Here is a 57671-nt window from a genome sequence, read left to right on the forward strand (position 1 = left end):
GTGTGATATATTAAAGCCCGTGGGCTTCCATATCGAGGGAATCCACGGGCTTTGTTGCGCTTTTTTTACAGCGCCTTATTTTATGGTTATTCATTATGTAGTCCACGTTATCTCTTAGAAGCGCTCCGTTGCATTTGTTCAGAACACAAATTCTTTAATTCTTGATATTTCTGTTCTACAAAACGGACTTTAGACGATACATCTGAACATTGATATCTCGCCTCTCTACTTAACTCATATAAGGTGCGATATGCCATATGAATTTGATACGGACATTTTTTCTGTATGATAATATTTCTATCTTTATGACTCTTTACAGTTTCAAGATTTATATCATCATATCTCTTGGACAAAAACAAATTCATATAATGAAGTGACGAATAGAATATACCGACTATTATCCAATCCGAAAAATCGTCATATTCTTTAACATCTGTGTCCTTTAGACATTGCACAAACAACTCATTATGTTTTATTTTTTTAGAATAATCCTGCGAGTTAGACACTAGGAGTCACCTCAATCACTTCTTCAAATTTAGGCATATTTGCTTCCACTAAATTCTTTTCGGAAGTAATCATGAAAACAATGTCTTGTTTGTAATTAGTTGTAAAAGTCCTCTGGTATACAGACGTAAGGGCGAGGGACAGAGCATACTGGCGGTCATAAATCCAAAAGACGAAACGACAGAGATCAAAAACGTCAGTGGCAAGATAATTTATACAGTAGGTCATGGCGCAAGCCTTGAAAACGGAAAGCTCATTATTAAAGGCTCGGCCGCTGTATTTGTTGAAGAATAAAATAACATAAAAGAGGTCAGGGACACGATTCCTTGACCTCTTTTGTTATGCCGTCTAAAGTTTATCCGCCGTTGTCAGAGCATACTCCGAAACTCCGTTGGAGTTTTTCCAAAGTGCATTTTAAACCGCTTCATAAAACCATATTCATTAGTATAACCGCACCTCTCAGCCACTTCCCTTACGCTGAGATTTGTCGTTGCAAGAAGCTGACTGGCTCTTTCCATTCGTGCGCTTATAACGTCTGTCATGACGCTCACTCCAAACATTTTCTTATACATATGCTGAAAACTTGATCTGCTTATACCCATATCCCATGCCATGCTGCCTACGTCTGCGATGTCCTCAGGCATTGCATATATGTATGCTCTGAGCTGCATAAAGCGGCTGTTCCTGTCAGTAATTATACAGGACTTCTTGTCTGTACACTTTAGCTGTCTTGCAAGCTTTAACAAAAAGATCTCCATATAGCACCGTGTTACTTCCTCATGCCCCTCTTTCATGAGCTGATACTCATACGCTACCGAACGCATTATCTGACTAAGCTCATCGATATTTCCAAGGTATACCAGTGTATCTTTTGGAACATCAAGCCTTTCAAATTTTTCATTATCGCCCTGCTCATAATTGAAATACAGCCAATCATCGGTATAAAACTCTTCTGCGGCATGGTATTTCACAGGGGTATCCGGTGAAAGCAGGATAAAAGAATTTTTCTCCGCCCTATGCTCGATACCATTTATAACGAACACCGATGGTTCTTTTATGAGCAATATAAGGGGACAGCCCACCCCGTGAGGGCAATCCATAATAAAATCTTTTCTATGGCGATAATTATAGCCGACCGCACCCACAAGCATTCTGATTCCTCCCTGCTTTTATCAACTTTATTTTACCACACCGCTACATTCTTGTCAACGAAAAAAGAGCAGACGCTTTGTTCTGCTCTTCTTTCACATAATTCTATAATAGTATTACAATTATCCCCAATAGGTTCTCCAAACATTGAAGTAACCCCAAGGAATTTTAAATGAGTAAGCTATCTTGCTGCTGTTTGTCTTGTAGCTTCTGTTGCACCAGAAGTAAACATTATAGTCATTAGCAATACCGTTAAGGTGAGTTTTGCCATATACTGCACCAAAAACAGCCTGCTTTACTCTTCTGGAAACGTTTGAATAATTTGCTCCGTCCCTTGAGAGCTGTGCAGATGACATAAATCCGCCGCTCCTATAAATAATATCCTGAACATTGTTATATCTTGCATAGTAGGATCTCCACATTGCATTCTTTGTGTACTTTGCGGCAACATACTGGTTTGCAACACAATCTGCAACATAAACGATAGGCTTATCCCACTCTGAACCTGACATCTTGCCAACTTCATGATAAACTATACGGCACATTGCTTCCCAGCCTGCCTTATTGAAGTCCATTCTGGCTGTCTTTATTGTCTGTGTCTTTGAGTAAGCAGAAGCGGCAGAGCCATTTACAGCCTTTACTCTGAACTGATATGAAGTCGTTCTCTGAAGACCTGTAACAGTGCAGTTCGTGTTCTTGACTGTCTTGTATTTCTTCCAACTCTTATATTTGCCACCCTTGATGTATAGCTCATAGTTTGAAGCACCTTTTACCTTGCTCCAATGCACCTTGATAGTGTTTGTCTGCTTGTTATACGGATGAGTGAACTCACTTCCATAGTTTATCTGAGCGGTCATCTTAGGAGTCGAAAGCTTTGCCGCAGCAGCATCGGCACTAAATCCCTCTGTCATTACCAAAAATGTCATAAGTGCTGCAATGAACATCACTATAACTTTCAGTGACTTATTCTTTGCTGAAATAAAACTTGCTGAATGATCCATTAATAATACGGCTTTACAACGCATACACGCTGCATTGCCAATTCACACCCTTTCTTTTAATTAGCGGCGGTCATGTCTGTGCCGCTATTTAATTTTATTACGGTCGATTAAAATTATGTATCAATCTGTAACGATAACGGTTAAGAAAGTTACAAACTGATTACAAATTACTACACTATTGTAACACGCACAATTGCATTTGTCAAGCTTTTTTATAGTTTTTTTGATTTTTGTTTATAATTTGAAGCAAAGAATATAAAAATTGTACTAATATTTCAGCACATTGAATATTAATTTACTGTATCAGCAATAGTTCACGCACAATTATCACAAATAAAATATGTGCAGAATATGAACAAAATCAATGGATCAACCACAGAGATCCTGCTGTTTTAAAAAAATCTGTGGGGAAAGAGGCAAAATAATGAAAAAATATTTACCTGAGGGCAAGATCTTCAATAGCCCTGAAAACCGATATTATCTTCAAAGCGAACGAACAATGGCTGAGGCAATGGCTCAGGGATCGATACTGGAGGGTCATGCTGTGCTTTGTGACAGCGAACACAACATAATAGTAGAGCTTCCCTTTGGCAAAGGAATAATCCCAAGATCAGAGGGAGCAATCGGAATACAAGAAGGCAAAACAAAAGACATAGCATTACTTTCTAGGGTAAACAAAACGGTATGCTTCAAGGTGACAGATATTGTTCACGAAAAGGGCGAGGTCATATGCAGGTTGTCAAGGCGTCTTGCACAAGAAGAGTGCATTGAACGATATATAAGTACACTCACATCAGGGGACGTTATACCGGCAAAGGTAACACACCTTGAGCCTTTCGGGTGCTTTGTTGACATAGGCTGTGGTCTTCCATCACTTATACCAATAGACGCCATATCCGTCTCACGCATCACCCACCCCAACGACAGATTTTTCAACGGTCAGGACATATATGCTGTGGTAAAAAGCTGTGACGAGGACAGGATATGCCTTTCTCACAAGGAACTTTTAGGCACATGGGAAGAAAATGCAGCATTGTTCTCCACAGGAGAAACTGTAGGCGGGATAGTACGCTCCATTGAACCATACGGTATTTTTATAGAGCTTGCTCCGAACCTTGCAGGGCTTGCAGAACCAAGAGAAAATGTGCGTGTGGGGCAGGCAGCAAGTGTTTACATAAAAGCTCTTATCCCCGAAAAAATGAAAGTCAAGCTCATTATCGTAGACGTATTTGAAAACAGCGTTTTTCCCTCAAAGATAAACTATTTCATCACCAGCGGCAGGCTCACAAAATGGGTCTATTCCACCAATGAATGTTACAAAAATATATGCTCTGAATTCGTGTGATAAACGTACATATTTTTGTACTTGTAATTTATTTGTACTATAATTTGTACTTGTTTTCACAGCAAAACAAAAAATAAAAAAGGCATCGGCTTCCAATTGAAGCCAGTGCCTTTTAACTTGTTAGAATCATTAAGAGGATATCACCATAGCTCATTTGGGTATTTAAGTCCCCATTCTTTTCTAAGCTTTGCCATTTCGTTTGCGATAACGCCACAGCCGATAACAGCCCAGTTCAGTTCTCCCTTTTCCATATGTTAAGCTCCTTTCAGAACGCCTAAAATACCTTATAACCTTCTTTGATATCTCCAGAGCGATAAGCGTCCAACAGGTCACGGAGATCGTTTATCTGCAAAAGCAGTTCCCTTCCCTTGTCGGTATCTGAAATGTTTGCCCGACGGTCAAGTCTTTCCACCATATGTATCTCAGGAGTATGCTCACTCTCTCCTGCAATAAACGGCTTATGCTCCGCAAGATTAAGGCTGTGAGAATCATAAATAAGAGTGTAGCCTGCGATACCGGTGGCTTTTTGATAAGCCTTTGAGATACCACCGTCAATAACGAACAGCCTGCCGTCTGCCTTGACAGGGCTTTCGCCATTTTTTATCTTCACAGGTACATGACCGTTTATGATATGACCACGCTGTGGGTCAAGCCCAAACATTTCAAGTATCTTTCCGCATATCTCAGGCTTCTCTGAGAAGTGATAATAGGCATTATAATTTTCCTTGTGAAGCTTTTTATCTTCAAGGAAATATCGCTCAAAAAACGCCATTTTGTCCTTGCCATAAAGAGGCGAACGTGCGCCGCTCCACAGATACCACAAATGGTCTGCACAGTTGCTTTTCTCCTCACAAGGCTGTAAGAAATACGCCTTGTTGGCTATTTCGTCAAGCTTATCTAGCATTGCCTTACCCGAATACTGCTCTCCTGCTATACTTAAGCTCAGAAGCTTTCCATTTTCATCAAGAGGGATACAGCCGTGAAAAAGCAGATTACCGTTTATGGTCTTATACATTGAACCTTTTGAATACAAAAAACGCATATGTGTGTTGAGCCTGTCGCTGTGCATAAACGAGTTTGCAAGAATCGTCATAAGCTCATTTTCGCCTTCGGTAAGCGCAAGAGGATTGGCAGGATCAACTGTAGGAAAATTGCCGTCAAGAAGCTTATGAGTTTTCTCGTCTATTGTTATAGTGCCATTTGCGAAGTCCACCATGCTGAAAAGGTCACGGTGAGATAGTTTCCATTCAGGGTGCCGCCTGATAAGCTGCCCCTCTAGCTTTAGCTGTATAACTGTGATAGCCTTGTGCATTTTTGCCACAAGCTTTGCATCAACTGGGTCATAGATATTATCATCAAGTGTCTGTGGCATGAAAATTGCGCACTCATCGTTTTTATATGTTTCTCCTGCAAAGACCGCCAGCGCACGAAGATTTAATCCATAGCCGTCCTCGAGAACGTCAAAGTTATTGTATCGCATGGAGATACGGATAACATTTGCAATAAGAGCGAGATTACCTGAAGCCGCACCCATCCACGAAATGTCATGGTTGCCCCACTGTATATCGACATCGTGCATTTTCATAAGCTCGTCCATAATAATATCTGCTCTTGGACCACGGTCATATATATCTCCGATAATATGCAGCTTGTCGATAGCAAGAGATTGTATAAGCTCGCAAAGGGACTTTATAAAGCGGTCTGCGATCCCAGTGTCAAGAATTGTGGTGATTATCTCGTCATAGTAATATTCCTTTACCACATCATCAGTGACATTAAGCAGCTCGTCAAGTATATAGACCATATCCTTTGGTATGCTCTTTCGCACTCTCGAACGTGTATACTTTGCCGACACCGCCTCGCAAACAAGTATCAGACGATAGATAGTAAGTCTGCGCCACTCGTCTGAAAGCCCGTTTTTATCACGCAAACGCTTTAGCTGCTTGTCGGGATAATAAATAAGATAGGCAAGGGCTTCACGCTCTGCCGAGGAAACTGCTTTTCCTAAGGTCAGGTCTATCTTGTTTTTTATCATGCCAGATGCGCTTTTTAGCATATGCAAAAAGGCTTCATACTCCCCGTGGATATCGCTGAAAAAGTATTCTGTACCCTTTGGCATACTGCGTATTGCAGATAGATTTACTATCTCGCTGGCGGCACTGTCTATAGTAGGAAATTTTTGTGCAAGAAGTAAAAGATATTTTTTGTCCATATGTATTTCTCTCTTTTGGCTTTTTTTACAACGTCATATTGCTCAGAAAGACCGCAGTTTACGCTACGGTCTTGTCTGAATTATTTTGGGGATATTAGGAATTATTCGCCGAAACCGTCCTCAAACATTTTAACGAACTCGTCAAGCACAGCCTGCTCGTTTTCCCCTGTTACGATTATCTCTACCTCAGTGTCCTTCTTGATACCTGCTGCCATTATCTGCATAACAGCCTTAGCCTTGATGTCCTTGCCGTTTGCTTTCATCATGATCTCGCACTCAGGATGCTCCTTAGCAGCCTTTGCAATGATACCTGCCGGACGCATGTGAAGTCCCTCTGCATTTACTACTTTTACGACCTTTGATACCATAATAAATCTCTCCTTTTCTGAAACTTAATTTATTTATGATTGTTAATATTATTATATTATATTTTCTTATATTTGTAAAGACTATTCTGTAACTTTCCTAAGGAAACCTGCAGGCAATGCGCCAAGAAAGCCTGATGGAACATTTCCGCTAGGAGCAGCAAAAGTTGCACCTGAAACTGCCATTGCTCCGCGTCCCTATATTTTTTCAGAGCGTTTCAAGAAGCTCTGCGATCTTTTCTTTTTGAGCAAGCCCGTCAGAAAAAGCAGTCGCACCGCCAGCGGCTGTACCAAGTTTAAGAGCATATTCATAATCGCCATGCAATATACCAGCGGTAAAGCCTGCCACCATTGAATCGCCTGCACCAACGGAATTTTTCACCTTACCATTACATACTCCACAGCGATGTATTTCACCGTTTTCGTCAATAAGCATTGCGCCGTCCCCTGCCATTGAGATAAGCACGTTCACAGCACCCATTTCTTTTAGCTTACGTGCGTATTTTTCTATCTCCTCATCATTAGTGAGTGTCACTCCGAACATCTCGCCAAGCTCGTGGTTGTTAGGCTTGATAAGGAAAGGTTTATATTTAAGCACATTGAGAAGCAGGTCTTTTGTTGCGTCCACTACTGTTCTGATATTCTTGCGTGCGAGCCTTTCGAGTATCTTCTCATAGATATCTGAAGGAAGCGAGGCAGGTATGCTTCCTGCGAGTATAAGCGTATCTCCGTCCTGAAGCTTATCAAGCTTTGCAAAAAGCTTATTCACAGCCTCATCATCTATATCAGGACCCTGACCATTCAGTTCTGTTTCCTCAGCAGATTTTATTTTCACATTTATACGGGAATTACCTTTTTTGAGATGAACAAAATCTGTATCAATTCCCATTTCCGCTAATCCGTTCTCGATAGCTTCACCTGTGAAGCCTGCAGTGAAGCCAAGCGCCTTTGACTGAATGTCCAGCTCTCTAAGAACTATAGACACATTTATACCCTTACCGCCGAAATACATCTCTTCCCTATCTGAGCGGTTGGTAGACCCAAGCTTCATTTCCCCTGTATGAACAACATAGTCGATAGCAGGATTGAATGTTACAGTATATACCATTTTACATTACCTCCTTGATATTTGCTTTTGTAAGATATTTTTTGTCTTGAAGCTTGTCGGTGATTATCTTCACACGTCCAAGCTGAGCGAAAGTGACCGCAGATATCTGATCGAATTTAGAGTGATCTGCAAGAATATAAACAGTCTGACTGTTTGACACCACGGTAGACTTCACTCTTGCCTCGTTTCTGTCCGGTGTTGTTATACCGCCTGACAATGAAATTCCGTTTGCTCCAAGAAAGCTTTTGGTGAAATTGTAGCTTTGCAGACTGCTGACGCATTCAGCACCAACGATAGCCTCCGTTGTGAGCTTTATCTCCCCTGCTGGCATATAGACCTTAAAGCCACGCTGAGCAAGCTTTTTGGCATGAACGAAAGCGTTAGTCACAAAGGTAATTTTCTTATCTGGCAGAAAGTCTATCATATAGCCTGTAGTCGTTCCGGCGTCGATAAAAATGAAATCGCCGTCGTCCACAAGAGAGGCCGCAAACCTCGCAATTGCAAGCTTTTCATCGGTAAAAAGCTTTGACTTTGACTCAACGTCCTGTTCCTCTGGATTGAAAGAATGTTCCTCGGCTGATATAGCACCACCATGAACTTTTTTCAAAAGACCCCTTTCATCAAGCACCGTCAAGTCACGGCGTATCGTTGATTCAGAAGCTTTTAAAAGCTCGCACAACTCCAAAAGCTTCACACTTTTATTCTGCTTGACTCTCTCTAATATAATAGAGTACCTTTCCTCTGTAAGCATTTTATCACCTTTTCAAATTTCAATAATGTTTTTTGACGTCAATTGAACGATATTGATTGTTTCTGATATTAAAATAACATATCGTACAGCAAAAGTCAAGCAATTCCGTTCAAAATCATTCACACAACATTATTTTTGGCCGTTTTTATAAATTACGAATAAGATATTTGTGCATTTTAACAACATTCAATCAAAAGCAGTCAGATAACATCATTTTCGCTTTTGTGACGTTATATCTTTTGCAATTATTATTTGGATATCCATATTACTTTGTTTTGCCACCAATTCACTTTGTGCTTTGAAATGTGGTTTTGCAAAATGAAATAGAAAAAGCAGTGCTTAGATTTTTCTCAAACACTGCTTTGCTTTTTTTGATTTTCTTATTTTACTGTCTGGCTTACGCATATTCAGTCTCTGCCTCAAGCCCTGACAAGGCTTCACTCGGTGATTGTCACTTACCTTCTGCCAATTTATCGTCATCGCTTCTTAAAATGCAGAGTGCGATAACAAGACCTGTCAAAGCAACAAACACCGCTTTAGTTTCAAGCAACTCTGTGACAAATGCACCCACTGCCGCTCCACCTATAAAGCAAAGGATTATACCATAATACTGCATTGCATTACCAAGCTTTTGCTTATCCTTAGTTTTCAAATACTGAAACAGATTATCCGTACCGCTTCTAAGATTGCCAGTACACATCGTGGTAGCGAAAGGCTTTCCGTCCATTTTCCTAAAACCCTCGACCTGCATTGCACAGGTAAAAGAAACTAGGATATTCGCCAATGTGTTAAGCGTACCAGCAGGGATAAATCCCACAATAGTCAGCACCACAAGCTCCACACCGATTATGATCCTATGCCAATGTATCCTCGGGTGTTCATTGAATTTCAGCTTCACAGCTTCCACTATCAGCACGCCAAGCATAAAGGACAGTATAGGCATGAGATAAAGAAAGACCTTCAGCCAGCTTCCCTCTTTGATATTGATAGCCAACAACACCATGTTACCTGTCTGTGCATTCGCAAAAACGTGGTCACGACTGATGTAGGTATAAGCGTCAAGATAGCCACCCACTATTGCGAGCATTACTCCAACACCGTAAAACTCAGCTATATGTCTTCCGTTCTTCATTGTGCAGTCCCCAGTGGCTCAAGTTCGTTAAGATCATATGGCGTTTTCTGATAAATGCAGTAGTTGAGCCAGTTTGAATAAAGCAGATTAGCCGAACAGCTCCAATTGAAAATAGGCTTGTTTTTTGGATCATCGTCAGGAAAATAGCTATATGGTATCTGTATAGGCAGCCCCTTTTCCTTATCTCTGAAATACTCTTTTGCAAGGGTCTCACGATCATATTCCCAGTGACCGAACAGGAAAAACTGTCTTTGCGTCTTATCTGAAACAAGATGCACACCCGCCTCGTTTGACACTGCCACCACTATAAGATCGTCCACCTTTTCGATGTCTTCACGACGCACCTCAGTATGGCGTGAGTGCGGGCAATGGAAAACATCTCCAAAGCCTTTAAGAATAATGCTTTCGGGATAGTCGATATGGTGCTTGAAATTGCCAAACATCTTCTCTTTCAAAGGATATTTGGGAACACCATAATGGTAATAAAGTCCAGCCTGAGCGCCCCAACATATGTGGATAGTTGAGAAAACATTGGTCTTTGACCATTCAAAAACTCTGCAAAGCTCGTCCCAGTAATCAACGTCTTCATACTCCATTTGCTCAACAGGCGCACCAGTGATTATAAGACCATCATAACGATTATCACAAACCTCGTCAAAGTTCTTGTAGAAAGCGAGCATATGCTCCAAAGAGGTGTTTTTTGACATATGACTGCTCATCTGAATAAGGTCGATGTCAACATGAAGAGGTGTGTTGCTCAAAAGACGCAGAAGCTGCGTTTCTGTCGCAATTTTGTCAGGCATGAGATTGACAATAGCGATCTTCAAGGCACGAATGTCCTGATGAGCGGCTCTGTCATCGGGAATAACGAATATATTCTCATTTTCCAACGTTTGGAACGCAGGAAGGTCATTTGGTATTTTAATTGGCAAAGTATATCCCACCTTTTAATTATACTCTAAAAGATTATTATAACACGATCTCTGTTAAAAATCAACCAAAAGAGAGATTTATTCATATATTATTGAGAAAAAGGGAGCGACCTAAGCCGCTCCCTATGTGTATCAACAGTATATAGATCCGTACAATTATTCGTAAAGTGGATATTTCTTGCAGATAGCGTTTACCTTTTCTCTGATCTCATCAGCCTTATTGTCAAAGTCTGTTGCTGTGAGATACATACACTCTGCAATAACGTCCATGTCCTCCTCAACAAGTCCCCTTGTGGTAACTGCCGCTGTACCAACTCTTACACCGCTGGTTACAAATGGCTTCTCAGGGTCGTTAGGGATAGCATTTTTGTTTACAGTGATGTAAACCTCGTCAAGCTTTTTCTCAAACTCTTTGCCCGTGATGTGGAATGGTCTGAGGTCAACAAGCATAAGATGATTGTCTGTGCCACCTGATACAAGATTGAATCCTCTGTCAAGAAGTCCCTTTGCAAGAGCCTGTGCATTCTTTACGATCTGCTCACCGTATGCCTTGAACTCAGGCTTGAGAGCCTCGCCAAAGCAAACTGCCTTTGCAGCGATAACGTGCATAAGAGGACCGCCCTGTGTGCCTGGGAAAATAGCAGAATTTATCTTCTTAGCTATATACTCGTTGTTTGTGAGTATAAGTCCTCCTCTTGGTCCTCTCAGAGTTTTATGTGTTGTTGTTGTAACAATGTCAGCATATGGTACTGGCGACTGATGGCAGCCTGCAGCAACAAGTCCTGCAATATGCGCCATATCTACCATAAGATATGCACCAACAGCCTTTGCTATCTCAGAAAGCTTTGCGAAATCGATAGCTCTTGGATAAGCACTTGCACCTGCAACAATAAGTCTAGGTCTGCACTTGTTAGCCTGCTTGTAAAGAGCCTCGTAGTCGATATAACCCTCGTCATTTACGCCGTAAGGAACAAAATTAAAATACTTACCTGAAAGGTTTACAGGTGAGCCGTGTGTAAGGTGTCCGCCAGCGTCAAGGCTCATACCCATAACAGTGTCGCCTGGCTTAAGAAGAGCAAAATAAACAGCAGTGTTAGCCTGAGCGCCGGAATGTGGCTGAACGTTAGCATACTTAGCACCGAAAAGCTTGCAGGCTCTTTCAACAGCTATATCCTCCACAACGTCAACGCACTGACAGCCGCCATAATATCTCTTACCAGAATATCCCTCAGCATACTTATTAGTAAGCACAGAACCCATTGCAGCCATAACGGCAGGTGAAACGATATTTTCGCTTGCTATAAGCTCAAGATTTCTTCTCTGTCTTGCCAGCTCGGCTTCCATTGCTTCGCCGACTTCTTTATCGACATTTTCAACAAAGCCGATAGTATCCATTATTTTCATCGAAATTACTCCCATCATAAAATTTTACGGACATTCCGTTCTCTTTTATTATAGCGTATTTTTCTTTTGATGTCAACGAAAATTTTTTTGATTGAGGAATGAGGAATGAGGAGTGAGGAGTGAGGAATTAAGGTATCGCCTGCGGCGATTAATTTTTTTATGGAGAATAGGTTTTACTGCCGCAAAATTGCTTCGCTCTTTTCGTTTTTTCCATTTCTCACTTCTTTATCTTCTCCCAATACGCTTTCGCCATTTGCTCCGTCTTATTCTCACCATACTGATAATAAGTCCTCCCCACAAGCTTATCAGGCAGATACTGCTGTTTTACCCAATGGTTTGGAAAGTCATGAGGATAAAGATAGTGCTGTCCTTTCACTTTTGCGCCCTCACCGTCAAAATGCTTATTCTGCAAATGCCTTGGATAATCTCCAAAATCACCATTTCTCACATCTGCTAAAGCTGCGTCTATTGCTGATTCAGCAGAATTTGATTTTGGCGCAGTGGCAAGAAGAACCACAGCTTCCGCCAATGGTATCCTTGCTTCAGGCAGACCCAACTGCAATGCCGAATCAACGCAGGATTTCGTCACTACCGCCGCCATAGGATACGCAAGTCCTATATCCTCGCTTGCGATAACAAGCAGCCGTCTGCACAGAGAAATGATATCCCCAGCTTCCATAAGCCGTGCGGCATAATGAAGTGCGGCGTTCTCGTCAGAACCTCTTATGGACTTCTGCAAAGCCGACAGAATATCATAATGCTCATCGCCTGCACGGTCATAGCGCATATTGCTACGCTGAGTAAGAAGCTTCACATTATCAAGGTTCACGGTGAGCTTTTCACCGTCATTATCTGCCGAAAGTATGCAAAGCTCCACTGTATTTATTGACTTTCTCACATCACCACCACAGCCCCTTGCGATATGCTCCAACACACCATTTTCAAGACGCAGTTTCAGCCCCAACTCATCAGCCATAAGCTGAAAAGCACGCTTTATTGCAGGCAAGATCTCCTCCGAAGTCAGCGGCTTGAACTCAAACACAGTTGAACGGCTAATTATAGCATTGTACACATAAAAATACGGATTTTCAGTGGTAGAAGCGATAAGAGTTATCTTGCCGTTTTCAATGTATTCAAGAAGCGATTGCTGTTGTTTTTTGTTAAGATACTGTATCTCGTCAAGATAAAGCAAGATACCATTAATGCCGCTGAGTGTCTCAGTTTCAGCAACTATCTGCTTGATATCAGCAATAGAAGCACTTGTGCCGTTAAGCTTATGCATAGTCATATTAGCATTATTTGCTATCATTCTTGCGACCGTGGTCTTGCCAACACCTGACGGACCATAAAAAATCATATTTGGTATTTTACCGCTTTCGATAATACGTCTAAGTGGCTTATTTTCGCCTAACAGGTGGGTCTGTCCCACAATATCATCAAGGGTTTTGGGTCTAATTCGTTCAGCCAAAGGCACACTCATTTTATGATCTCCTTAAAAGCAATTAGTCTAAAATGTTTTGAATATCCTCTAAATGAAGCTGATAAGCCATGCTATTTATCTTTTTAAGCAGGTAGGTTTTTGCAACAAGAACAGCTTCCTGATATTTGGTGTTTTCCATACCAAGGCAAATGCGATAAATAATGAATTGATTAGAGGAGATTTTCATGATAATGTGATTATTGCCCTCGAAAGTACCACGGCAAATGGAGTTGGAGTTGACGAAGTTCCAAAGGTCGGAGTAAGTGAGAGCAGTGACTTCATCAGTAATAAACTGTTGGATAAGTTCATTCATATGGATACCCCCTATAGTGTATTTTCTTTAGTATAGCACATATTTCCGCATAATTCAAGGGAAAAAGCGGTCAAAGTGGGGAGTGTCGCCCATTAGCTTCATGACCTCGTATCGTAAACAACAAAATGTAGGGGACGGCGCCCCCGACGTCCCGATATCGAAGTGTCGAATTTTTTTGATTGTGACAAATTTATGCAAGCGACCGAAACGAGCGAACAATGCTCGTCCCTACCACAAATTGTGCGTTTTCTCAAAGTTTGTGCAATAAATTACAAGATGTAACGTCCAAAAAGCGGGCTGTCGAGGGCGCCAGCCCCTACATGGTTTGTTAAACAAATAAATAATGTGCGGATAATGCAGAAATGCAACAAAAAAAGAGGCAGAATACTCCACCTCTCATTTATCTGTACAAAGATTTGTACTATTATTTCTTTCTGGCCGAGCTTACCGCACGAGTTATCTCAGGCTCTGCTTCGCCACGAACACATTCAGCCGTAATCTTTATGCCAACTATCTCATCATCAGATGGTGCTTCAAACATGAGCTTTGTGAGTATCTTCTCAACTATCGCCCTAAGTCCTCTTGCTCCTGTCTTTTCTTCAATAGTCCTCTTGGCAATCTCTCGCTTTGCGTCCTCTGTGATCTCAAAATCGATGTTGTCAAGCTTGAAAAGCTTTGTATATTGCTTGATAAGCGAGTTCTTTGGCTCTGTCAAGATCCTGCAAAGTGCGTCCTCATCAAGCTCGTCAAGAACCGTGATAACAGGAAGTCTGCCCACAAGCTCTGGTACGATACCGAACTTAACAAGATCGTGTGGTACTACCCTCTTCATCACATTGTTATCATCCTCCTTGCTCTTGACCTTTCCGCCAAAACCAAGTGATGATGACTCTGTACGCTTCTTGATAACACTGTCAAGTCCCTCAAAAGCTCCGCCACAGATAAACAGAATGTTTTTGGTGTCTATCTGTATGAACTCCTGATGTGGGTGCTTTCTGCCACCCTGTGGAGGCACATTGGACACACAGCCCTCTACTATCTTAAGAAGCGCCTGCTGTACGCCCTCACCGCTTACATCTCTTGTGATAGAAACGTTCTCCGATTTTCTTGATATCTTATCGATCTCGTCGATATAAATAATACCGTTCTGAGCCGCTTCAACATTATAATCTGCCGCCTGAATAAGCCTTGTAAGCACGTTTTCAACATCATCGCCTACATAGCCTGCCTCTGTGAGCGTGGTAGCGTCAGCAATAGCAAAAGGCACGTTTAGAAGCCTTGCCAAAGTCTGTGCAAGCAAAGTCTTTCCTGTTCCTGTTGGTCCAAGAAGCAAAACGTTGCTTTTCTGTATCTCTACGTCATCATCGTCATTAAGTGACAAAATTCTCTTGTAATGATTGTATACCGCAACAGAAAGCGCTATCTTTGCTTCCTCCTGCCCGATAACATACTCGTCAAGAACTGCCTTTATCTCCGCAGGCTTCTTAAGGGTTATGCCGCTGTCAGCTGAATTTTTACCCTTGCCGCGCTGCTTCGTTGTAGGAAGTCCCTCCTGCTCAGCCAGAACATTATAGCAATAAAGTACACACTCGTCACAAATGTGGCTCGTGCCTGCTGAAAAAAGTGTTCTAACCTTGTCCTCAGGCTTGCCGCAGAACGAGCATTTTCTTATTGTATCATTAGCCATTTATTTCACCGAACCTATCTGTTAGTTATTACCTTATCGATAAGACCGTATTCAAGAGCCTCCTGAGCTGTCATATAATTGTCACGCTCAGTGTCGATGTTGATCTGCTCGATAGGCTTGCCTGTGTTCTGGGCAAGTATCCTGTTGAGCTTCTCTCTGGTCTTAACCATGTGGTCAGAATGTATCTTGATATCTGTACACTGACCAGAAATTCCGCCGCCTGCGATAAGAGGCTGATGAATGAGTATCTCACTGTTTGGCAGAGCAAATCTCTTACCCTTTGTGCCGCTTGAAAGCAGGAATGAACCCATTGAAGCAGCCATACCCATGCATATAGTTGACACGTCGCACTTGATATACTGGATAGTATCATAGATAGCCATGCCGGCAGTGATAACTCCTCCAGGGCTGTTTATATAAAGGTCGATATCCTTTTCAGGATCCTGTCCCTCAAGATAAAGCAGCTGTGCCACTACTACGCTTGCCACTGCGTCGTCTATCTGGTCGCAGAGCATGATTATTCTGTCATTGAGCAGGCGGGAATAAATGTCATAGCTTCTCTCGCCTCTGCTTGTCTGTTCCACTACATAAGGTACCAATGCCATAAAATTGCCTCCTTAATCTATTTTCGCCCGCATAAGGTCATGCGGGCGAAAGCATAAATTATCTTACTTTATAACTGCTGCGTCCTTGATAAGGTCAACAGCCTTGCCAACTGCAATATCCTTCTTAAGGTCGTCATCATGGATAAACTGCTTGATCTGGTCAACGTCAAGCTTGTAAGCCTCAGCAAGCTTATCGAACTCAGCCTTAAGCTCGTCCTCAGTTACCTCGATATTCTCAAGCTTTGCGATCTTTTCAAGTGCAAGTCTGAGCTTGACCTGCTTCTCAGCCTGCTCAGCATATGCCTTCTTTACAGTGTCGATAGTCTGACCTGTATACTGCATATAGAGATCAAGTGAGATGCCCTGTGGTGCAAGTCTCTGCTCCAGCTCGCTGATCATCTCGTTTACTCTGTTGTCAAACATAACCTGTGGGATCTCAGCTGTCATGTTCTCGATGACCTTATCGAATATCTTAGCCTCTACCTCAGAATCAGCGTGCTTCTCGTTAGCTTCCTCAAGCTTCTTCTTAACGTCAGCCTTGTATTCGTCAACTGTATCGAACTCTGTTGAATCCTTTACCATATCATCGTCCAGCTCAGGCATAACCTTCTTTGATATGCTCTTGAGCTTGATCTTGAATACAGCAGGTGCGCCTGCAAGTTCCTTTACCTGATACTCATCAGGGAATGTTACGTTGATGTCGAAATCCTCACCAGCGTTGTGACCAACGATCTGATCCTCAAAGCCAGGAATGAACTGACCGCTTCCAAGTGACAGTGTGAAATCCTCTGCCTTACCACCCTCGAAAGCAACATCGTCCTTGAAGCCCTCGAAGTCGATAACAACGTCATCACCGTTCTCAGCAGCTCTGTCGTCAACTGTCTCAACAGTTACATTCTTCTCTCTGAGAGCGTCAAGCTGCTTGTTGATATCCTCATCAGTTACAGGATTGACAACTTTTTCAACTTCTATACCCTTATAGTCCTTAACTTCAACCTCAGGCTTTGTGATGCAAGTTGCCTTGAGCTTTACACCGTTTTCCTTGCTGATCTCAGTTACCTCTACCTCTGGGCGAGTAACAAGTTCCAGACCGGACTCTTCAACTGCGCCGTTTACAACAGGAGCGTACAGAAGATTTACAGCGTCCTCAAAAAATACCTGCTCGCCGTATTCCTTTTCGATAAGCTTTCTAGGAGCCTTACCCTTACGGAAGCCAGGCATAGCGATATTCTTTCTTGCTTTAAGATAAGCTTTCTCTATTGCAGCCTCAAAATCCTCAGCAGAGATCTCGATCTCAAGCTCGTACTTATTGGTTTCAACATTGTTTGTAGCTTTTAAACTCATTTATTATTCCTCCATTATATAAATGTATCTTATACATTATAGCACAAATATATTGTCATTTCCAGCATTTTTTTATAAATTGTCACTTTGCACAATTTTCGTTATGTCCAATGGGTCAAAATGCAAGAAATCACTAGCTATAAGCCGATATTCCACTCCGTCACGAGTGCCGTTTATTGCATAAGCGTGGGCTCTTCCGTGAAGGTGTCCGTAAAAACACTTTTTTATGCCGTATTTATGAAGAACTTCAAGCATATCATAATTGCAGCTATTGCCGAAAAGCGGCGGATAATGCAAAAACACCACAGGCTCTAAGCCTGCCTTTTGCGCAGACTCGATAGAGAGTGCAAGTCTGCCTGCTTCCCTTGCCAGAACCTTCTGATCTGCAGGTTCACCATTATCGCTTATCCAGCCTCTCGTTCCGCATATGCCGTAGCCATTATAGCTGTAATGATTATTATGCAGGATATTTATGGTATCAAAACCGTTTTCTGCGAAAAATTTATCCATTTTGTTCTTGGTGTTCCACCAATAATCGTGATTGCCCTTGGATATTATTTTTCTGCCGTTTAGCTTATTTATGAACTCGAAGTCTTTTTTCGACTGCTCAAAATTCATTCCCCACGAGATATCACCCGGTATCACCACAGTGTCCTCAGGACGAACTTTGTTCTGCCAGTTTGTTTCAAGCTTTGTCACATAGTCAGACCAGCCACCGAATATATCCATTGGTTTATCTGTACCCAGCGACAAATGCAAGTCGGCAATGGCAAATAGGCTCACGGTTTTTCCTCCATTCCAGAAACTTCATGTATTATCCCGACCACTCATGCACATACTACTTTTGCAGCAAAAAGCTGCAGAAGGAGCGATGTACAAATGGAGAAGGATAGAATTTACGGTATCCACTGCAACGTAGACAACTGCGTTTACAACAGCAACAACTGCGAATGTACCGCAGGCAAGATCAATGTAGGCTGTACCTGCACCGACCCTAACTGCTGTGACGAAACAGAGTGCAAGACATTCAAGGCAAGAGGCTAATTCCCCTCGCCATGGTCAGTGGACATACGCTGTGCGCTGACCTCCGCCCGACAATAGTCGGACGGGTACATATCAAATACCCAGAGCTGAGTAGATGTAGTCCTTCATATCAGCCTTGTCGATCACCTTTGTGAATCTTACTTCCTTATTCTTAAGTGCAGCAAGTGAAGCAGGAACAGGTATCTTTGAAACCTCGGCAAGCTCGTCAACAAGACCGAACTCGTCAGCGTTTGTATCCTTACCGATAGCTGCAAGAACTGAGCCTGAGAACTTATATGGGCTTGCTGTTGAAGCGATAACAGTCTTTGTCTTGTCGCCTGTAGCAGCCGCATAGTCCTTGTATACCTTCACTGCAACGGCTGTGTGAGTGTCGCAAGTGTAAGAATACTCGTCATAGATCTCCTTGATGCAAGCCTTTGTCTGCTCATCGTCGCAGCAGCCTGCATAGAACTCGTCAGTGATAGCCTTCTTCACTTCGTCTGTTACCTCATATCTGCCAGTCTTGGAAAGGCTGCCGAACCACTCTCTTATCTGAGCGTCATCAGAGCCGCTAAGGTGATAGAGAAGTCTTTCAAGGTTAGAGGAAATAAGGATATCCATAGAAGGTGAGATAGTTGTATGGAACGGACGATTTCTGTCATAAATACCTGTCTTTATAAAGTCTGTGAGGACGTTATTTGCGTTTGAAGCGCAGATAAGCTTATTAACAGGAACGCCCATATGCTTTGCATAGTAGCCTGCAAGGATATTACCGAAGTTGCCTGTTGGAACAACAATATTTATCTTATCGCCAAGCTCGATCTCGCCGTCAGCAACAAGCTGAGCGTATGTAGATACATAGTAGATTATCTGTGGTGCAAGTCTGCCCCAGTTGATAGAGTTTGCAGAGGAGAACATCATGCCGTTCTCAGCAAGCTTGTCGGCAGTTTCCTTGCTTGTGAAGATTGTCTTAACACCTGTCTGAGCGTCGTCAAAGTTGCCCTTGATAGCGCAAACGCCAACGTTGCCGCCCTCCTGAGTTGTCATCTGCTTTTTCTGCATAGCTGAAACGCCGTCCTCAGGATAGAACACCAGTATCTCTGTACCCTCAACGTCCTTGAAGCCCTCGAGAGCAGCCTTGCCAGTGTCGCCTGATGTAGCAACGAGGATAACTACCTTCTTGTCAACGCCAAGCTTCTTGATAGAAGTTGTGAGCAGATATGGAAGTATCTGGAGAGCCATATCCTTAAATGCACAAGTTGGACCATGCCACAGTTCGAGCATATAAGTGCCGTCAAAAAGGTGAGCAAGCTCTGCGATATTGTCTGTGTCGAAATTCTTTGTGTTGTAAGCACCCTCTACACAGTAGCGTATCTCAGCCTCTGTGAAATCTGTGAGGTACTTTGAGAAAACGAAAAATGCTCTCTCAGCGTAGCTTTTTTCGCCAAGAGCCTTGATATCATCAAGTGTTATGGCAGGTATCTCAGACGGAACGAAAAGACCGCCGTCCTCAGAAATGCCCTGTGCTATCGCCTGTGCAGACGAAACCTTTACTTCGCTGTTTCTTGTACTTTTGTAAAACATAAACAACAACCCTTCTTGTTTTAGATGTCCGACAGGTGTCGGTTATTTACAGACCATTTGTTCAGATAACGTCTAACATTCCACGTCACGGGCGAACAGTGTTCGCCCCTACAGACACAGTTCGTTCGGCATATCCGACCCATGGTCTTTATTTCATACTTGCATCAAAAGCGTTCACATAATATCTCAGCTTTTTGACTCTGCCGTTCTCCAGCTCCACCGCCGCAACATCGAACCGACAGCACACAGGCTCTAAAATCCCCTTACAAAAAGCCTGTGCTGTCTGAACGATACGCCGCTGCTTGACCGGATCAACAGCCTCTTCAGCGGAGGTAAGAGAGCCATGCTCCCTAGTTTTGACCTCCACGAAGGCTATGATATCCGCTTTCTCTGCGATTATATCTATTTCACCGCCTCTGACGGTAAAATTCCTCTTTATTATCTCATACCCGTGTCTTACAAGAAAGCCGCAAACTGCGTCCTCCCCGATATTGCCCGCCTTTCGGCGCTGGGTATGGTCAATGCCCATTTTTCTTTGCATAATACTTTTTGAGAAAACTCATTCTATGTATACCGCATGGTCCATACTGGTCTATCATCTGATAGTGGAGCTTTGTGCCATAGCCCTTATGCTTCTCAAACCGATACTCAGGATATTGTTCAGCCATTTGCTCCATATACCTGTCCCTTGCGACCTTTGCAAGAATTGAAGCCGCCGCCACTGCCTGACTTTTGGCATCTCCCTTTACCACCGCTATGGCTGGACATTCAAGCCCCTCAGGGGTCTTGTTCCCGTCGATAAGGCAGACATCAGGCTTTGTGTCCATATCCTCCACCGCTCTTTTCATTGCAAGCATTGCGGCGTTAAGTATATTTATATCCTCTATCTCTTCCACTGTTGCGGTCTGTATAGAAAAGTCAACTGCTTTTTCCATTATCTCATCAAAAAGCTCCTCACGCTTTTTCGCTGTAAGCTTTTTGCTGTCGTTTATCCCCTCTATAACCGTGTCCTTATCAAATATCACAGCCGCTGCAAACACATCTCCTGCAAGAGGACCTCTGCCAGCTTCATCGCAGCCGCACACCACGTTATAATCTTTTCTTATCTCGTTGTCAAACTCGCTGAGCGTCATATCAATACCCCTTTGGTTTTTCAAGAGTAAGTCTGCCGAGAGTACCGTTTCTGAACTCGTCCATAACTGTAATGGCTGCCCTTTCGGTATTTATCTCTCCGCCAGAAACTAAAAAGCCACGCTTTCTGCCTATTCTTTCAAGAAGCTCAAAGCCTACCACACAGCCGATAGTTTCCTCGTCAGCAGGCTCTATATCGTCTGTTCTGATGCCATAACGTTTCTCGATAAGCTCAGGATAGTTCTCTTTCAAAAACTCAAGCAGACGACAGGCAAGATATTCCATGTCCATGATATCGTCCTTGACTGCACCTGTGAAAGCGAGCCTTTCGCCAACAAGCTTATCCTCAAACTTAGGCCACAGCACACCCGGCATATCCAAAAGTTCAAAGCCCTCGTCAAGCTTCACCCACTGTTTACCTCTTGTAACACCGGGTCTGTCCTCAACTTTTGCAAGCCTTGACCCTGCAAGTCTGTTTATAAATGACGACTTGCCAACGTTTGGTATACCCACTATCATTATTCTTATAGGTCTGCCAGACATACCCTTGGCATTCCATTTCTCAATATCGTCCTTTAAAAGCTCTTTGAGCTTTCCATAAAACTTACTTACGTTTTTGCCACTCCTACAATCTGTAGCAAGTGCTGTGATTCCCTGTTTTGCATAATAGTCGAGCCACATTGCCGTTACTTCCGGATCGGCTGAATCAGCCTTGTTGAGAAGCACAAGCCTTGGCTTTGAGCCTACGATACGCTTCATTTCAGGGTTTCTGCTTGAAAACGGGATACGAGCGTCAGTTATTTCCACAACTGCGTCCACAAGCTTTAGATTTGACGCCATTATACGGCGTGTTTTTGCCATATGTCCAGGAAACCACTGAACGTGAGATACTTCGCTCATATCTTCCTCCTTACTCTAACTCAATCTACCTTACCAACGCCCTCATCATTGCCTGCCGCAAATCGAAACAGAACCCTGCCGACTATCTCGTCATAAGGCACATATCCTATTACACGGCTGTCTGTGGAATGATTTCGGTTGTCGCCCATTACAAAGCAACATCCTGCAGGCACTTCATATTCATAAACTTCACTTTCTTTATTATAGTATCTTTCATCAAAATACTCGTCATCAAAGCTGCCGTCGCACTTAATATAGCTCTCATCAAGCACTGCTCCGTTGACCTTGACTATAGCCGACTTGTTGTCTATCTCGACCTTTTGCCCTTCTACGGCAATGATACGTTTGATTATCCTATTGTCAAGAACAGACGAGTTGACCACAACTATATCCCCCTGCTTTGGCGTATAAAGCAGTTTTGATATAACAAGAGAATCATTTTCAAAAAGAGTGTCCTGCATTGACTGTCCTTGTACATTCACTGTTCTAAACACAAAAGTAAAAACAAGCACGACCACGAACATTGCCATGACTATGATCTCAAGAAAGTCGAACAGATTATCAACAGCTCTTTTACCCTGCTTTTTCAACTTACCTTACCAAAGCTGTCAAATGGATAAAGCCTTAAAACTGCCTTACCAAGCACGTCAGACGGGTCGATAAAGCCTATCCTTCTGCTGTCTGTGGAATTATTTCTGTTATCGCCCATGACGAACAGCTTGCCCTCAGGCACGTCATACTCAAAAACATTTTCTTCCACTTCATATTTCTCATCGAAGAGATTAGTGTTATACATAGCTTCCCTGATATTGTCATTTGAAATGACCTTACCGTTTACTGTAACGGTGTTGTTATTATAATCAACGACAACCTTATCTCCACCGGTGCCGATAACACGCTTGATTATAGTTTTGCCAAGCTTTTCGCTGTTGATAACAACGATATCGCCCTTTTGGGGTGTATAATTTATGTGAGTGATTATAAGTCTGTCCTGATCCTGCAAAGTCTCACGCATAGAAGGTCCCTGAACAAGAACTATCCTGAAGAAAAAAGTAAATATCAGGATCACCATAAACATAGCGAACACAAAAGATTCAGCCCATTCAAAGACCTCGTCCATAACATTCACGGGCTGTTTTTCCTTTAGGTCGTCAGGGGCGGCTTTTTTAGCCATGTCAATATCCTCCTGAGAAACGTCGCCGAATTTTTTATTATCGTCCATAAAAGCCTCGATCCTTTATCCAAAGGCGGCAAAAGCCGTCAAATACTCATATAGATTTATTATATCAAATTTCAAAACAAATTACAAGGGGGTGAGATAAATTTCTTTTTGATATTGCCTAAAAAAACTTTGACAGATCAAAATTCATGGCAAAGTCATCATACCACGACAGATCGCAGCCTTGTTTTTCTTTGGGCTTTGCCGCAGTCTTTCTCTTTGAATCATTGTCAATCCAACCTGAGATTATGCGGTATGGGTCTGTGCAGTGCCTGCCCTTGGTAAACAGCCATTGAGATAATTTAGATATATAGCTCTCTAAAGACAGACCGACAGACCGACACCTGCTTTCAAGCTCGTTATACTGCTCTGATGTGAGCATTATATTTTTGTGTGTGCCGAAAGACCTGACGACAGACTTCGCTGTCCCTGCGTCTTTCTTTTTCTCTTTATCTATATCTTTATCTTTATCTTTGTCTTTATCTGTATCTTTGTCTATATCTATATCTGTATCTTTGTCTTTATCTATATCTATATCTTTATCAGCTTTTTTTGCTTTTTCTGAAAACCTTTTGGTTTGTGAAAAAGCTTTTGGTTTTTCTGCGGTATCATTTATACCCTGAGGTTTTTCTTCTGCATTATCTGCTGATGCAGCTGTCTGCTCAGCTTTTTCATCAGTATTCCCTGACTCATCAGACTTTTTAGGTCTGCCGCCCTTTTTACCGCACTCGCTCCTTTGAGCACACATCTCTTCCCATGCAATGCCGTCACGCTCGATAGCAGCCCTCATCATAAGAAACGCTATCTTTGCTCCGCCTGACAGCTTTGGTGTTTCTCCCCTCTTTGCATAAGCAAACAGCGCCATGACAAGCTCGCCTATCTCTTCGCTGCTGTCAAGCGCCTGAAAAATGTCCTCCCAGTCTTTGTAAATCATGAACGCTTTGTTGTCTGTGTGAAAATTCTTTGCCATTTTTATCGTCCTTTCTCTGTGAAGCAGAGGAAATTATCCCCCTCTACTTATCCAGAAAAAAAGGCGTTTTGTTGCATAAAAAATGCAACAATTGCAGAAATGTTGCCAAATTAAAATATAAATCATTTGTTTGCACAAATCAAGTACTGATATTTTGTACAATGTGACGGTGAAATGTCATGTGATTTTGCGGCAAGACAAACTATCCCAAATAATCTGTAGGGGCGAACAGTGTTCGCCCACGCTCAGAACTTGTACAAATTCAGAACTGTAGGGGACGACGCCCTACATGGTTTGTGAAAATATAACGAATGTACGAATATCATAAAATTGTCGGGCGATATATGCAGGCGAACGCTGTTCGCCCCTACCGTATATCGTGCGAACAACTCAGTCGTGGATATAAAAAAAAGAGCCGACCAAAGCCGACTCGTTTTTTATAGAAAGAATTATCTGATAGCTTCCTTGACCTTAGCTGCCTTACCAACTCTGTCACGGAGATAATAGAGCTTAGCACGGCGAACCTTACCGCTACGTACAACCTCTACCTTTTCAACTACAGGTGAATGAACAGGGAAAACTCTCTCGATTCCACAGCCGTGAGCTACTCTACGAACTGTGAATGTCTCGTGGATTCCACCGTGCTTCTTAGCGATAACTGTGCCCTCGAATACCTGGATTCTGGACTTGTCACCCTCTGTAATTCTTACGTGTACCTTTACTGTATCACCAACATTGATAACAGGTGCCTCGGATTTAAGGCTTGAATTAGAAATCTGCTTTAAAGCGTCCACTTTAAATTCCTCCTTAATATTTTCAGACATTCATTCGCTTTATAGCAGCTATCGCTGCAAAGCCAGAGGACTGCCCGCTTTAATGTCGTGCCTTTCGTTCAAAGGCGTGGCATTAACTCTCGTCGGAAGAACCGACGGTAATTCAAATGCTTTAATATTATACCACATCTCAAAACCTTTTGCAAGGATATTTATATAAAATTTTCGCCATTTGTCATGAGTATTTTTGTACGTTCTGTATAAATTTCCGATATTTCTATACCATAACGCTCACAGAACGTGTCTATGACTACGTTCACATTAAGATTGAAAGAGCTTCCGCACGGCAGCCTTAATGTCACCTCAAAGCTGTCCTCTAGCTCTTTGCTGTCAAGCACTGTGATATGTGGCTTTATATCCACAAGATTGATAGTCTTTTTCTTGGTTCGCTTTTCTATCTCTATCTTGTCAAGTGCTATGAACTTGCCGAAAAGCTCCGCCACTTCATGTACGCTCTTATCCGTTTTCAGCCTTGCCACATACTCCGCCGCTGTAATGTCGGTATGCTTATGCTCAGGCTTTGAAACGCTCACTATCTCCAGACCAACAGGCGTTTGTGCATTCATTCGCTCCAAGACCTCGCCGTATGGGATATCCTCAGTGAGAGCAAAGTCCATTATCTCTACCCTGCTGTCAGTGCCAAGTGGCAACGCCAGTGGGAACATTATATACACATGGGGATTGAAACCCTGAGTGTGCCATATTGGCAGGTGCGCCCTTTTGAACACTCGCTGAAAGGCTCTCATAAGGTCAAGATGAGAAATGTATTTCGCCCTGCCTGTTTTTGAAAATACCGCTCTGTATTCAAATCTCTCCAAACGGAGATTTACATTCTTCGGCTCAGCGTTTGCCACAGTAAACACCTCCGTATTCGCATTTTATGCCACAGCCTGAACAGCCCTCTTTGCAGTTTCGTGTAGTCACTGCCTGATGTGCTTTCTTGTTCTCACGAACGAAAAACTCATGGCTCACAAGATAATCAAGGTGCGACCACGGCGCTATCTCGTCATAAGAACGTCTGCGGTGAGCATAGAAACTTGTATCAAGCCCGCACTCCTCAAATGCTTCCTGCCACTTGTCAGCCTTGAAATGCTCGTCCCAGCCGTCAAGATAGCAACCCTTTTTCCATGCGGTGTATATCGCCTTGCCAAGACGTCTGTCACCCCTTGCAAGAACTGCTTCCAATATAGATGTATAGGATTGGTGAGTGCTAAGGCGTATCTTACGGCTTGTAAGACTTTTGAAAAGGTGTTCCTGTTTCTCTTTTATCTCCTCGGGAGTTGCCTGTGGCTCGAACTCGAACGGAGTAAAAGGCTTTGGTACGAATGTTGCAGTAGAAACTGATATCTGCACGCTCTTGCCACGCTTTTCTTTTGGTGTTTCGTAATAAAGGTCAAGGACTTTCTGTGCAAGCTTTGCGATACCCTCAACGTCCTCCAGCGTTTCCTCTGGAAGACCAAGCATGAAATAAAGCTTTACAGTGCTGTAACCGCCCTCAAAGGCAGTGCGACAGGTACGCATTATCTCGTCTTCGGTTATGTTTTTGTTTATTACGTCACGCAGACGCTGAGTGCCTGCTTCAGGTGCAAAGGTCAGACCGCTTTTTCTTACGGACTTTATTTTCTCCAAAAGTTCTTCACTGAAATTGTCTATTCGCAGCGAAGGCAGTGAAAGGTTTATCTGCTCGCCGTCGGTGTATTCCACAAGATTTTCCAAAAGCTTGTTTATCTCTGTATAGTCGCTTGTTGACAGTGACGAAAGAGAAACTTCCTCATAGCCTGTCTGCTCGCAAAGGGACTTTGTTTCGTTCTTTATGGTGTCGATGCTTTTCTCTCTGAATGGGCGGTAGATAAAGCCTGCCTGACAGAATCGACAGCCTCTTATGCACCCTCTCAGTACCTCAACCACCGCTCTGTCATGGACTATCTGAGTGAACGGCACAACAAATCCCTCTGGGTAATATACCTTATCAAAATCCTTTATAACACGCTTTTTGACCCTAGCAGGTGCCTCAGGGACGTTTGGCGTGATAGACTTCACTGTGCCGTCCTCATTGTAATCCACGTCATAGAATGACGGAACATAAACACCCTCCAGCTTTGCGGCTTCTCTTAGAAACTCCTGCTTAGTAGGCTTCAAAGGCTTCATTCTCTCGTAAAGCTCAAGAAGCTCAACGTTGACTTCCTCACCCTCGCCAAGAATGAACAGGTCGAAAAAGTCAGCCATAGGCTCAGGGTTGCAGGCACACGGACCGCCTGCGATAACAAGAGGTGTAAGCTCAGTTCTGTCCTTTGCAAGCACCGGCACACCTGCAAGGTCGAGCATTTCAAGCACATTATTATAAGAAAGCTCATACATGAGCGTAAAGCCGATGAAGTCGAAATCCTTTATAGGGTCAAGGCTCTCAAGAGCGTAAAGTGGGATATCGTTCTCACGCATAAGCTTGTTATAGTCCTCCTCAGGCATGAAAACACGCTCGCACCACCAATTTTCACGGGCATTTTTCAGACCGTAAAGTATCTTCATGCCAAGGTGTGACATACCCACCTCGTAGGTATCAGGGAAGCAGAAGGCAAAGCGCACGTCCACCTTATCCTTATCCTTTACAACGCTGCCCACCTCGCCGCCGATATACCTTGACGGACGCTGCACTTTAAGCAGCAGCTTTTCTATTTTCTTTTTTAATTCTTCCAAAGTTTTATCCTCCGATATTGAATGTCTGTACTATCTCACCGCACCAAGTAAAGCGAGAGCAATACACAAAGTGAGGTGAAACGGGCGAACACTGTTCGCCCCTACAGATACATAAGCATTTCATATCATTATACCAAAAATTTATTACAAAAGCAATAAGCAAAGTGTTAATATATGACTTCAGAGAGGACGATAAAGCAGAAAGTTGCGGCAAAAGAAACGCTCACAGTGCCGTGGAGGATCATATAAACCATTGCCGCAGCTGAGAGTAGGATAAACAGAGCCCTGAAAAGTTCGCAGACCTTGCCGTCCGCCAGCAGGGCGAATATCCTGCCGCCGTCAAAATAGCGAAAGGGCAAGAGATTAAGCGTACCCAGCAGCAGGTTCACCTGACAGAAAAAGCCACCACCATTTGCCATATATGACAGCAGGCAGAGGGCAAAATTTACTGCTGCACCACCGAAAAGCACAGCAAGATCGTGGTATTTAGACAGCTGTTTATTATCAGGGGAAATGCGGATACCGCCTCCATAGACAACAATTTCCTGCGGTGAGCTTCCGAAAGCGGTCATGAGCACGAGGTGACCCAATTCGTGGAGTGCGCAGCTCACAAGGGTCATGAGCAATTTTTCCGTTTGGGTCGCAGAACATATCGTCACGAGGGCTATAACAAAGAAAAAGCTGAATGAAATTCCATAAGTCGTATTTTTGATTTTTAGCTTAAACAAGTTCATCACCGAGATATTTATATTCGGTATTTGCTAAAATAATGTGTAGGGGCGAACACTGTTCGCCCGTCGAAGAAATAAACCCTGATTATTACGCTGTTTGGCAAACGTAAAAAACTCCCCTACAGTTCTGAATTTGTACAAGTTCTGAGCACGGGCGAACGCTGTTCGCCCCTACAGATTATTCGGGAAAGGTTCTACTGCCGCAAAATCGCTACGCTCTTTGCTGGTGCTTTGTTTGAGTTATAGAAAAAGCGGTGTGAGTTTTATTTCTCGACACCGCTTTGATTATTATTTAGTTTGGTAGTTTCATTTCTGCACCCCTCTGCACTACATAGCAGAACAAACAAAGTGCATACATTTACCTCGTACTGAAGAGCCACAAGGGTCAGCTATGCCAATTCCTCATTCCTCACTCCTCACTTAAACTTGCCTACAGCATCTTCCTCAAATACTGTCCCGTATAAGACCTGTCGCAAGCCGCAATTTCCTCAGGCGTGCCTGTGCAGACGATAGTTCCGCCGCCGTCGCCACCCTCAGGTCCTAAGTCTATGATATGATCTGCGGTCTTTATGACGTCAAGATTATGCTCGATAACAAGCACTGTGTTTCCGCCGTCTGCAAGCTTCTGCAATACCTCTATAAGCTTATGCACGTCCGCAGTGTGAAGTCCTGTAGTCGGCTCGTCTAGGATATATATAGTTCTGCCTGTGGCTCTCTTTGAAAGCTCTGTGGCAAGCTTGACTCTCTGCGCTTCACCGCCTGAAAGGGTGGTCGCTGCCTGTCCTATCTTCACATAGCCAAGACCAACTTCATACAGTGTTTCAAGCTTACGGCTTATTTTAGGGATAGCACTGAAAAACTCAACGCCCTCCTCTACTGTCATTTCAAGCACGTCATAAATGTTCTTGCCCTTATATCTAACTTCCAGCGTTTCACGGTTGTATCTCATACCACCGCAGACTTCGCATGGCACATACACGTCAGGCAAAAAGTGCATTTCTATCTTGATTATTCCGTCGCCCTCGCAGGCTTCACATCTTCCGCCTTTGACGTTGAATGAGAAACGTCCTGCACCGTAGCCTTTCATCTTTGCGTCAGCAGTCTGTGCGAAAAGCTCTCTGATATCCGTGAAAACGCCTGTATAAGTGGCAGGGTTAGACCTTGGCGTTCTGCCTATTGGCGACTGGTCGATATCAATGACCTTATCAAGATGCTCTATCCCCTGCATTTCCTTGAATGCTCCAGAGCGTATCTTCGCACGGTTGAGCCTGCCTGCAAGTTCCTTATAGATTATCTCGTTCACAAGTGATGATTTGCCTGAGCCTGACACACCTGTTACGCAGGTGAAAGTGCCGAGAGGTATCTCAACATCTATGTTTTTCAGATTGTTCTGTGTTGCACCGATGACTTTCAGATACTTGCCGTTGCCCTGTCTGCGTGTTTCAGGGACAGGTATTTTCTTTGCACCGCTGAGATACTGTCCTGTAATAGAACGCTTGCACTTCATTATATCATCAACAGTTCCTGCGCAGACTATCTCACCGCCGTGAATGCCTGCTCCTGGTCCAACGTCAACCACGAAATCTGCCGCACGCATTGTGTCCTCGTCATGCTCTACCACTATGAGGGTGTTGCCAAGGTCACGAAGTCTTTTCAGCGTTGCGATAAGCTTGTCATTGTCACGCTGGTGCAGACCGATAGACGGCTCGTCAAGGATATACAGCACACCCACAAGTGATGAGCCTATCTGCGTTGCAAGCCTTATACGCTGGCTCTCACCGCCTGAGAGAGTACCTGCGGAACGTGACAGGGTGAGATATTCAAGTCCCACGCTTTTGAGAAAGCCAAGACGTGACTTTATCTCTTTTATTATCTGCTCACCGATAAGCTTGTCACGGTCGCTTATCTCAAGGTTTTCAAAAAACTCCAGTGCCTTTGCCACCGACTTGTGACAAAGCTCTGCGATATTTATTCCACCAACTGTAACGCTCAGGCTTTCTTTTTTAAGCCTTTCACCGTGGCAGGCAGGACACTTTTCATCGCTCATATAAGCTTCTATATCAGCCTTTGCCCAATCGCTGTTGGATTCCTTGTAACGTCTTTCAAGGTTTGGTATAACGCCCTCAAATTCAGCCTGATAGTCAGCCTTATAGAACTTATTGCCACGCTTTAGGTGAAGCTTCTGACCCTGCGTGCCGTAAAGGAAAATGTCTATAGCGTCCTTGTCGAGGTTTTTCACAGGCTCGTCAAGGGATATGCCGTAGGTCTCAGAAATGGCGTTGAAATACATCATGGCGATAGAGCCTTCTTCAAGGCTGTTCCAGCCACTGGCTTTGATTGCGCCCTGTCTTATGGAAAGGTCTTTGTTAGGGATAATAAGCTCAGGGTCTATCTTCTTGAACACGCCAAGACCAGTACACTTTTCGCAAGCACCGAAAGGATTGTTGAATGAGAACATTCTCGGTGTCAGCTCGTCAATGGATACACCATGCTCAGGGCAGGCATAATTCTGTGAGAAAAGCATTTCCTCTCCGCCGATAACGTCAACCCCTACAAGTCCCCCTGTAAGCGAAGAAACAGTTTCAATACTGTCGGTAAGACGGGACTTTATGCCCTCTTTGATAACAAGTCGGTCAACGACTATCTCGATAGTGTGCTTTTTATTTTTCTCTATTTTTATCTCTTCCGAAAGGTCATAGGTTATGCCGTCGATACGCACTCTCACATAGCCCGACTTTCTTGCACGGTCAAGCTCTTTTGTATGCTCGCCCTTACGTCCTCTGACGATAGGCGCTAAAAGCTGAATCTTTGTACCCTCGTCAAGCTCCATTATCTTATCCACGATCTGATCCACTGTCTGCTGACATATCTCTCTTCCGCAGACAGGACAGTGCGGCACGCCTATACGAGCGTAAAGCAGTCTGAGATAGTCGTATATCTCGGTGACTGTTCCAACAGTTGAACGTGGGTTTTTGGAGGTAGTCTTTTGGTCTATGGATATAGCAGGGGAAAGCCCCTCTATGCTGTCAACATCAGGCTTATCCATTTGACCCAAAAACATTCTCGCATAAGATGACAGCGACTCAACATAACGTCTTTGTCCGTCAGCGTATATGGTATCGAATGCAAGAGAAGATTTACCCGAACCCGAAAGACCTGTCATAACAACAAGCTTATCTCTCGGTATGGTAACATCAACATTTTTGAGATTATGCTCTCTTGCACCTTTTATAACTATCTCGTTAATTGGCATTGGTATTCTTTACTCTCCTTATTGGTATTGAAAAATCACATATTGATATGCAGGCGGGCGAAGGGTGTTCGCCCCTACATTTTCTCACTAATTATCATTTAGACCAAAATCTTTGGTCAGAAGTTTATTTTTCCACAAGGCTTCACAATTCAGTATTTTCTCTTTGGACTCATTCATTGAAAATATCTGAAGAATGGAAAACTGAAAATCTTTGTAGCTATCTAATGATATGGCAAGATAATCTCTTATACCGCTGTTTCCGCCGTGAAAAGTTTTTACATACTCTTTCCACCTGCCGAAAAGTCCGTCAGAACCTGTGGAAGAGCCTATATATTGCTTGCCTGTTTTTCGGTCAGCGATAAGATAAACAGCTTTTACAGCACTCAGGGCTGAGATGTATTTATCATAGACATTAGGCTTTTCAACAATATCTTTAAGCTGTCCAAAGCTCAATATCAAGTTATCATAGCCCACAAAATCTTGTGAGTTCACAGCTATTATTTTCTTAGGGTTTGTGGCTTTTTGGTGCCATGCAACTGCGGCGTTGCCCCAATCTATGACTAATCTTCCCTGATAATCCGAAAGAAAATCGTTTGCTTCTAGGTCATATTGATAAACATTTCTTTCAAACATCTCAGGCACAGGAAAACCTGTGGGCATATTATCAGGCGTGGCAGGGTGTTTGCCTTTTACTGTATAAGCCCCGAAAAATCTAGTACCTCTGCCCTTTTCGCCAATGAAAACCAGCCAATATTTAAAGCCGTCAGAAAAACGCTCCGCTTGCAGGCGTGTATACTGTTCAATGCTCTCAGAGCCGTTTTCATAGCATTTTGCAAATGCTATGTCGCCGACAGAGTGCCTTATAAGCACTGCTTCGTCAGGGTCGATACCGCCAAGCTTCATCAAATCGGATAAATAAAGCTCTGTCATTTCTTCTCACCCTTTAACTCCGCAATTTTATCACGCAAGAATGCGGCGTGCTCAAATTCAAGCAGCTTTGCCGCCTCTTTCATTTCCTTGGTGAGCTTTTCTATGAGCTTTGCAGTTTCCTGCTTTGAAAGCTTTGTTTTCTGCCTTGCTTCGTATTCCACCTCTTCCTTGGTGGATATCTCTATTACATCTCTTATATCCTTGACGATAGTTTTCGGAACTATGCCGTGTTCTTTGTTGAACTTCATCTGTATTGCACGTCGGCGTTCTGTTTCGGTGATAGCCTTTTCCATTGAGCGTGTTACCGTGTCGGCATACATTATTACCTTGCCCTCAGCGTTTCGTGCGGCTCTGCCAATGGTCTGTATAAGTGCGCTTTCAGAACGCAGGAAGCCCTCTTTATCAGCATCAAGTATAGCCACAAGAGTTACCTCAGGCAGGTCAAGACCCTCACGCAAAAGGTTGATACCAACGAGCACATCAAACTCGCCCAGTCGCAGGTCACGGATTATCTCCATACGCTCGATAGTGTCGATATCGTGGTGCATATATCTCACCTTTACGTCAAAGCTCTTGAGATAATTTGTGAGATCCTCAGCCATTTTCTTTGTAAGAGTAGTAACAAGCACACGCTGATTTTTAGCGGTACGCATATTTATCTCGCTGAGCAAATCCTCTATCTGACCCTCAGTCGGCTTTACGATTATCTCAGGGTCAAGCAGACCTGTCGGTCTTATTACCTGCTCAACTATCTGCTGTGACCTTTCCTGCTCAATAGGTCCTGGGGTAGCTGACACGAAAACCGCCTGATTGATATGAGAATAGAACTCATCAAAGGTCAGCGGTCTGTTGTCCATTGCTGACGGTAGGCGAAAGCCATAGTCAACAAGGGTCTGTTTTCTTGCTCTGTCGCCTGCATACATACCTCTTACCTGCGGCAGAGAAACGTGTGACTCGTCCACGAAAAGCACAAAATCCTCAGGTAGGAAGTCAAGCAAAGTGAACGGCGTAGAGCCTGCGGGACGTCTTGCAAGCACACGGGAATAGTTCTCGATACCGCTGCAAAAGCCTATCTCTTCCAACATCTCAATATCATAGTTGGTGCGCTGTGCGATACGCTGAGCTTCGATAAGCATATCGTTGTCTTTGAAATACTTGATACGCTCGTCAAGCTCCTGCTTTATCTCCTCGATAGCGTCATGCATTTTATCACGGCTGACAATATAATGGGAAGCAGGGAAAATTGCAGCGTGAGCAAGTGAGCAAAGCACCTCGCCAGTCACTACGTTTATTTCAGTGATACGGTCTATCTCATCTCCGAAGAACTCCACTCTTATGGCAGTGTCTGTAGAATTTGCAGGGAATATCTCCACCACATCTCCCCTGACACGAAACTTGGTTCTCACGAAATTTATATCGTTACGCTCATACTGGATACCCACAAGGTCAGCGATAAGTCTGTCACGGGATTTCTCCATACCACGACGTATAGACACCACCATGGACTTATACTCCTCAGGGTCACCAAGGGAGTAGATACAAGAAACGCTGGCGACGATGATAACGTCACGGCGTTCGGCGATAGCGGATGTAGCGGAATGGCGGAGCTTATCTATCTCGTCATTAACGGAGCTGTCCTTTTCGATATAAACGTCCTTGCTAGGCACATAGGCTTCAGGCTGATAATAGTCATAGTAGGACACGAAATATTCCACGGCATTGTTCGGAAAAAACTCCTTGAACTCAGAGCAAAGCTGAGCGGCAAGTATCTTATTATGGGCAAGCACGAGCGTTGGACGGTTTATCCTAGCAATAACGTTTGCCATAGTAAAGGTCTTGCCGGAACCAGTAACGCCCATAAGGGTCTGCTCTCTCATGCCGCTTTCGATACCCTTTACCAGAGCGTCCACCGCCTCAGGCTGGTCGCCCGATAGCTTATAATCTGAAACAAGCTGAAACTTATCCATAAATGCCTCCTCAATCGAACAGTTGTTTTAATCATTATATTACATTTATTTTTAATTGTAAAGGCTTTTTTATCAATATTTTTTGAATTTGCGTATATGTACGATTTTTCGGACTGGTATTGTTACTCAACCTGCGGTATCAGCTCGATGTATGTGTAGGGGCGAACACCGTTCGCCCGTCGAAGAAACAAACCCACGGTAACAACAAGGTTCGGCAGCAAAAAATTCTCCCCGACAATTCTGAATTTACAGCAAATCCTGAACACGGGCGAACACTGTTCGCCCCTACAGATTGTTCTGGAGAGGTTCTTCTGCCGCAAAATCGCTACGCTCGATGCTTGTCCACATCTCTGTTCAGCTTTGCCCATTCCTCATTCCTCACTCCTCACTTAATACCGCTCCCCCCTTGCATTCTCCCACACTTTAGGTTATAATATCACTATAGTAATAATTTCAGGAGGACGTAACATGAATAGATCATATGACGAATACAACTACACCCTCTCAAAGCGTGAACTGGAAGAGCTTAAATTCTTATTCATCTCTGATGATGTGGACTACAACGACACTGACAGCAATGGGCTTACTTTCCTGCTCACTGCAATCGAAAGTGCTGACTTTGTTGAGCAGGACGGCGTTCTCAAGCCCGACAAACGAAGTGTTGATTTCATCAAATGGCTCATCGCTCAAGGCTCAGATGTGAACTTCCCTGCTGACAAAAAGCCTTTACAATATGCTATCAAATGTGAAGAGGAGATATCTCGCCGTAAAGGCAAAGCCTGCGATATGTCAGAAATTCTTCTGCTTCTCCGTGAAAGCGGTGCTGACAGCACCGGTCTTGACGAGCTTATTGACGGAGGATTCTCCGCTCGTGTGAAGCTCTGAGGTATGGCATGAGAGAATTTATAATAAATCAGAATGACGCAGGTCAGCGTGTTGACAAGTTTCTCACAAAGGCTGTGCCGAAGCTGCCTAAAAATCTGCTGTACAAATATCTGCGTCTAAAACGTATCAAGGTCAACGGCAAACGCTGTGAGATATCCACACGGCTTGCTTACGGTGACGTTATGCAGCTTTACATCAATGACGAATTTTTCGAGGGCGAAGTTGCTGACAGACCTGCTTTTCTCAGTGCGCCAACGTCTTTGAATATTATTTACGAGGACGAGAATATTATCCTCTGCGACAAAAAGTGCGGACTTGTGGTACATGAGGACGAAAGTGGTTCGGCGGACACACTCATAAACAGGATACAGCACTATCTTTATGAAAAGGGTGAATATCGTCCTGAGGAGGAGCTGTCTTTTGCTCCTGCCCTTTGCAACAGGATAGACCGCAACACAGGGGGCATTGTAATATGTGCGAAAAATGCTGAAAGCCTGCGTGTGCTTAATCAGAAAGTTAAAGACAGAGAGCTTGAAAAGCTTTATCTTTGCGTGACCGTTGGCATACCAAAGGAAAAGTCTGCACGGCTCACGGCTTATCATCAGAAAGATGAAACCACAAAAACTGTCAAGGTGTCTGACAAGAAATTTGAGGGCAGCCGCACCATGATAACCTCTTATCGTGTGCTTGCGGAAAACAAGGCTGATGATCTTGCACTTCTTGAAGTTGACCTTGTCACAGGCAGGACCCACCAGATAAGGGCGCATCTTGCACACATCGGCTATCCACTTCTCGGTGACGGCAAATACGGAATAAATAAAGTCAATCGTGCATACAATGTGAAAACGCAGGCACTTTATTCGTACAAGCTTACATTCAAATTCACCACTGACGCAGGTATACTTGAATATCTAAACGGCAAGAGCTTTCAGGTTAAAAACGTATGGTTTTGCGAAAAATTCTTCGGATATAAGCTCTGATATTTCGTTAAATCGCACTATTTCGACACTGTAGATTTGTCATATACGACAAAATAATATAATTTTCGTGCAAATTTTGTGTAAATTGTTCAAAAGTGCTTGCAAATGTATATAAAATATGTTATAATTATTTAGTCAAATTTAACGGCTGTACTATATATACAGAAAATGACAGATATATTTTATAGATTTGGAGGAACAAAGGTATGACAGGAGATCTGCATTGTCACACAACGCTGTCTGACGGCTCGCTTGGTATAGAAGAGGTCATTGTTCAGGCAAAAAGAATGGGACTTGACTTTCTTGCGATAACAGACCATGACACTCTTTCATCATCAAACAGAGCGCAAATACTTGGCGAACGTTATGGGGTCAAGGTCATTCCTGCGGTAGAACTTTCCGCATGGGACAAGAAGCGCAATTCAAAAGTACACATTCTTTGCTATGCACCGCAGAAACCTGACAGGCTGGAAGGTCTTTGCCTGAAGTCATGCCAGATAAGAAAAGACTGTGCAAAGGAAATGATAGAAAATGTAATGGCAAGATATCCTATCCCTGCCGACGCTGTACTGCACTACACAAAAAGCTCAAAGAGCATTTTTAAACAGCATATCATGAGAGCATTGGTAAATTACGGCTATGCCACTGAGCTTTACGGCTCTGTGAACGACAAGCTTTTTGCATATCCAAACGGCGAATGTCTTGTGACCCGTGAATATCCTGACGTAAACTTTGTGCTTGACCTTATACACTCCGCAAAGGGCATTGCTGTTATGGCACACCCTGTTATGTTCAACAACACCGAGCTGCTACTTGAGCTTATCGAGGCAGGCAAACTTGACGGAATTGAAGCTTATCATTACTCTGCTACTCCAACTCAACAGCAGAAGCTTGTGGATATCGCAAAGGAACATGACCTGATAGTGACTGGTGGCTCAGATTTCCACGGTCTGTATAATGAGACTATGACACATATCGGAAGCATGACCACTGAAAAGGAAAATCTTGATAAGCTTTTCAAGCTCATTCATATAAATTCACAAAAAGCTAACAAAGCGGCTGTGAAAACGGAGAAATAATATGGTATAATAAAGGGACATTATCATGCGGTAATGTTCCTTTAATGCGTAACAAAGCCTAGTTTGGCTGTAATAGAGAGGACTGTATAAAATGAACGTAATGGAAGAATCCCTACAGAAACACAGAGAATGGAAAGGCAAGATAGAGGTCTGCTCAAGAGCAAAGGTAAACAATGCAAAAGACCTGACGCTGGCTTACACACCAGGCGTTGCTCAGCCTTGCCTTGAGATACAGAAAGATCCTGACCTTTCATATGAGCTTACAAGACGTGCAAATCTTGTGGCTGTTATCACAGACGGCTCTGCTGTGCTTGGTCTTGGCAATATTGGCGGTCTGGCAGGTATGCCTGTTATGGAGGGCAAGTGTGCACTTTTCAAGGAGTTCGCAGACGTTGACGCTTTTCCACTTTGCATAAAGTCCAATGACGTTGACGAAATAGTAAACACCATCGCTATGATATCAGACAGTTTCGGTGGTATAAATCTTGAAGATATCGCCGCTCCAAGGTGCTTTGAGATAGAGGCTAAGCTTAAAGAAAAAGTTGATATCCCTGTTTTCCATGACGATCAGCACGGAACTGCTATCGTTGTTGGTGCGGCACTTATGAATGCCTGCAAGGTGGCTAACAAGAAAATTAGCGACATCACACTGGTAATTAACGGTGCAGGTGCAGCTGGCTGTGCTATCGGAAAGCTGCTACTTTCTCTCGGTATTGGCAATCTTATCATGGTAGACCGTGAGGGCATAATCTGCGAGGGCGACAATTATCTTAACGAGGCTCACGCTGAAATGGCAAAGGTAACAAACAAGAACAAGCTCCATGGCTCTCTTGCCGACGCACTTAAGGGTGCAGACGCTTTCGTAGGTGTTTCCAAGCCAAAGCTTGTGACCGCTGAAATGGTTAAATCCATGAACGACAAGCCTATACTTTTCGCAATGGCTAACCCGACTCCTGAGATAATGCCTGACGAAGCAAAGGCGGCAGGTGCGTTTATCGTTGGCACAGGACGTTCAGACTTCCCTAACCAGATAAACAACGTTATCGCTTTCCCCGGAATTTTCAAGGGTGCGCTTGCAGTAAGGGCTTCTGACATCAACGAGGAAATGAAAATGGCTGCGGCAAAGGCTATCGCAGGCTGTGTGCCTGAGGACAAGCTCAATGCGGAATTTATACTGCCGAACTCTTTTGACAGATCTGTGCCGGTCGCTGTGGCTGAGGCTGTGGCAAAGGCTGCAAGAGAAACAGGCGTAGCAAGGATATAGGAGGTTTTTCAAATGGCAACGATAAGCTACACTCCAAAGGGAGTATGTTCAAGAAAAATTGATATCGAGGTCGAGGACGGTATCGTAAAGAAAGTGCATTTCACAGGCGGCTGTAACGGCAACACACAGGGTGTATCAAAGCTTGTTGAGGGCATGAAGGTTCAAGACGTTATTGACAGACTTGAGGGCATCGACTGCAACGGACGTGGCACATCATGTCCTGCTCAGCTTGCTGAGGCTTTGAAGTCTGCACTCTAAGCTTTCGTACTTGGACATTATACGGATATAAAAAAACGGGCGAACACTGTTCGCCCCTACAGAAAAAAATACACGGACTGCATTTTGTGTGCAGTCCGTTTTTTTGTACATATTCTAATTTTCTGTCGCTGTGCTTTGAGTGAAACTCATTGAAACAAATCCCGTACCAGTTACCGTAATATCGGTATGATTACCGTCAGACCACTGCTCTGCACTGTTAATGCCGTTCGTTCGATAGAATTGAATGTCATATTGATTTTTCTCGGCAGAATTCACTTTCAAAGTTGCAGTGGCTATGCCAGAACTGTCCTTTGAAATAGTCAGAACATAAGTATTCTTAAACCATGGGCTGATATCAACATAGTTCGTATTCCAAGTCAGGGTGACAGTACCCTCGCCACTGCCTGACAGGCGGTAGTTGAAGCCGTCAAGATCTTTAGGCGAGGTAGCATTGTCGATGAATGTGCCTGTCCATGTTGCTGATGTGTTATTATTTATATAGATAACGCCAAGCTTTGCGGAGAGCGGTTTCAACTCTGCCTGATTTGTAGGAGTGGCTGTCACTCTCATGTATATGTCAGACTTTGTGAGCTGTGACTTATCAAAAGTCAGCACAAATTCATGCTTGTTGAAATCGTCAGCCATAAGTTTCAGAAGTGAAAACTCTATTTTTGAATTGCTTCCAAAAGTCTTATTTTCACCGTTATATTCAACTGAGTATTTTGCAGTGTTTTCTCCGGTAACAGCATTTCCGTCGCTGTCCACAAGCTCGACTGTCAAAGTGTAGGTGATATCCTTGTCATTATGCTTTATCAATGTTTGCGGATAGTTGCACACATTGACTGTCACACAAGGCGAGTTTTCCATACTGCTAAAAGTTATCGTCCTTGGAAGATCATTTTCATCTGTTGTAAGATAATTAGATGAAAACAGCATACCAGCTCCCTTTTGTGTGGACACAACTCGCTTTACACTTGAAACGCTGGTATAAGCCGCCAGGACGCCAATAGTACTGAGTGCGGCTGCCGCAAAAGCTATCCATATTGCAAGCCACGATCTTTTAAGCTTTTTTATAAATTGGTCTTTCATAACAGCCACCCTCCTCTCTATTTTGTGATTTATTACTTTCTCTGAACTGTCAGGTAGACCATATCAGTTTCTTTATTGTTTTGGACTTTATCATTCCATTTTACTCTGATTATAAAATAATCGCAAAACGGATCTTTATTGTCAATTACCGTCAGTGTATCCGATTGCCAATAAAGTGCCTCGGCATTTTTCTGAACATTGCCGTAGCTGTCATAGGACTTTTCGTGAAGTGTGCTGTTAGCAAGTATCTCCGAGCCTTGCTGATTGAGATAACGTCCCGAGATCTTATTGCCGTCTATTTTGTAATAAAACGTTTTATTCTCTTCATCTGAAACATAAACGACAGCTTCAGATTTTTCAGTTTCACTGACGCTTTTCGCACGGTATATCTCATACTCAAAAGGGATATTCGTTGTATGTGCAAGCTGTATTTGATATTGTTGCACGTCTGCCCCGCCTATGCCGAAAACAAAGTCTTTATAACTGCCGTTCTCAACGTCTATATCTGCCATTTCAAGATTTGCCACAGATTCTTTGTTTCCTGCGGTGATATAAAGCTGAGTAGGGGCATTTATTTTTGTTGTAAGAGCAATAGAACGTTTGTGAGTAATCCACGCATAAACAGGCAGTGCCACAAGCAGTACCACCGAAATGGATACTGCTATGACTAGCTGTAGCTTCTTCTTTTTTTCTAATTTTCTGAATTTTCCAAAAATGCTTTTTGTCATAATTTTCTCCTGAAAATGCCTGCTTATTATGAATTTATAAAGCCTGTTTCTATTTTTGCGTTTGTATAAACAACATAGTCGCTTGAGGTAGTTCCATTAACAACTGAGTTGTTGTCATTAAGCAATACCGCGGTAAGCTCAACTCTGTAGTTCGCATAGGTAAGTCCCTGCTCCTCAAAAGCCTTGCCTGTTTTTACTGTAAATTTCGTAACGGCTGTGTTTTGTTCTTCGCCATTATAGTCAGTGGTAAAAACGCACTCCTTGCCATTCAGACCACTGCTTGATGTGGCGTTTTCCAAAGTAAAGCTACCGAGATATTTGCTAATATCGTTTGTCTGCTTATAATCGCCACTATTGTCCTTAACATACAACCTCATTGTATACTGTATTTTTTTGCCACTGTCCTTTGTTGATCGGCTCAAAGCAGACAGATCATAGATAGCATTTGCTGTTATTGCCATTTCTTCTGTAGTCATATCTTTGGCATTGATACCAAGCTGAGAAAATGGTGAATCCTTCGACTCAAGAACCGTTGACTCTGCAACGTTATAGTTTAGCTGTGCCACCGTCATTGCCTTTCTATAGTAGCGTCTGGCAGGCATATCTCCACTTTCAGAGATAGAGCTGTTCTCAATATTGTTCTGGCTATATGCAACATATGACGACGCATTTACGCCTATACCAGTTTTTGTATCCCCGTCCTTACGCTCTGGAAACTGATCTATGATCCCTGCAGTACCATAAGTTAAGCTGATATCAGCCTTGACAGTTATAGAGCCATTTGTGTCACTATTGATATAATCGTAAACCGAATCGGGATACATCAGCATATAGCTGTCTTTAGCTTCTGAAAGTGTCTCAGTCTTGCTTATTTTTGCGTTTGATAACTCTGTGTCTGAACTGTTTAAAATGCTGTAATCAACATTCACCGAAGTTCCTGCAATGATCTTTGCATTAGCTCCCGCATCTTTTTCATCAAAGCTCTTCATAGAGAATTTAAAAGCCTGATACATATTGAAATCGTCACTCTTATAGCCATTAAATGTATCTCTAAGGCTCCGATCAATGCTTATCTTTGAAGTCATTGTGGCATGGATAAAGTTATTTGACGCTGTTATCTCCTCTGGGTCATGAGCCGTCACACTTACTAGCTGTGTAAAAAAGTTTGCAATAACATATGCGCCAGTGTCATTATTTGTCACTTGGACAAGGTTTGTAGGAATATTGCCATTGAGCTTTCTTGGCTTATTACCGCTATAATAATTCACAAAGTTCTTGATGACTTTTTTTGTGCTTCCCGTTTCCGGAATATTGATAGTGAGATAATAGTTCTCGCTTATTATCATTTCGTCATTATCATTTTTTGGTGTATCACTATTCGCTGAAACAGTTATCTTATAAGTGCCTGTTTCAGCCTCCCCAGCAGGTCTATAATACTTGCCGTCGCTTGTTTTTACAGTAGCTGTAGCTTCATCATCTGCCTCAACAAGTGTTCCGTCAGATGATTCTTTAGCTGTTACCGACGCATATCTTAACAGTACATCATTCATTGTAACCGGTTTAAAGCCACTTATATTTGTCAAGTCAAGCTCACCGGTTGTTTTATTAAACTTAGCATCACTTGCGGTAGAATGATAAGTCTTGTCATTGTTATTTGCATCAACAAGAGTTAGCTTTGTATCATCGGTAAGCACACCACTGTCAGTGGCATTATCACCAATAAGATAAAGCTTTTTGTCAAAGCTCCAAAGCAGACTATCACCGTTATTGAGCATTTTTTCCCATTCGTTAGCGGATTTGTAATAGGAATACTTAAAATAAGTAGTAACAGGTGCATCAAAGCTCTCAAAAGCAAGCTTTGTTTTATCCGTATAGTGAGAATGGTTATAGTCTGTGCCTGAGATAACGTAAGATTGGAAGCTGAAATCAAGCACCTTTCTTACAAAAACAGGAATATGAAGTCTAAGAGCAGTTTTGTCACTTCCCGTTGGGTCGATATAATCAAGAGTAATGACAGTAAATCTGTTTGTACCGTCATTGTCATACTGACCGTCTGTGACCTTGAAATATCCTGTCTTGCTGTTAAACGTAAGAGTGCTTTTGTCTGATTTTTTCAAAACGTCGTTATCATACACATAAGTTGCTGTGCTTACATTCATAAGATCTGTTGTTTTCAGCTTATTTGAACTGCTGTCGCAAACATCACAATTTGTCAGAACTGAGATATACTTTGCGAGCATTTGTGTGATATTCAACGATGAGTTATCATCTATAAGCAAAACTGGAAGATCGTTCAGCTCCTGAACATCAAGCTCAGAGGCCTGACGAAATGTTGTAAGCTTTGAATTAGCCAAATTCTCTGCATATGTCTTTATGGTACTGTTTATGCCATAGGATTTTGTCTTTGTGCCATTCGTATAAGAAGCAGCGTCACTGATGATAGTCTGCATATTTCCGCCAACAAGATCGCCTGTGAAAATTTTATCTCCAATGGTTCTGCTTGGGTTTATATTGACATAAGGTGAATAGATATCAACGTGCGTGCCGCTTCCCTCGCCGATATTTTTGGTATTGTCCTGAGTACCGTTGTAGTCGGAGTGAACTGCGGTGAAGCTGGCAGGTATCTGTGAAGCATTATACTGTATATCAGGTAAACAATCCGTGTTATTTACCGATACTCCAATAAATTTATATGATAGATTTTTATCATAGTTCCAACCTATCAAGTTAGAAACAGATACGCTGTTGTTGCCTCTTACATAGCCTAATTTATTTATGAGAATATCATAAGCATATGTATTGCCGCCGTCGTTATGACCGATCACGCCGCCTACACCTGCACCATTGGACTTATCTTCTGCTGAAAGAGTAACATTGTTGACTTCACAATCAGATATCTTCAGATCACCATTAGCTTTTATACCAACATAACCTCCGATACCTGCATCACCAGTTTTAGCAATTGGTATACCTATCGTTGCATTTTTTACAGCAGACTTTGATAAGGTCGCAGCCGCATTCTGTGTGCCGACCATTCCGCCTGAACTTGTATAGCCATAAACACCGCAAGCTGATGTTTCAGATGTTCCTCCATAGTAACAGTCTTTGATAGACAACTGGTTTTTGTTTATTCCAACGAATCCACCGGCATTACTACCATAAACATCGACGCTGACGCTTGTATTTGTTATTGTGCATGCTCCGTTAGACAGTCCTATAAGACCGCCCTCGTTCATTGTCTGGGTTGCAAGGGGTTTATTGTCTTTTTTTGAACCGATAAAGCTGTCTTCATTATAGGCTGTAAGCTGAACATTGCTTATTGTCGTTTTTATATTTGCAGAACCTGCGATTCCACCTACGCCAAACCAAGTTTTTGTGCCTTTATCAAGATTAGCAAATTCAACTTTATTAATTTTTATCTTAGAATCCTTAACAGCGAATTCGTTGCCTTTCTGAGAATTTCCCACAAGACCGCCTGTTTCAAATCCGCCATACACATAAACGCCACTGTTTTCAGACTTAACGTTACTTATATTGATATCATTTGTTGACTTTCCTATAAGTCCTCCCACAGTATATGCGCCATATATTTCAAGATCAGTCAATGTTATTCCGATAAACGTGCAAGAACTCTGTACTCCGCCAACAATACCACCTGTAGAAAGGTCTTCATTAACATACGATTGTCCATCGTTGTTATACGTCTTAACGCTGATCTTGCCGGAAAGCTTAAGGTCATTTACAGTTAAAGCATACGTTGAACAGTTTATCAACCCAACTCCTTTTACGGAGGCAAATGCGGTACGATATTTATAGTTATCCACATCTTGGAATTCAATAGTGCTACCGCTCTTGTTATCCGTTATTTTCACAGCATAGGCTTTTATATCTGTATCGAGCTTTATAGTCTGATTATTTCCCTCGATAGCTGTCAAAGACAAAGTATAATCACATTTAATGTCGCCCAAGTTACTATTTGTTGCATCAAACAACTGATTTATACCACGAAAACCGGTTCCGGTGAGGTCATAGGTTCCATTTCCTGTGAGTTCAACAGTAAAGTTCTTATTTAATTCGTGTGCCCACTTTGCTTCATAAAGACCTTTTTCACTTGGCTTTGTATATTTTTTTAGCATTACAGAATTTTTCTTTTCATATTCCCTGCTTGTAGCCTTTTCAAGTCTTTGATAATCTGAGATCGCAGTTTTGTAATCTTTATCATCAGAAGTCAATGTAGCTGTGCCAACTTTTGAATAGTCTGCATTTCGAGTAAAAGTATAATGACCATAGTCGCAAGTATTTTTATTACGGTCTGTATATCCCATACCGGACTGTGATATGATAGACAGCATAAACAACGCCTGTGCATTAAGCACTTCAATGGTATTGGTCGTGCCGGCAATAACATTTAATTTCTCATCATCACTTAGCTCACTCTTAAACTGCGTGATGAGATAATTTTTCCTGCCATTGTTAAGGTTAGTTGACTTACCAAACGTTGTTCCCTCTTCGATAGCAAAGCCGTTTACAACTCTGCCTATATATGGATTGATAAAAAGATTGGTATATACGTCTTCACCCACTGCCTCAGTATTGTTGGTTGTAAGCGCACTATCTTTGGCAACGTTGCCCATATTTCTGAAAATAACGCCGCCGTAAACTATGGCACCAACATATCCGCCTGCAGTAATGAGATGTTGTTTGCTGTTATCGTTATTTGCAAATTTTATAGTAGGATTTGTTACCTTGACATTATCAATGATATTATCTCCACCGAACACAACGCCCATAACACCGCCATAATACTCCGTCTTTCCGGTACTATAGTTTAATTTATTATTATTGTTTTTTGAAAGCGTTACTTCATTGGTATATACTATATTGATATCTTTTACAACACTTCCGCTGCTGAATCTGATGAGCGGGCTTGCAGAATTATTGGTGATAGTTGGATATGTTCCGTCGGATTTCTTCTGTCCAACAATAACGCCCCTGAAAACGTAACTGTTTGATGTTCCGCCAAGACCTGCAAAAGAACTGCCGAGAACTATATCATCATTTATCTTGTAATAAGCCTCGCAAAGATACTTGATCATGTTATCTTTTGAAACTTTTTCCTTTCCGCTTACGAAATTGCCTGTTCCATCATAAGTATAAGTTTTATGATTAGTGCCTTTGCAAAAAGCACTATTAGCATTAACAGTCGATTTATCGGCAGAAACATATGCATTATAGTTTACTTCCCAGCCATTTGTGGGTGCGGCTGTACTGATAACTCGTGCGACCTCTGCCAGTGTAGAAGCGTCAAGGATATATGGATCAGAGTATGTTCCGCAACCCTCGTCAAGATATGGTCGCTCAAGGTTTACGTCTATCTCATCATAGTTTTGGGCGGTATCATACGATTTAGCAACATATGGCTTGTAACTAGCAAAGCTATATTCCTCTGTTGCGTTATTTTTGACAGGGGAAGTATACCTGTCATCCCTACTCCAATCGCCATGATACTTATTCTGCCTGCTCACATTATCTACACGATTCTTTATGGTGTCAGACACTTCTTTTCCGTAGGTTACATTATGCTTTTCATCTGTACCCCAATCGTCGTCCCATTTATAGTTGTATATTGCAGAAGAGCCTGCACCGTCAGAATGCTGAAAACTCTCAAGCAAAGTAGCATTTTTGAAAATTGAATTTTCATTACTTGCGTCAAGCTTGATATTTGAGAAAGTCAGAGATATATTTTGCCCCTTTTCGCTTCCTACATTGCCTATAAGGCTTGTTGCAGCATAATTCTGACCGCCTTTGTAATATTGCTCAGCAGTCATACTGTGTTTTTTCTGTGACACATTCTTTATAGTGATCTCTGTCATGTTGCCTATCTTATTTATAAGCAAAGGGGCATAAGAATTTTCACCATTTAAACTTAAAGAAGTATCATTCACATACAGATCATCAAGAACGATACTGCCGGTAATTTTGACAGATTTTTTTGTAGTATTGGTGTCGTCAGCAACCGAGCCGCAAACCAATGCACCTGAACCACCATTCACCTTACCGATATTTCCCTTAAAGGTCATTTTACCACTTATGGTAACAGCTCCATTTTCATTTCTGAAAAGTCCGCATTGCATCATGTAATGTTGATTATGGTCATTAGTTAAATTTGTTCCATCTATTCCGTCAGTTGTACGGGCATAATTGTCACTATTACTGCTTGATACCATTTCAGACTGATTAAAGCCATTATTTTCAAAAGTAATAGTTGAATTTGATTTTATATTACAACCATTTGTATCAACTGGATAAAATGAATATCCTGTCAAATCTATTTCTGGATCTGTTGGAAAATCTATATTTGTGCTATTAATATATGCTTTTATATTATTTGCCGCAAAAAGCTTTGCACTCCACTCAACAGCCTTAGCTCCGCCTGTGGTGGCTTTACCGTTTTTATATACATCAAGGTTATAATAATATCTTGCCCAAGAATTATTTTTCCACACAGCACCATTATTTGTTGTTTGATTTTGATAGGTATTGCAGTTCTTTCCGTCCATATACAGCAAACGCTCTCCGTCCGCTGTAACAGCAGGAATTGAAATTATGGCTTGACGATTAGACATAAAACTAGCTGAAGAAGAATAATAAATACTACAACGAGCTATCTCATCAAAATACGAATAGCTTGGGCTTATATTTATCTTAGTATCTTGTGAGATCTTATATCCATTAGGTTTAGTAAGTTCAAAATAAGTTGCATCTCGTGAGCTTCTGTAATTATTGACATTTTCACCTTTAAAATAGTCAAAGCCATAAGAGTCATAATCTCTGCCAAAAAGAGTTGAGGCAAGCATGCCGAAATTTATACATTTTGTTGCTTTCACTGTCACACCGTCAAAGCTAACCTCTTTTATGCTCCAATAACCTGTTGTGGAAAGTACAAGACCGCCCAGTTCTGTGCCATTGTTCACTGTTAATCTTGAATTGTTTACATTCAAACTATTCAGATCAATTTCTACTCTATACCAGTTATGCCCTAAAAATCCACCGCTATTTGATTTACCACTAGAATTTATTGTTAAAGCATTAATATTAACATTGGTGATAGATACCTTATTAGGTACAACAGAAGCTGAATTATCCTTAGCACCGACCTCTGCAATGAGTCCACCAACTCTGGAGTTACTTCCTGTGTGTTTGTCAGTTATATTTCCGTCAACAGTGACATTATTAAACTTAATACCAGTTGTAGGTTTTGATGTAACAGCTCCTACCATTCCGATAACTCCGCCAAGACAAGTACAATCTACCTTTGTTGTGCTATTATTGTATGTAAGATTTGCTGTTACAGCAGAATTAGTGAACGAAACTTCACTTGTGGCGTCAGCAACATATCCAACCAGACCTCCGACAAAATTAGTATACGCACCACTTGGAGATGCGGTCACATCAGCGGTCACTTTGTCAATAGTCAAAGCTCCGCTGTTGTATGCAGATACAGAACCAATATAACAAGCATCACCGCCAGAAACATTGTCACCGACAATATTAAAGTTTGAAACAATCGTTAAATCGCTTATTTTTGCACCGCTTGTCTTTGCAAAAAGTCCGTTGTGAGTATGGAAAACTATTTTATCATTTTCTGTTCCCACTGTCATGGTAAGTTTATGACTATTGCCAGTAAGCGTGCCTGTGAATGTATCCTCACCATTATCACGCATAAATCCGGTTAGACCTGTGTCGCTTATATCAACATCTGCACTAAGGCTGATATTTGCCGCAAGCATATCTGCCCTACTAGCACCGCTATACTTAACAAAAACATTGCTATCGTGCTGCATTATCAAAGCTGCACGGGCAAAATCTGCCCTATTGCTTATGGTTATATTATTATTAGGAAATCCATTTATTGTAACAGTATGCCCTGATCCATCAAAAGACAGAACACCGCCAGCACTCTCAAGCAGATCGGAATCGTTAAGGCGAAGCACTCCGCCCCAATCCATATCGTCTATGACTTTTGAAGATGTCCTTGTAAATGACCAGCCGCTTAAGCTATAGATCAAAGCATTGCCTCTACTTCCTACTATCTGACATCCGTTTTTGTTAGGGTCTTTAGGATAAAAGCCTGAAAGGTTTGTTTCACCGCCAAGCCTTACAACGCCATTTTTATTAAATTTGCCAACAATGCCACCTACGCTCTGGTTTGCAGAAACATCAGCTGCAGTAACTGTGACATTGCCGCCAACATCAATAAAAGCCTGATCTGCATAGCCCACAAGTCCGCCATAATTATTTTGTGATGATGTGGGATTCTTAATACTTATAGTGGTATTCTTGACGCTTACATAAGCCTTGCTGTTATCACCTATCTTACCAATAAGGCCGCCAAAATCAAGGGCATTGCATGAGCCAGTCACTTTTACAATGATATCACTTAGTGCTAGTTCAGAGCTAAGAGCATTGGCAGAATATCTTCCGACAATACCACCATAAAAGCCTGCCCTGACAGTGCCATTGAAGTTTGAAGTAATAGTATCATTAGCGGTACCCGTGATACTAATTTTTGCACTATCTGCGCTGTTTATCAGCACTCCGAAAACAGAACCAACAGCCGCACTGTCAGCGGTATCTCCTGATGAACAAGCAAGTGCCATTTTCATACCACTGAATTTTGAAATATCAAATGTCTTTTCGTTGGCTTTACTGTATGTATAAGAGCCGAAAAGACCGCCCGCAGTTACAGAGCCTGTAACGCTTCCGGTCATGGTAAGGGTGACACCTTCACCGACATTTATTTCTGCATTCTCTGCACTGCCCACAAGTCCGCCTGCGTTGTTTGCGGATACATTTACGCCTGTCAAGACATCACACTTGTCAACGTTCAGTGTTGCACCAGTACTCATTTTCCCGACAAATACACCTGCGTTCGATTTGCCGGAAACGTCAAGTGAACTGCTTGACAAGCTTACAGCAAGACTTGCGTTTTCGTCCATAGTGCCACAAGCAAGACCTGCATTATCCCCGCCTGATACTTCCACCTGGACACCATTACTTAGAGTGATATCCAGATCGACCTTTGCTCCATTTTTCATATTGCCTATAACAGACGTGAAGGATTTATAAATTGTAGCACCTGAATCATCTACAGGATCAGCTTTTATTTTCCACTTATTAGCTGAAGCCACATCACCGTGTATAACATTCTCAGCAAGCATAGCTGAATTTTTTTCTTCCGGTCTAGCAAAAATAATAGTATCTAAATTTGCACTGTCACTAAGATATTCAAACAGAGCAAAATTAATAGGAAGATTAATAGCTGAACCCTCATTTGCTTTGACTGTTCCCATGAAAGGATATTCTTCACTGCCAAGTCCTTTTTCTATTCCTGTAAAATCAGAAGACTTAAACTGAGATTGGTTGTTTGAAAACAATACAGTGATATTCTGATAAACAGAAGGATCTGCATTAAGAAGCTTTTTAAAATCGTCTGCATTCTGTATGGTAAAAACGCCATTTTTGATATCATTAGTTATGTCAGTATATGTATCTGCCGCCATAGCCGTAATAGCGTTGGTGACAGTTGATACCATTTTAGACACAACACCTGAAATGTCTGCAAGCGGCATACTCGTGACAAGCAATACGGCAGCGGTAACTAAAGAAATAACATTCTTGCGATACTTGCTGTAAAGCTTGTGGAATATTCTATTAATTTTCTGATTTCTATTAGCTTTCACTTTCAACTGCCTCCGTGCAAAGTTAATATTCTTATCTATACGTTTAGTTCAACAAGGATATATTGCACCTTTGTACCTATCTTTTCGTCAGCGTCATTATACATGGAGCTTAGTGATGATAACTGTGCTGTGCTGTATTTATCACCATTAAGTATATTCTCAATAACCTTTTTATTTTGTTCTTTATCGGCATCACCTGACAAGAACAAGCTTAAATTACCCTTCATATATTCCGCAAAATTCAAACGTTCTTTACTGTTATCATCAAACAGCACATTTTTCTCTGTCAGATTTTCATCTGTGCTTTTCATTAGTATCTGACCAAGCGTGTTCGGCCATACCCAATATACGTTCACTTCCTGCGGAACGTCTACTTTACAATCTTTAAATGTCCTTGTGAATGTTTCATCACGAAGAAAATCAGAATATGTGTGATTGTTCTCATCATATTTCTCAAAAAACATGATATGTCCATTCATAAATCTAGTTACTTCTTCTTCAGTAACCTTTTCATAAGAAACAGCGTCTTCATTTTTATTCTCTGCATACCCCGTGATACTCAACTTGAACTGTATCTCCATTTCCCCCGACTGGTTCGGGACAACATAAAAAGTAAGCTTTCCATGACTACCAGGATTAATACCATTCGTCATACCGCTTTCTTCATCAAGAAGCCAGTAGATCTTGTTGTTCTCGTCAGAAGTGATGTTGCTCCCATCAGACACCTTAGAGTAGTCATTGCTGTCAAGTATCTCGGCTTTAAGCACATTAGCACTGCCTACTGTTTTCAGTTCAAATGGCGAATCTACGCTTTTCATTCCAAATGAATCAAGATCAAGGGCTTTATCAATGGTAAACCAAGCCAAGCTGACCGCAATAAGTATAAATGCCAGCACTGCAACTGGTATTATTTTTATAATAAGCAGTTTGCGTTTCTTCTTTTCTTCCTCGCTGTCTGCTTTCTCTGTCACTTTATGCTCAGCCACTTTGGCGACCTCCATTATTTCATTGAGTCAAGCTCTTTCTGCAATTCTATCATGTGGTTTCTGCAAGCGGTTATCTCGCCTGTGTATTTGTTGAACCACTCAACGTCCATTTCGTTAGGCTCTTCCTGCAAAAGAATAGCCTGAACCAGTGCTGATTGTGAACGTGATCTCTTACGCTCTATTTCCTCGATAGTAAGTCTGCATTTCTTTATTTCTCTTTTAAGCTGCCCTTTACTGCTCACGTTATTGTCCTCCTTGCATTAATTTCCCATTTTATCAACCGAATCAACTATCTCGTTGGAAGATCCTTGCCGTTTTCAAGATAAGTGTCTATCTCCTCAGAGGCGGCAGACAGATTTTCCATATACTTAGCAATGTAAGTCTTTCTGACTTCCTCGGACTTGTCCATATAAAGCCCGATAAAAACGAACAGCCCTGCAAGTGCCGCAATACAAATAACGATAGCCGTTATCATTTTAGCCTTCATTATCTTTTCCTGATTCAAAGCTGTTCGCCTCCTTTTTCTCGTTTTCATGCATTTTCAGCCGCTGAACTTCCTTTTCAACAGCCTCACGCATAAGCTTTTCTTTTTCTTCCTCAGCCGCTTTCAAAGCTTCCTCACGGCTTGAGTATATCTTTATCTTTGCGATAGTTTTTACCTCATACACCGCCATGCAAACTGTTGGGATTATCACAAACAGCATGAGGAGCTTCTTTGTTGATGCAAATGACCAAAGCCACTTGAAAAATCTGAGCTTTCCATAGTATTTTCCAATAATGCTGGCTTTTTGCACCGTCACGCTATCCTCTATTTTGTTAGCATCGCCTTTAGTAACAAAAGTGCCGTCGCTCAAAACCTCAGATATCCTGTGAGTATTTATCTCGCCTTTAATACTATCATCTTGAGAGTAGAACGAAATGATATCCCCTGCCTTTAAGCTGTCAGTATCCGTCCTTTTGATGTAAATATAGTCACCCTCATGTATAGACGGCTCCATACTTCCGCTCACGACCTTCAGTACGCTGTATCCCAAAATGCTTGCTGTTTTGCCGATACAGCCGCAGACCATTATGTACACCGTGACACTCAGCAGTGCCGCAAACACAGCAGAGCCAAGTATTGTCAAAGCTATTTTTACTATCCTCAACGCCTTGCCGATGATAACGACTCTCCCTCCGTGTTATTGTTTCCTATATTTCTCTTTCAAATGCCTTGCCATTCTGCCAACTGCTGAAACATGATACTCCTTATAGAGTCGTTTCATTTCAGCGTCGATAGCTTTCTGCTCCTCAGCGGTGCGCTGTGGCGGAATATATGGTCTTGGCGGTCTGTTTTTTCGCTCAAGACGTTTTCTCTTTTTAAACTGCCTGTTTTTGATACGCCTCTTTACATCATATTTCAGATACGGAGCATATTTTTCATAGATAACCTCGATTTCACGCTCTGCACGTTTTCTCTCTGCCTCAGCCAGTTCTTTTTCCTTCTTGACTTTGAACATTCTGATATAGTCCGGATTATCCGTCACAACAGGTATGATCCCAAATGCGTGAGCCAGAACATATGTTATGCCACGTTTTGCCATGTAATATGGATTTTTGGAATATTCTTTAAATATCTCATTGATATTTTTATTTTCAAAGCTTTCACGTTCAGCTTTAAGACGCTCAGCACGTTCACGCTCACGACGTTCCTGCTCACGCTGCTGTTGTGCTTCTTTCGCCTTTTTTGCTGCGATCTCAGGGGACTCATACTCTGACACAAAGCTTGAAGACACGGCTTCTTCATTCGTGCTGATCTGCTGATCCATAGCAGATCCAAGGCTGCTGCGGACGAGCTTTTTCTCCTCTCGGATCCTAGCTCTTTCCTCACGGACACGCTGCTCCTCTTCACGGCGTTGACGCTCTTCCATTTGCCTTTTGCGTCTTGCAATATGCTTGATCTCTTCCTCTTTTTCACGGCGTTCACGTTCCTCACGCTCCGCCTTTTCTCTTGCAACCTGCTCCGCCTGCTGTTTTTGGATAAGCTCCAATCTTCTGCGTTCAGCTTCCTCATGCTCCAGCCTTATGCGCTCTTCTTCCTCACGCCGCTGACGCTCAAGTTTCTCCTGCTCGGCACGCTTTCTTTCAGCTTCCGCAGCTGCAAGCTCCTCAGCCCTCTTACGGTCTTCCTCGTCTTTGAGAAACTGCTTTTCTATCTCAACTATACGGTCAAGCTCTGCCGTAAGGTTTCCTGCCTCTTCGGCAGTCATACCCATATCTGTCTTACTTGCACTACTTTGTTCACCCTCGCCAACTATGACATCATATTTATCAGACGTCTGCTTATCAAAACGCCTGACAACCTTTGGTGCGAGGGTCTTGCTCTTTATAGTTTTAAGCTCCTCCGACTTGTCTGCCCCATGGGTATATGAGCGGAAAAGCATATAGTTCATTGCGGTCAGACCATATATATCCTCGATATAAGAATCATCAGGTCTTTGTGCGGTATCAGAAACGTTGACCTCGTAGCCTGCCTTATCGTAGCTTTCGATAAACTGCCAAAGGGTAAGACACGCCATAAGGTCCACATTTTTAGTGATAGCGTTTGTTCTCATAACAGGCGGTCTGATAAAAGCGTTGCCAAGAGTGGTACAAAGAACTGAGCCTTTATAGCCCTCGATAGCCTTTTTGACCCTTTCAAGCCTTGCCCAAACGTCAGTATCCTTGCTGCCGCTGACAAGACTGTCAACAGTTTCTATCTTAAAACTAATGTTGACCTTTCTGCCGTCGCCGCTGTCAGCCACGGTATCGTAATTAAAAGAATAAGCCTCCTGCGCCTCTGCGGTCTGGACAAGCTTATTGTATCTTATATTTATAAAAATGTATAGCCTGTCGATAAGGGTATTTACAAATCTATTTTCATATGTATCGAGAGTTTCCTCTTTATGAATGTTGAGTATCTTTGACGGAGTTATCTTTCCAGTCTTTTTGTCGATATCCTGAATAAGATCGGTGTGCTGTCCCAGATGTTTTATGGACTCTACCGTTATCTTCCTTGACATAGCGATAGGCACGATCTCTTCCACTTCTTTAATGGTGTTTCTTGGATTTCTTATTACCGTATCAATATGTGGCAAAGCTTTTTCTATCTCTGTGAGCCAGGACGAATCTATATTCTTCTCGATTATCTTACGATTAAAAGATACAGTTTTTTCGCCCGAAAGAAGCAAGGCACGGGCTGCCGCAAAGCTGTTATTGCCGTCAAACGTCTTTACAGCTTTGTCAAAAGCTGCACGCTGTTCGTTGTATTCGCTCATGCCCGTCCCTCCTCTCAAAGTTTATGAGTACAAATTTTAGTACAGTTTTTGCAATCTTTCAAGATATGCTATAGATTCTTTCATAGTGTTTCTGCCAAAAAGCTTCTGCATATAGGTGCAAAGCTCTTTCAGCTCTTCTCTTAGCATTGCCAAGTTAAGCGACTCAAATTTTCTGAATATCTTTGTGGCAAGCACATAATCGATGCCGTCAAGTTCCTCTCCACCGCAGGCAACATATACAGGAACAAACAAGTTCATCTGTTTAAGTATACGGTTACCGAAAGCCACTCTCAGCTTTTCAATTACCCAAAGGTCAAGCTGCTGGATCTTTTTCAGACTGTCCTGTGAAACGGGATACATTTGAAAAGCTTCCTTGAAAAGTGTATCAAGATGTTCAAAGCTTAAATTCATAGGCGGCGTGTCAGGTGCGTCAAAGGCAACTCCCTTTGCGTCAAGATTGATAGGCTGTGCACGGTCGTATACCTTATCTGAGATAGTGAACGTGGAATCGTCGTTGTTGGCAGTACCGATATACCAAATGTTCTGCGGAATACGCAGTTTGCCCTTATCAAGGCGAACAGGGTCGGTACTCCACACGTTAGGAACAAGATCAAGCTCCCACTCGGCAGGATCAGGCATTTCAAGAATCGAGAGCATTTCTGCAAAGTAATATTCTACTCTCGCAATGTTCATCTCGTCGAGGAGTATGAAGTTTACATCGTCATTGTATTCAGAAGAATAAATTCTTTTAAGGACTTCTGTTTCATTAAAGTTCTTTGTGAACTCGTTGAAGTAGCCGAAAAGCTCAGTTCTGTCACGCCATGACGGCTGAACAGAAGCAATAGTAGTATCTTTCTGCAAGAACTTACCGAATGAATATGGCAATGATGTTTTACCTGTACCAGAGATACCTTGCAGGATAATGAGCTTTGTTGAAGCCATGCCTGCAATGAAAAGTCGGATAGTTTTTATGTCATAATAAAGGTGCATTCTTGAGCAGGCAAAGTTTCTGTATGCTTCGCAGATACCGCTAAGGGTGATGTCATTATTGTAAGCAGGCGGCTCGTATGTCTTGTAGAAATTGTCCACCTCGATAAGCTTTGAAAAACGGCAATCTGCTGTCTGAACAACGCCGTCCACAATGGTTTGAACTTCGCCCTGTGCAGGCATCTGCTCGCCCTCTGCAAGCTTTGTTTCACCCTCTGCAAGAGCGGTGTTATCATATACGCCAAGCTGAGCCACCTTCATTGCCATGATCTCATCTTTTTCCTTGGTCATTTTGACCACCTGACGCTGCAGGTCAGATATTTCTTCGATAAGGTCCTCGTTGCTGACGATAGAGTGTCTGAATCTTATGTACTTTCTCACAGCAAGCACTATCATAAAAATAATAAGCACAAAGATAGCCACAACAACGATAATTGCAAGCACAGAAAGTATCCAGCCCAGCGCACCAAAGTCTGCCGAGTAGGTCTTGAATATCCTTATGTAGTTTTTTATATTGAAGATCTGTTTTATGCCGTTCCACAGACCCTTGAAGATCTGCCCAAAGCCTGCAAGCATTGACGACATGAAAACAAAAAACCATTTCAGAAATCCATTCATAATGTATCACCCAAGCAGCAGTTATTTGTCATTTCTCTCCTGCTGTGCATTTTCCTCTTCCTTTTTCTTCTGCTGTGCAAGGTATTCCTCAACTGCACGTCTTTTTATTTCTTCCTCATCGCTCTCTGTGATAGCAGGACGCTTTATTTCGATTATGGTTGCGATAAGCTTATAAAGCTCAAAGAGGAAAAACAGTGCTATGGGCAAAAGTATGCAAATGAAAAATCCCGTTTTTGTTCTGAGAAAATCCATTACCTTGCCGAAACCGCCTATTTTTGCACCTTTCCACTGACCGATTATATCACCTGCATAAACAGTGTATGTATCATCTACGTTATTAGCATCGCCTCGTGTGATAAAGCCTACAGAGCCGTTATCATTGAGTACCTCTGCGATACGGTGGGTATTCTTCACCTTTTTGCCGTCAATAAGCGTCCAGAAAGTGATAACGTCGCCCTTTTTCAGAGAATTGATATCGTCTATTTCCTTTGAAATAATAAGGTCGCCTTTTTTGAAAGTTGGCTTCATTGAGTCAGATTCAACTGTGAGCGGGATATATCCCAGCAGACTTGCCGTACCATTATTCTTATCAGACGAGAACACGAGAATTGTTATAAGCAGTGCAAAGATAAGCACCACCCATGCGATAACATTAAAAACGATCTTCAAAGCTTTTTTCATAATTCAAAACCTCGGAAACCCGAGGCTTCCTCCCTTCTAATTCTTTAAGTTGTTTCAACGATCTTGAAATTCATACCAAGCTTCATTGTGCCACCGATTATTTTGTCAACACAATCAGGGTCATTTCCCTCAAGCCATATGACCACTGTATACTTGTCTTTCTCACCAGGACCAAGCTTTTCACGTCGATCCTTCATGACCTCAGTAGAGGAGGCGAACTCCTTGTCGCAATCGCTTTCCTTACCGCTGCCGTCAGACTTTGTTTTACCATAAACGGTTTTCTCGCCATTCACGAAAAGCTCCACTCTGATAGCTTCATCAACACCGTTCGTGACGTTCTCGATAGTCATTTCGCTGTCATAGCTAAGTGTGTCTTTACCGGAATTTATGAGATAGAAAGTATAAGCTATATACCCCTCGCCATTATGGCTGCCGTTTATCTTGTCGATATTATCAGGGAGATCTTCGCCACTGATATTTGTCATATCATAGAGGATATCCGCATTGAGC

At 42.4% G+C, this 57671-nt stretch carries 48 protein-coding genes (1 of these 48 running past the window's edge); 8 read left to right on the forward strand and 40 right to left on the reverse strand.

Going from position 1 to position 57671, the window contains the following annotated elements; translation table 11 throughout:
- Positions 1 to 591 precede the first annotated feature (591 nt).
- Positions 592 to 798 (forward strand): hypothetical protein, encoded by a 207-nt coding sequence (locus AB5123_RS03015; protein WP_368364512.1) that lies wholly within the window; start codon positions 592 to 594, stop codon positions 796 to 798.
- Between the two features lie 74 nt (positions 799 to 872).
- Here AB5123_RS03015 and AB5123_RS03020 read toward each other — a convergent pair whose 3' ends face one another.
- Positions 873 to 1655, reverse strand: coding sequence for an AraC family transcriptional regulator (locus AB5123_RS03020; RefSeq protein WP_022286718.1), 783 nt, complete (start codon positions 1653 to 1655; stop codon positions 873 to 875).
- 120 nt (positions 1656 to 1775) lie between these two features.
- Entirely contained in the window at positions 1776 to 2654 is an 879-nt protein-coding gene (locus AB5123_RS03025; protein WP_288970520.1) for a fibronectin type III domain-containing protein, read from the reverse strand.
- Positions 2655 to 3078: 424 nt separating this feature from the next.
- Here AB5123_RS03025 and AB5123_RS03030 point away from each other — a divergent pair, with 424 nt between their 5' ends.
- On the forward strand, positions 3079 to 3999 hold the full coding sequence (locus AB5123_RS03030; protein ID WP_117891734.1) for a S1 RNA-binding domain-containing protein: 921 nt from the start codon (positions 3079 to 3081) through the stop codon (positions 3997 to 3999).
- 274 nt (positions 4000 to 4273) lie between these two features.
- Here AB5123_RS03030 and AB5123_RS03035 read toward each other — a convergent pair whose 3' ends face one another.
- The 13 genes from AB5123_RS03035 to AB5123_RS03095 all read right to left on the reverse strand — a co-directional run bounded on the left by AB5123_RS03035 (position 4274) and on the right by AB5123_RS03095 (position 18115).
- Positions 4274 to 6211 carry a fructose-1,6-bisphosphatase gene (locus AB5123_RS03035; protein WP_329963764.1) on the reverse strand — a complete coding sequence of 646 codons (1938 nt, stop codon included), beginning with the start codon at positions 6209 to 6211 and terminating at the stop codon, positions 4274 to 4276.
- Positions 6212 to 6312: 101 nt separating this feature from the next.
- A complete protein-coding gene (locus AB5123_RS03040) occupies positions 6313 to 6579 on the reverse strand; it encodes an HPr family phosphocarrier protein (protein ID WP_117891736.1) in 267 nt (88 codons plus the stop codon).
- A gap of 205 nt (positions 6580 to 6784) precedes the next feature.
- The gene (gene pfkB, locus AB5123_RS03045) at positions 6785 to 7684 is read right to left on the reverse strand and encodes a 1-phosphofructokinase (RefSeq protein ID WP_337811940.1); all 900 of its coding nucleotides are present in this window, start codon (positions 7682 to 7684) and stop codon (positions 6785 to 6787) included.
- Between the two features lies 1 nt (position 7685).
- The gene (locus AB5123_RS03050) at positions 7686 to 8435 is read right to left on the reverse strand and encodes a DeoR/GlpR family DNA-binding transcription regulator (RefSeq protein ID WP_256321537.1); all 750 of its coding nucleotides are present in this window, start codon (positions 8433 to 8435) and stop codon (positions 7686 to 7688) included.
- Positions 8436 to 8886: 451 nt separating this feature from the next.
- Positions 8887 to 9567 (reverse strand): YoaK family protein, encoded by a 681-nt coding sequence (locus AB5123_RS03055; RefSeq protein ID WP_195551494.1) that lies wholly within the window; start codon positions 9565 to 9567, stop codon positions 8887 to 8889.
- Positions 9564 to 10499 (reverse strand): homoserine O-succinyltransferase, encoded by a 936-nt coding sequence (gene metA, locus AB5123_RS03060; RefSeq protein WP_278649812.1) that lies wholly within the window; start codon positions 10497 to 10499, stop codon positions 9564 to 9566. The genes AB5123_RS03055 and metA overlap by 4 nt, the downstream gene beginning before the upstream one ends.
- A gap of 156 nt (positions 10500 to 10655) precedes the next feature.
- Positions 10656 to 11903 carry a serine hydroxymethyltransferase gene (glyA, locus tag AB5123_RS03065; RefSeq protein ID WP_117923489.1) on the reverse strand — a complete coding sequence of 416 codons (1248 nt, stop codon included), beginning with the start codon at positions 11901 to 11903 and terminating at the stop codon, positions 10656 to 10658.
- 217 nt (positions 11904 to 12120) lie between these two features.
- Positions 12121 to 13383: a replication-associated recombination protein A gene (locus AB5123_RS03070; protein WP_046439815.1), complete on the reverse strand. Its 1263-nt coding sequence runs from the start codon at positions 13381 to 13383 to the stop codon at positions 12121 to 12123.
- 22 nt (positions 13384 to 13405) lie between these two features.
- Positions 13406 to 13696: a hypothetical protein gene (locus AB5123_RS03075; RefSeq protein WP_022286705.1), complete on the reverse strand. Its 291-nt coding sequence runs from the start codon at positions 13694 to 13696 to the stop codon at positions 13406 to 13408.
- 424 nt (positions 13697 to 14120) lie between these two features.
- A complete protein-coding gene (clpX, locus tag AB5123_RS03080; protein WP_046439817.1) occupies positions 14121 to 15383 on the reverse strand; it encodes an ATP-dependent Clp protease ATP-binding subunit ClpX in 1263 nt (420 codons plus the stop codon).
- Between the two features lie 14 nt (positions 15384 to 15397).
- Positions 15398 to 15988, reverse strand: a complete 591-nt coding sequence (gene clpP, locus AB5123_RS03085; RefSeq protein WP_022286703.1) for an ATP-dependent Clp endopeptidase proteolytic subunit ClpP — start codon at positions 15986 to 15988, stop codon at positions 15398 to 15400.
- A 63-nt stretch (positions 15989 to 16051) separates the two neighbouring features.
- Positions 16052 to 17332, reverse strand: a complete 1281-nt coding sequence (tig, locus tag AB5123_RS03090; protein WP_038671658.1) for a trigger factor — start codon at positions 17330 to 17332, stop codon at positions 16052 to 16054.
- A gap of 72 nt (positions 17333 to 17404) precedes the next feature.
- Positions 17405 to 18115, reverse strand: coding sequence for a metallophosphoesterase (locus AB5123_RS03095; protein WP_302839007.1), 711 nt, complete (start codon positions 18113 to 18115; stop codon positions 17405 to 17407).
- A 96-nt stretch (positions 18116 to 18211) separates the two neighbouring features.
- Between AB5123_RS03095 and AB5123_RS03100 the strand changes: the two genes are divergently transcribed.
- The gene (locus tag AB5123_RS03100; RefSeq protein ID WP_022286700.1) at positions 18212 to 18376 is read left to right on the forward strand and encodes a DUF1540 domain-containing protein; all 165 of its coding nucleotides are present in this window, start codon (positions 18212 to 18214) and stop codon (positions 18374 to 18376) included.
- A gap of 72 nt (positions 18377 to 18448) precedes the next feature.
- On the opposite strand, the gene thrC is transcribed toward AB5123_RS03100, so the two are convergent.
- The 14 genes from thrC to uvrB all read right to left on the reverse strand — a co-directional run bounded on the left by thrC (position 18449) and on the right by uvrB (position 34567).
- A complete protein-coding gene (thrC, locus tag AB5123_RS03105; RefSeq protein WP_368364513.1) occupies positions 18449 to 19939 on the reverse strand; it encodes a threonine synthase in 1491 nt (496 codons plus the stop codon).
- A 148-nt stretch (positions 19940 to 20087) separates the two neighbouring features.
- Complete coding sequence (locus AB5123_RS03110) at positions 20088 to 20480, reverse strand: YraN family protein (protein WP_242991939.1); 393 nt, start codon at positions 20478 to 20480, stop codon at positions 20088 to 20090.
- On the reverse strand, positions 20458 to 21072 hold the full coding sequence (locus AB5123_RS03115; protein ID WP_038671652.1) for a ribonuclease HII: 615 nt from the start codon (positions 21070 to 21072) through the stop codon (positions 20458 to 20460). Before AB5123_RS03115 ends, AB5123_RS03110 begins: the two co-directional genes overlap by 23 nt.
- A gap of 1 nt (position 21073) precedes the next feature.
- A complete protein-coding gene (gene ylqF, locus AB5123_RS03120; RefSeq protein ID WP_022286696.1) occupies positions 21074 to 21970 on the reverse strand; it encodes a ribosome biogenesis GTPase YlqF in 897 nt (298 codons plus the stop codon).
- A 20-nt stretch (positions 21971 to 21990) separates the two neighbouring features.
- The gene (gene lepB / locus AB5123_RS03125; protein WP_051706516.1) at positions 21991 to 22560 is read right to left on the reverse strand and encodes a signal peptidase I; all 570 of its coding nucleotides are present in this window, start codon (positions 22558 to 22560) and stop codon (positions 21991 to 21993) included.
- Positions 22557 to 23192, reverse strand: coding sequence for a signal peptidase I (gene lepB / locus AB5123_RS03130; protein WP_368364514.1), 636 nt, complete (start codon positions 23190 to 23192; stop codon positions 22557 to 22559). The genes lepB (AB5123_RS03125) and lepB (AB5123_RS03130) overlap by 4 nt, the downstream gene beginning before the upstream one ends.
- Positions 23193 to 23310: 118 nt before the next feature.
- Positions 23311 to 24159 (reverse strand): DUF6291 domain-containing protein, encoded by an 849-nt coding sequence (locus AB5123_RS03135; RefSeq protein ID WP_368364515.1) that lies wholly within the window; start codon positions 24157 to 24159, stop codon positions 23311 to 23313.
- Positions 24160 to 24608: 449 nt separating this feature from the next.
- Positions 24609 to 24953, reverse strand: coding sequence for a 50S ribosomal protein L19 (gene rplS / locus AB5123_RS03140; protein ID WP_022286692.1), 345 nt, complete (start codon positions 24951 to 24953; stop codon positions 24609 to 24611).
- A 191-nt stretch (positions 24954 to 25144) separates the two neighbouring features.
- Complete coding sequence (locus AB5123_RS03145; protein ID WP_265290456.1) at positions 25145 to 25846, reverse strand: TIGR03936 family radical SAM-associated protein; 702 nt, start codon at positions 25844 to 25846, stop codon at positions 25145 to 25147.
- On the reverse strand, positions 25833 to 27686 hold the full coding sequence (locus AB5123_RS03150) for a TIGR03960 family B12-binding radical SAM protein (protein ID WP_117905167.1): 1854 nt from the start codon (positions 27684 to 27686) through the stop codon (positions 25833 to 25835). The genes AB5123_RS03145 and AB5123_RS03150 overlap by 14 nt, the downstream gene beginning before the upstream one ends.
- 167 nt (positions 27687 to 27853) lie before the next feature.
- Complete coding sequence (locus AB5123_RS03155) at positions 27854 to 28414, reverse strand: peptidase M50 (protein WP_368364516.1); 561 nt, start codon at positions 28412 to 28414, stop codon at positions 27854 to 27856.
- A 433-nt stretch (positions 28415 to 28847) separates the two neighbouring features.
- Positions 28848 to 31670 carry an excinuclease ABC subunit UvrA gene (uvrA, locus tag AB5123_RS03160; protein ID WP_368364517.1) on the reverse strand — a complete coding sequence of 941 codons (2823 nt, stop codon included), beginning with the start codon at positions 31668 to 31670 and terminating at the stop codon, positions 28848 to 28850.
- A gap of 87 nt (positions 31671 to 31757) precedes the next feature.
- The gene (locus AB5123_RS03165; protein WP_117923497.1) at positions 31758 to 32600 is read right to left on the reverse strand and encodes a GIY-YIG nuclease family protein; all 843 of its coding nucleotides are present in this window, start codon (positions 32598 to 32600) and stop codon (positions 31758 to 31760) included.
- Positions 32597 to 34567: an excinuclease ABC subunit UvrB gene (gene uvrB / locus AB5123_RS03170; RefSeq protein ID WP_368364518.1), complete on the reverse strand. Its 1971-nt coding sequence runs from the start codon at positions 34565 to 34567 to the stop codon at positions 32597 to 32599. The genes AB5123_RS03165 and uvrB overlap by 4 nt, the downstream gene beginning before the upstream one ends.
- A 468-nt stretch (positions 34568 to 35035) precedes the next feature.
- On the opposite strand from uvrB, the gene AB5123_RS03175 reads away from it, so the two are divergent.
- The 5 genes from AB5123_RS03175 to AB5123_RS03195 all read left to right on the forward strand — a co-directional run bounded on the left by AB5123_RS03175 (position 35036) and on the right by AB5123_RS03195 (position 39033).
- Positions 35036 to 35452 carry a hypothetical protein gene (locus AB5123_RS03175; protein ID WP_022286686.1) on the forward strand — a complete coding sequence of 139 codons (417 nt, stop codon included), beginning with the start codon at positions 35036 to 35038 and terminating at the stop codon, positions 35450 to 35452.
- An 8-nt stretch (positions 35453 to 35460) separates the two neighbouring features.
- Positions 35461 to 36432 (forward strand): RluA family pseudouridine synthase, encoded by a 972-nt coding sequence (locus AB5123_RS03180; RefSeq protein WP_329963758.1) that lies wholly within the window; start codon positions 35461 to 35463, stop codon positions 36430 to 36432.
- Positions 36433 to 36638: 206 nt separating this feature from the next.
- Complete coding sequence (locus tag AB5123_RS03185; RefSeq protein WP_368364519.1) at positions 36639 to 37511, forward strand: PHP domain-containing protein; 873 nt, start codon at positions 36639 to 36641, stop codon at positions 37509 to 37511.
- A 91-nt stretch (positions 37512 to 37602) separates the two neighbouring features.
- Entirely contained in the window at positions 37603 to 38775 is a 1173-nt protein-coding gene (locus tag AB5123_RS03190; RefSeq protein WP_117923501.1) for an NADP-dependent malic enzyme, read from the forward strand.
- A 12-nt stretch (positions 38776 to 38787) separates the two neighbouring features.
- Positions 38788 to 39033: a TIGR03905 family TSCPD domain-containing protein gene (locus AB5123_RS03195; RefSeq protein WP_022286682.1), complete on the forward strand. Its 246-nt coding sequence runs from the start codon at positions 38788 to 38790 to the stop codon at positions 39031 to 39033.
- A gap of 114 nt (positions 39034 to 39147) precedes the next feature.
- Here AB5123_RS03195 and AB5123_RS03200 read toward each other — a convergent pair whose 3' ends face one another.
- The 11 genes in view from AB5123_RS03200 to AB5123_RS03250 are tightly spaced (at most 54 nt apart) and all read right to left on the reverse strand, a layout consistent with a single transcriptional unit that may run on beyond the window.
- Positions 39148 to 40122 carry a hypothetical protein gene (locus tag AB5123_RS03200; RefSeq protein ID WP_368364520.1) on the reverse strand — a complete coding sequence of 325 codons (975 nt, stop codon included), beginning with the start codon at positions 40120 to 40122 and terminating at the stop codon, positions 39148 to 39150.
- Positions 40123 to 40154: 32 nt separating this feature from the next.
- Positions 40155 to 40850, reverse strand: coding sequence for a hypothetical protein (locus tag AB5123_RS03205; protein WP_287214588.1), 696 nt, complete (start codon positions 40848 to 40850; stop codon positions 40155 to 40157).
- A 26-nt stretch (positions 40851 to 40876) separates the two neighbouring features.
- The gene (locus tag AB5123_RS03210; RefSeq protein ID WP_368364521.1) at positions 40877 to 50593 is read right to left on the reverse strand and encodes a hypothetical protein; all 9717 of its coding nucleotides are present in this window, start codon (positions 50591 to 50593) and stop codon (positions 40877 to 40879) included.
- A gap of 35 nt (positions 50594 to 50628) precedes the next feature.
- On the reverse strand, positions 50629 to 51579 hold the full coding sequence (locus AB5123_RS03215) for a hypothetical protein (RefSeq protein ID WP_278649292.1): 951 nt from the start codon (positions 51577 to 51579) through the stop codon (positions 50629 to 50631).
- 14 nt (positions 51580 to 51593) lie between these two features.
- A complete protein-coding gene (locus tag AB5123_RS03220; RefSeq protein WP_022286677.1) occupies positions 51594 to 51821 on the reverse strand; it encodes a hypothetical protein in 228 nt (75 codons plus the stop codon).
- A 47-nt stretch (positions 51822 to 51868) separates the two neighbouring features.
- Positions 51869 to 52084 (reverse strand): hypothetical protein, encoded by a 216-nt coding sequence (locus AB5123_RS03225; RefSeq protein WP_347503478.1) that lies wholly within the window; start codon positions 52082 to 52084, stop codon positions 51869 to 51871.
- Positions 52056 to 52706, reverse strand: a complete 651-nt coding sequence (locus AB5123_RS03230; protein ID WP_347503479.1) for a signal peptidase I — start codon at positions 52704 to 52706, stop codon at positions 52056 to 52058. Before AB5123_RS03230 ends, AB5123_RS03225 begins: the two co-directional genes overlap by 29 nt.
- 54 nt (positions 52707 to 52760) lie before the next feature.
- On the reverse strand, positions 52761 to 54875 hold the full coding sequence (locus tag AB5123_RS03235) for a DUF2357 domain-containing protein (RefSeq protein ID WP_368364522.1): 2115 nt from the start codon (positions 54873 to 54875) through the stop codon (positions 52761 to 52763).
- A gap of 36 nt (positions 54876 to 54911) precedes the next feature.
- Positions 54912 to 56480 (reverse strand): hypothetical protein, encoded by a 1569-nt coding sequence (locus AB5123_RS03240; RefSeq protein WP_287214597.1) that lies wholly within the window; start codon positions 56478 to 56480, stop codon positions 54912 to 54914.
- 21 nt (positions 56481 to 56501) lie between these two features.
- Positions 56502 to 57161, reverse strand: a complete 660-nt coding sequence (locus AB5123_RS03245) for a signal peptidase I (RefSeq protein ID WP_256321515.1) — start codon at positions 57159 to 57161, stop codon at positions 56502 to 56504.
- A gap of 44 nt (positions 57162 to 57205) precedes the next feature.
- Positions 57206 to 57671 carry the 3' portion of a hypothetical protein gene (locus AB5123_RS03250; protein ID WP_207732694.1) on the reverse strand. The gene runs 269 nt beyond the window's last position, so only the last 466 of its 735 coding nucleotides appear in the window; its start codon lies off the right edge, out of view — the gene reads right to left on this strand; it ends in the stop codon at positions 57206 to 57208.

The sequence above is a fragment of the Ruminococcus sp. RTP21204st1_B2_RTP21204_210225 genome, from assembly GCF_040914135.1.
In the GTDB taxonomy this organism is placed as follows: Bacteria; Bacillota; Clostridia; order Oscillospirales; family Ruminococcaceae; genus Hominimerdicola; species Hominimerdicola aceti.

What these genes read in the sequence shown, in the direction of transcription:
- uvrA (WP_368364517.1), bottom strand. Translation starts at nt 31,670, where the DNA reads ATGCCAATTAACGAGATAGTTATAAAAGGTGCAAGAGAGCATAATCTC.
- lepB (WP_368364514.1), bottom strand. Translation starts at nt 23,192, where the DNA reads ATGGACGATAATAAAAAATTCGGCGACGTTTCTCAGGAGGATATTGAC.
- tig (WP_038671658.1), bottom strand. Translation starts at nt 17,332, where the DNA reads ATGAGTTTAAAAGCTACAAACAATGTTGAAACCAATAAGTACGAGCTT.
- AB5123_RS03175 (WP_022286686.1), top strand. Translation starts at nt 35,036, where the DNA reads ATGAATAGATCATATGACGAATACAACTACACCCTCTCAAAGCGTGAA.
- AB5123_RS03245 (WP_256321515.1), bottom strand. Translation starts at nt 57,161, where the DNA reads ATGAAAAAAGCTTTGAAGATCGTTTTTAATGTTATCGCATGGGTGGTG.
- AB5123_RS03075 (WP_022286705.1), bottom strand. Translation starts at nt 13,696, where the DNA reads ATGAATGAACTTATCCAACAGTTTATTACTGATGAAGTCACTGCTCTC.
- AB5123_RS03040 (WP_117891736.1), bottom strand. Translation starts at nt 6,579, where the DNA reads ATGGTATCAAAGGTCGTAAAAGTAGTAAATGCAGAGGGACTTCACATG.
- AB5123_RS03195 (WP_022286682.1), top strand. Translation starts at nt 38,788, where the DNA reads ATGGCAACGATAAGCTACACTCCAAAGGGAGTATGTTCAAGAAAAATT.
- AB5123_RS03110 (WP_242991939.1), bottom strand. Translation starts at nt 20,480, where the DNA reads ATGCAAAGAAAAATGGGCATTGACCATACCCAGCGCCGAAAGGCGGGC.
- AB5123_RS03025 (WP_288970520.1), bottom strand. Translation starts at nt 2,654, where the DNA reads ATGGATCATTCAGCAAGTTTTATTTCAGCAAAGAATAAGTCACTGAAA.
- pfkB (WP_337811940.1), bottom strand. Translation starts at nt 7,684, where the DNA reads ATGGTATATACTGTAACATTCAATCCTGCTATCGACTATGTTGTTCAT.
- thrC (WP_368364513.1), bottom strand. Translation starts at nt 19,939, where the DNA reads ATGTTTTACAAAAGTACAAGAAACAGCGAAGTAAAGGTTTCGTCTGCA.
- clpX (WP_046439817.1), bottom strand. Translation starts at nt 15,383, where the DNA reads ATGGCTAATGATACAATAAGAAAATGCTCGTTCTGCGGCAAGCCTGAG.
- glyA (WP_117923489.1), bottom strand. Translation starts at nt 11,903, where the DNA reads ATGAAAATAATGGATACTATCGGCTTTGTTGAAAATGTCGATAAAGAA.
- AB5123_RS03180 (WP_329963758.1), top strand. Translation starts at nt 35,461, where the DNA reads ATGAGAGAATTTATAATAAATCAGAATGACGCAGGTCAGCGTGTTGAC.
- uvrB (WP_368364518.1), bottom strand. Translation starts at nt 34,567, where the DNA reads ATGGATAAGTTTCAGCTTGTTTCAGATTATAAGCTATCGGGCGACCAG.
- AB5123_RS03070 (WP_046439815.1), bottom strand. Translation starts at nt 13,383, where the DNA reads ATGAGTGTGCCTTTGGCTGAACGAATTAGACCCAAAACCCTTGATGAT.
- AB5123_RS03235 (WP_368364522.1), bottom strand. Translation starts at nt 54,875, where the DNA reads ATGAGCGAATACAACGAACAGCGTGCAGCTTTTGACAAAGCTGTAAAG.
- AB5123_RS03035 (WP_329963764.1), bottom strand. Translation starts at nt 6,211, where the DNA reads ATGGACAAAAAATATCTTTTACTTCTTGCACAAAAATTTCCTACTATA.
- AB5123_RS03185 (WP_368364519.1), top strand. Translation starts at nt 36,639, where the DNA reads ATGACAGGAGATCTGCATTGTCACACAACGCTGTCTGACGGCTCGCTT.
- AB5123_RS03240 (WP_287214597.1), bottom strand. Translation starts at nt 56,480, where the DNA reads ATGAATGGATTTCTGAAATGGTTTTTTGTTTTCATGTCGTCAATGCTT.
- AB5123_RS03165 (WP_117923497.1), bottom strand. Translation starts at nt 32,600, where the DNA reads ATGACAGAGCTTTATTTATCCGATTTGATGAAGCTTGGCGGTATCGAC.
- AB5123_RS03115 (WP_038671652.1), bottom strand. Translation starts at nt 21,072, where the DNA reads ATGACGCTCAGCGAGTTTGACAACGAGATAAGAAAAGATTATAACGTG.
- AB5123_RS03190 (WP_117923501.1), top strand. Translation starts at nt 37,603, where the DNA reads ATGAACGTAATGGAAGAATCCCTACAGAAACACAGAGAATGGAAAGGC.
- ylqF (WP_022286696.1), bottom strand. Translation starts at nt 21,970, where the DNA reads ATGAGCGAAGTATCTCACGTTCAGTGGTTTCCTGGACATATGGCAAAA.
- clpP (WP_022286703.1), bottom strand. Translation starts at nt 15,988, where the DNA reads ATGGCATTGGTACCTTATGTAGTGGAACAGACAAGCAGAGGCGAGAGA.
- AB5123_RS03200 (WP_368364520.1), bottom strand. Translation starts at nt 40,122, where the DNA reads ATGAAAGACCAATTTATAAAAAAGCTTAAAAGATCGTGGCTTGCAATA.
- AB5123_RS03020 (WP_022286718.1), bottom strand. Translation starts at nt 1,655, where the DNA reads ATGCTTGTGGGTGCGGTCGGCTATAATTATCGCCATAGAAAAGATTTT.
- AB5123_RS03205 (WP_287214588.1), bottom strand. Translation starts at nt 40,850, where the DNA reads ATGACAAAAAGCATTTTTGGAAAATTCAGAAAATTAGAAAAAAAGAAG.
- AB5123_RS03055 (WP_195551494.1), bottom strand. Translation starts at nt 9,567, where the DNA reads ATGAAGAACGGAAGACATATAGCTGAGTTTTACGGTGTTGGAGTAATG.
- AB5123_RS03050 (WP_256321537.1), bottom strand. Translation starts at nt 8,435, where the DNA reads ATGCTTACAGAGGAAAGGTACTCTATTATATTAGAGAGAGTCAAGCAG.
- AB5123_RS03100 (WP_022286700.1), top strand. Translation starts at nt 18,212, where the DNA reads ATGGAGAAGGATAGAATTTACGGTATCCACTGCAACGTAGACAACTGC.
- AB5123_RS03030 (WP_117891734.1), top strand. Translation starts at nt 3,079, where the DNA reads ATGAAAAAATATTTACCTGAGGGCAAGATCTTCAATAGCCCTGAAAAC.
- AB5123_RS03135 (WP_368364515.1), bottom strand. Translation starts at nt 24,159, where the DNA reads ATGGCAAAGAATTTTCACACAGACAACAAAGCGTTCATGATTTACAAA.